We start from the raw sequence: 57,671 nt of genomic DNA, 5'->3' as shown, positions 1-57,671 counted from the left end.
CGTAAGGCGCACCGATCTCGACCGCGGTTTCTGCGGCCAGCGCGAAACGCTCGCCCACCACCGAGCCCATCGAGCCCCCCATGAAGGCGAAGTCGAACGACGAGGCGACCAGCGCACGGCCCTTGAGCAGGCCGCGCATGGCGATCAGCGCGTCGTATTCGCCGGTGTTCTTCTGCGCGATCTTGATGCGCTCGCTGTACTTCTTCTGATCCTTGAACTTGAGCAGGTCGGTCGGTCCCAGGCGCGCACCGATCTCGGTGGTGCTGTCGGCGTCGAACAGGGCCGCCAGGCGCGCACGCGCGCGGATCGCCATGTGGTGGCCGCACTTCGGGCAGACCTCCAGGTTCTCTTCCAGTTCCGGACGGTACAACGCGCTGCCGCAGTTGCTGCACTTTTCCCACAGGCCCTCGGGGACACTGCGCTTCTTGCTGGGGGTGTTGTCGGTGCGGATGCCGGACGGCATCAACTTGCTGAGCCAACTCATGCGGGAGGACACTTCCGTTCAGGGCGGCCCATGGGCCGCAAAGGCGAACAGTCTAGCTCCGCTTTCCCCGGCCGTGCACCCCCTTGCCAGCTACGGGGCAGCCGGAAAAACCATGCTGGGACGTACGTTTAGGTGCTGCGCGGTGCCGGCCGCTGGCCGGCGGCCCTGCACGCGGGTGGGTACGGACGATGCCGGCCAGCGGCCAGCATTACCGCTACGCGTCCAGCGCCTGCCGCAGCGGGGCGAGGAACGCCCGCGCACGCTGGGCCGCGTCTTCAGCCGAGCCCGCTTCGGCCAGCGCCGCCACCAGCGCACTTCCGACCACCACGCCATCCGCCTGGCGGGCCATGGCTGCGGCACTGCCGGCGTCCTTGATGCCGAAGCCCGCCACCACCGGCACCGAGGCGCGCGCGCGCAACGCCTGCAGGCGGGCGCTGGCGGCGTCGCTGTCCAGGCGCTCGGAGGCGCCGGTCACGCCGGCAAAGCTGACGTAATAAAGGTAACCACGGGCCAGGGCCAGCAGCTTGTCGGCACGCGCCTGGCTGGTGGTCGGCGACGCCAGCAGGACCAGCGCCAGGCCCGCTGCATCGAAGGCCTGCTGCGCTTCAACGGCTTCTTCCGGCGGAAGGTCGACCAGCAGCACCCCGTCCACGCCAGCCTGCACGGCCGCCCCGGCGAAGGCAGCGTAGCCGTGGATCTCCACCGGGTTCAGGTAGCCCATCAGCACCACCGGGGTGTGCGCATCACGCTCCCGGAACTGCGCCACCGCCTGCAGCACATAGCGGCTGCCGGCTCCCCGCGCCAGCGCGCGTTCGGAACTGCGCTGGATGGTCGGGCCATCGGCCATCGGATCGGAGAACGGCACGCCCAGTTCAATCACGTCGGCACCAGCATCGACCAGCGCGTGCATGACCGGCACGGTGGCTTCCAGCGAGGGATCACCTGCGGTGATGAAGGGAATCAGCGCCTTGCGCTGCTGTTCGCGCAGGCGCTGGAAGCAGGCATCGAGTCGGGATACGGACATGTCAGGTACATCCTTCGATCAGGTCAACGGCGCCGCTGGCGCCCCAGTACATTCGGGAGATGGTGCCGTCGACGATCTCCACGCGGATCGCCAGGTCGGAACCGGGGTCCTGCCAGAGCAGGCTCTCGCCGGCCTCCGCATCATCACCATAGGGTTGCGTGGAAACGCCCTTGGGCAACTGCTGGAGTGCCTGCGCGCGTGGCATGCCCAGATGAAGGCCGAACGGCCCCGGCTGCAGCACCACCTGGCCGGAATCGTCGATGGGGGCCAGGTCGAAGCGCACCACGTCGCCGTCCTGCACCATCATCGCCACGCCCTCGGGCAGCGTGCCGCGCTCGTAGTACTCGCAACGCCCAGCGGTCGACTCGCCCAGCCCGGCCGAGTGCCACTGCGCCTCGCCCTGCAGTTCGCTGAAGGGCTGGCCGATCAGCACCTCACCGGCATGGTCCAGGGCCACCGACACCACCGCCCGGGCCGCCTGGTCCTCGCCGCCATCGCCTACCGTGGACATCGCCGCGCCCTCGATCGGGCGATGTGCGGCCTCATCGTCGTTGCTGGCCGGTTCGCGTGCCGGGGCGATCGCCGCGGGGGCGGCCGGCGCCGGGGCAAGCACCGGTGGATCGGGCGGCGTGCAGCCGCCCATGCCGATCACCAGCACCAGCGCCCCGCCGTGGCGCAGCACGTGATTCACAGCACAAGCCCTTCGCGCGCGGCGATGGTGTGCACGTCCTTGTCGCCGCGGCCGGACAGGTTGCACAGCACGATCTGGTCACGCGGACGCTCACGCGCCAGCTTGATTGCCTGTGCCAGCGCATGGCTGGATTCCAGCGCGGGCAGGATGCCCTCGGTATGCGCCAGCAGATGGAAGGCCTGCAGCGCTTCCTCGTCGGTGATGCCGAGGTAGCGCGCGCGGCCGGTATCGGCCAGGAACGCGTGCTCCGGGCCGACGCCCGGATAGTCCAGGCCGGCCGACACCGAATGGGTCTCGATGATCTGGCCGTCATCGTCGCACAGCACGTACGTGCGGTTGCCGTGCAGCACGCCGGGGCGGCCTGCCGCGATGGAGGCGGCATGGCGACCGGTACTGATGCCATCACCGGCGGCTTCGGCGCCGACGATCTCGACCTGGCGATCGTTGAGGAAGGCGTGGAACAGGCCAATGGCGTTGCTGCCGCCGCCGACGCAGGCGGTGATCGCATCGGGCAGGCGGCCGTACTCGGCCAGCATCTGCTCACGCGCTTCGCGGCCGACGATGGCATTGAAGTCGCGCACCATGCGCGGGTACGGGTCCGGTCCAGCCACGGTGCCGATGATGTAGAAGGTGTCCTGCACGTTGGTCACCCAGTCGCGCATCGCTTCGTTGAGCGCGTCCTTCAGGGTGGCCGAGCCGGAGGTGACCGGCACCACCGTCGCACCGAGCAGCTTCATGCGGTAGACGTTGATTTTCTGCCGCTCGATGTCGGTGGCGCCCATGTAGACCACGCATTCCAGGCCCAGACGCGCGGCAACGGTGGCACTGGCCACGCCATGCTGGCCGGCACCGGTCTCAGCGATGATGCGCTTCTTGCCCATGCGTGCGGCCAGCAGTGCCTGGCCGATGGTGTTGTTGATCTTGTGCGCACCGGTGTGGTTCAGGTCCTCGCGCTTGAGCAGGATCTGCGCGCCGCCGACGTGATCGCTCAGGCGCTGGGCGTGATAGATCGGGCTCGGCCGGCCCACGTAGTGCGCCAGGTCGCGGTCATAGGCCGCCTGGAACGCGGGGTCCTGGCGGGCCTGGTCATAGGCCTGGGCCAGTTCCTGCAGCGGGCCGACCAGGGTTTCGGCGACGAAGCTGCCACCGTAGCGGCCGAAGTGGCCCTGGGCATCCGGGAAGGCGTGGTAGTCGGCAATGGGGGAGGCAGACATGGATACGACCGGTGGTTCAGACAGGTGGATACTCTAGCGCACGGGTCATGACCGGAAAATGGATATTATCTGGCACATATCGTCAGGAAATCTCACGTGAGCCGCTCCCTGCTGCCTCCCCTCAATGCGCTGCGCGCATTCGATGCCACTGCCCGCCTTGGCGGCGTCGGGCGCGCCGCACAGGACCTGCACGTCACCCACGGCGCGGTCAGCCGGCAACTGAAGCTGCTGGAAGATCATCTGGGCCTGGCGCTGTTCCAGCGTGCCGGTCGCGGCCTGCGCCTGACCGCTGCGGGCACGCGCCTGCAGGCAGCGTGCAGCGAGGCCTTCGGCGGGATCGAAGGCTGCGTGCGCGAGCTGCGGCGGCCCGCGGCCTCCCCAGCACTGGTACTGGGCTGCAGCGGCAGCGTTCTGGCGCGCTGGATGATTCCGCGCCTGCCTGCCCTGCAGGCCGCCTTGCCTGGCGCGCGGCTGCAATGGTCGGCGCTGGACGGCAGTTTCACCGAAGCGCAGGCGGCGCTGGACGCCGTGCTGTTGCTGGCGCAGGGACCGTGGCCACGCGGCTGGCAGGTCCGCGAGCTGGCACCGGAACGGGTCGGTGTGGTGGTGGCCCCGTCACATCCGGCGGCGCAGCGCCTGCGGCAGGCACCGCCCTCGGCACTGCTGCAGGAAACCGTGCTGCACACCACGTCACGTCCACAGGCTTGGCCCGCCTGGGCGCAGGCACACCGCCTGGACCCGTCAAAGCTGCAGCTGGGCACCGCTTTCGAACATCTCTATTACCTGCTGGAAGCAGCCGTGGCCGGGCTGGGCCCGGCGATCGCGCCCGAGCCGCTGGTGGCCGAAGATCTGGCAGCAGGCCGGCTGGTCGCACCGTGGGGGTTTGCGGCCACCGGCGGCTTCTGGGTGCTGGCGCGGCCGGATGGCCCGGCCGATGCACGGGTGGACGCCCTGGCCGACTGGGCAGCAGCGCAACTGCGATGAGACGAGGCCCCGGGCGGCATTCACCTCCCGGAGCCGGCAACGCAGGCCTCAGCGACCGCCCATCGCGACCCGCTGCTGCTCCTCATGCACCTGCTGCTGGTGCAACGGATCTGCCAGCAGCTTGGCACTGGTCTGCTCCAGCGACGGCGGCGCCTGGGCCAGATCGACACTGGTGCGGAAGCCCGGCGTCGTGCCCATCACGAACGCCTTGCCATCCTGCACCGTGATGCTCTGCAGCTTGTCGGCCGGGTCGATACCGTTCTGCTTTGCATGCAGGGTGATATTGGCCGCAGCCTCTTCGGAAAACACGCTGGGAAGCTTGCTGCGGACGGCGTTCTGCAGTGCGTGGTCCGGATGCGATGCATCGTTGAGCGGCGGCCCTTTGGGCACAGCCGCTGCGGGTTCATGACCCTGCACACGCCCCGCTGCCAGGGCGGCAGCGGTGTGGCGACCAACGATGCCATCGGCGGACAGTCTCTGGTTGAGGGTCTGCTGCAAGGCTCACCGTCGACGATGACATCCCGGCGCCTCTCAGGTGACGCGGATCACTCCAGGACGGTGCAATCGGCGCGCCGCACTTCCTCGACGAAGGTGCGCATCCTGTAACCGTCCTTGATGCCCGGCTCCAGTTCGATACCGCTGGAGACGTCCACGCCCCACGGCAGCGTCGCCAGCACGGCGTCGTAAACGTTTTCCGGGTTCAGGCCACCGGCCAGCAGGAACGGCCGATGCAATCCGGTCGGGACGCGGCCCCAGTCGAACGCCACGCCGGTGCCGCCACCGCCCCCCGGCGCGTGGCTGTCGAACAGGAAGCCGGCAGCGCTGGGATAACGCAGTTGCAGGGTGCGGGCATTGACCTCTTCGCGCCCCCCCATGGCAATCGCCTTCAGGTACGGCATGTTGAAGCTGCGGCAGAAGCTCTCGTCCTCCTCGCCATGGAACTGCAGCAGCGTCGGTCGTACCGTGCGCAGCACCTCGCGCACTTCTTCCTTGCTGTTGTTGCGGAACAGCGCAACCACGTCGACCATCGGCGCGATTGCCTGGCGCATCGCGCGCGCCTCGGCAGGCGCGACCCGGCGGCTGCTCTCGCGGGCAAAGATGAAACCCACTGCGTCCACGCCCAGCTCACCGGCCAGGCGGACATCGCCGGCGCGGGTCATTCCACAGAACTTGATGCGTGTACGGTAGTAGGAACGGCTCATAGCGTGACCTCGGCGGGCAGATGCCAGTTGTCGGGGTACAGGGGCCCAAGGAACACCAGGCCCTGCGGCGGTGCGGTGGGACCAGCTACGGTGCGGTCGCGCCCAGCCAGCAGTTCGGCGATCCATTCCACCGGTTTTTCGCCGCTGCCCACCAGGATCAACGATCCGACGATATTGCGGACCATGTGATGAAGAAATGCATTGCCACGCACTGCGACTTCGATCACTTCGCCCTGGCGGCTGACCTGCAATGACTGCAGCTCACGCCGGGCATGCAGCGCCTGGCACTGCACCGAACGGAACGCGCTGAAATCGTTCTCGCCGAGCAGGGCCTGGCCGGCGGCGTGCATCAGGGTCTCGTCCAGCGCGCGGCGCTCCCAGCTCAGGGTCTGCCGGTCCAGCGCGGGCCGCACCTCGCGGTTGAGCAGCCGATAGCGGTAGCGGCGCGCACGTGCCGAGAAGCGCGCATGAAAATCATCGGCCACCGGCACGCACCAGCGCACCGCGATCGAACGCGGCAGGCGGGTGGTGGTGCCGAGCATCCAGGCGCGCGGGTCACGCACCACGTCAGTGTCGAAATGCACGACCTGGCACTGGCCGTGCACACCGGCATCGGTGCGGCCGGCGCAGACCACCTGCAGCGGCGCATCCGCCACCGATGACAAGGCCTGCTCGAGGCTGGCCTGCACGCTGGGACCACCCTCGCCCAGGTTCTGCCAGCCCCTGAAATCGCTGCCGTCGTACTCGACGCCAAGCGCATAACGCATGTGCTACCTCGATGTTGCGGGTGGGGCGGCGCTCAGGCCGGATCGCGTTCGGACCAGACCGCCAGTTCGTTGCCACCGGGCTCGACGAACTGGAAGCGGCTGCCACCGGGGAAGGAAAACACCGGGCGTACGATCTGGCCGCCGGCGTCGCGCACGGCCGCCTCGACCGGAGCCAGATCGTCGGCATACAGCACCAGCAGCGGTGCACCGCTGTCGCCGGCCCGCTGCGGCTGGCCACGGAAGAAGCCGCCCTGCAGGCGGCCATCGTCGAAAGCCGTGTAGTCGCTGCCGTAGTCGACGAATGACCAGCCAAACACCGTTTCGAAAAAGACACGGCTGGCGGCCGGGTCGCTGGAGGCGAATTCAACGTAGTCGATACGGCGCTCGCGGCTCATGGCAGGGTCCTTGTCGGCGGGTTCGGTCACGGCAGGCGGGCGAGCAGTTCGCGGGCCTGCGCCTGGCTGTGCAGGTCACCGCCCTCGGCCACTTCCAGCAACAAGGTGCGCGCCGTCTGCGCGTCACCCAGATCGAGGTAGGCAATGGCCAGTTCCAGGCGCTCCTGGCCGGCACGTGGCGACCAGCCCGCGTCATCGGCAGGCGCGGGGGCGCTCGACGCGGTGTCGTCGGAATGAGCAGCCTCGGTGCTGCCACGGTCGATGCCGTCGATGGCTTCGGGACCTGGGGCATCCGCCGGAGACGGGTTCTCATGCGCGTCGGCCGGCAGATCGAACACACCGCGGAACTGCGGCTGCCGTTCGGCATGCAGTGCGTAGTCGGGCACCACCACTTCGGCCGGCACCTGCGGTACAACGCGATCGTCCTGCAGCGGCTCGGCCGGGACCACCTCGTCGCCGGTGGTTGCGGGATCGTCCCAGCGCGGCAGATCGGTCACCGCTTCGGGCAATGCCACCGCGTCCTGGTCGCGCAGCGTGTCGGCCTCCTGGTCGGCCCGCACCGCGTGCTCAGCGGTGGGTTCGGCGACCACCATGTCGTGCACTTCGGTTCCGGTCGCCCACGCAGGCATCGCCGGTTCCTGGCGGCCGTTGCCGGCATCAGGCGACGACCACGAGGACTGCTCGGCCAGCGCATCCAGCGCGGCACCTGCCGGCACCGCTGCGGCCAGGCCGGCGGCATCGTCTTCCTCACGCAGCGGCGGCAACGGCGACGGCTTGCGACGACGCAGCAGCCAGGCCGCCCCCGCCACCAGCAGCAGTACCGGCAGCCCCAGCCAGTACCACGGTGTCGCCGCATCACGGGCACCCGGCGCCTGCGCCAGGCGCTGCTGCGCAGCGGCCAGGTCGTTGTCCTTCATCGCGATCAGCGACTGCTGCTGTTCCTTCAGCTTCTCCAGATCGGCCACCCGCTGCTTCAGCTCGCCGATCTCGGCATCGCGGGTGGCGATGTCCTCACGCGCCTGGCGCAGTTGTTCGTTGCCCAGCATGTCACCCTCGCTGCCGGCAGCTGTGCCGGTGGTTGTGCCCGCGTGCGCGGCGTCTGACGCCAGCGCCGGAGCGATCTCAAGCCGTGGCCCGTTGGCCGCAGCCGGGGAAGAAGCGTTCGTGGCTGCCGCCCTGGCAACCGGTGCGAGCATGCCCGCCGGTTGCGGCACGGTACGCGCCTGACGCCATTGCGCGGCGTGCTCGCGCACCAGCGTCGCCGCTTCGGCGGCGTCGACCGCCGCAAGCGCATCGCTGCCCGGCATGCGCAGCACCGCGCCCTGCTTGAGCAGGTTGACGTTGCCACGGATGAAGGCTTCGGGATTGGCACGCAGCAGGGCGATCATCGCGCGGTCGCGACTGACCTGGTTGCCACGCGCCACCACCCTGGCGATCTGCGACAGGGTCTGACCGCGCTGTACGGTGACGCTGCCATCGGCCGCCGGTGCAGCGACCGGCGCGGAGGCCGCACGCGGGCGTGCTGCTGCAGCCGCCACCGCAGGTGGCGGCGCAGCGGGCGCCTCTGCGGCTGGCGCCGTTGCCAAAGCCGGTGCAGGTTCGCGCACGATCGTATTGGAGAGCGTGCCTGCCGGCGCGACGATTTCCGGCTCGGCCACGGCCAGCGCACTGGGCGGCGCATCGACCAGCGCCGAGTACTCGCGCACCAGGCGGCCCTGGCCCCAGTCGGCTTCGATCAGGAAGCTCAGCGACGGCGTCTCCACCGGTGCCTGCGAGGTCACCCGCACCACCGCTCTTCCCTGCGTGTCGCGGGTCAGCTCGAACTGCAGTTCGCTGACCAGTCCGGTCGGCCGCTGCAGGCCGACACGCTCGAAAGTGACCGGCGAGGCCAAGGCCACCCGCAGGTTTTCCAGCTCGGACGGATCGGCCGAAACGACCGGGATTTCTGCCAGCAGGGGCTGGCCCGGCCTGGACAGGACGCGGATGTCGCCCAACCCCAGGGCGAGCGCCGAACTGCTGGCCAAGGCGAGCAGCGCTGCGGACAGATAGGTGAGCGGGCGCTTTGCGCCCCTGGCCCGTTTATTCATGGGCGACACTATAAAGCGTGCGGACCAAGGTCCGCACCCATGTAGAGCCGAGCCCATGCTCGGCTGCATGGCCTGAGCCGAGCCTGGGCTCGGCTCTACAGAAAAGGCCGAGCATTGCCCGGCCTCTCCATCAACGCTGCTCGGCGGCAACCAGCTCGGCCAGCTGTACGGCATTCAGGGCTGCGCCCTTGCGCACGTTGTCCGACACGATCCACAGGTTCAGGCCACGCGGGTGCGAGAGGTCCTCGCGGATGCGGCCGACGTACACCGCGTCGGTGCCTGAGGCGTGGGTGACCGGGGTCGGGTAACCACCGGCCTCGTGGCGATCCACCACTTCGATGCCCGGCGACTGCTCCAGCAGCGCGCGCGCTTCGGCGACCGTGACCTTGTCTCGGGTCTCGATCGCCACCGACTCGGAGTGGCCGTAGAACACCGGCACGCGCACCGCGGTCGGGTTCACCAGGATGCTGTCATCGCCGAGGATCTTGCGGGTCTCCCAGATCAGCTTCATTTCTTCCTTGGTGAAGCCGTTGTCCTGGAAGTCATCGATGTGCGGGATCAGGTTGAAGGCGATCTGCACCGGGAAACGCTGCGGATCGATCTCCTGGAAGCTGAGCAGCTGGCCGGTCTGCTTGCCCAGTTCCTCCATCGCCGAGCGGCCGCCGCCGGACACCGACTGGTAGGTGGAGACGTTGATGCGCTCGATGCCGTACTTGCGGTGAAGCGGTGCCAGCGCCACCAGCATCTGCATGGTCGAGCAGTTCGGGTTGGCGATGATGCCGCGCGGACGGTTGGCGACCTGTTCCGGGTTGACCTCGGACACCACCAGCGGCACGTCATCGTCGTAACGGAAGGCCGAGGAGTTGTCGATCACCACCGCGCCTGCTGCGGCGAACTTCGGTGCGTATTCCTTGGACACGCTGCCACCGGCCGAGAACAGGGCGATCTCGACGCCGGTGGGATCGAAGGTGGCCAGGTCCTGGACCTTGACCTTCTGGCCGTTGAACTCGATCTCGCCGCCGGCCGAACGCTCGGAGGCGAGAACGCTCAGGGTGCCGACCGGGAAATCACGCTCGGCCAGGATCGACAACATGGTCTCGCCGACGGCGCCGGTGGCACCGACGACGGCGACGTGGAAACTGCGCTGTGCATTGCTCATGGAGGAACTCTCACGAAAACGGGAATGGGGAAAAACACGCACGACAGCTGGGTTCGGGGAACCTCCTCAAGCGGGGCGCGCGGAGGTTCCCTATCGTTTCCCGGTTTTTTTGCCCAGCGTCACGCGCGCGGCCATCGCCGCATCAGCGTTGATCGCGCTCGGCATGCGCGACGGGCCGCCGTCCAGGCCGAGCCCGGCAAGCAGATTATCCACGGCCAGCTGTACCATCGCCGTGCGCGTGGCCAGCGAGGCGCTGCCGATGTGCGGAGTGAGCACGACGTTGCGCAGCGCCAGCAGTTCCGGGCGTACCGTTGGCTCGCCTTCGTACACATCCAGGCCCGCCGCAGCCAGGCGACCGTTGGCCAGCGCGTCGGCCAGCGCGATCTCATCGACCAGGCCACCGCGGGCGATATTCACCAGCGTCGCCGACGGCTTCATCTTCGCGAGTGCGGCGGCATCGATCAGATGATGCGAGGCCGGCGTGTACGGCAGCACCAGCAGCAGGTGGTCGGACTGTGCCAGCAGCGCATCCAGATCCACATAGGTCGCGCCCAATTCCGCCTCGGTCGCCGCCGGCAGCTGCGAACGGTTGTGGTACAGCACCTTCATGCCGAAACCGTGCGCGCCGCGACGGGCGATGCCCTGGCCGATGCGGCCCATGCCAAGGATGCCCAACGTGCTGCCGTGGATATCGGCACCGAGCATGGTCTGGAACGACCACTGCTGCCACTGCCCTTCGCGCAGCCAGCGCTCGGACTCGGTAATGCGGCGCGCGGTGGCCATCAGCAGGGCGAAACCGAGATCGGCGGTGGTTTCGGTCAGGACGTCCGGCGTGTTGCTGGCCAGGATGCCGGCCGCGCTGAGCGCGTCCACATCCAGGTTGTTGTAGCCCACCCCGACATTGGCGATCACCTGCAGCTGCGCGGCGCCGGCCACCTGGGCCGCGCCGATGCGCTCGTTGAGCGTGATGATCGCGCCGTCGGCGCTGGCCAGTTGTTCGGCGACCTGCTCGGGCGACCAGGCGGTGACCGCATCGGTGCTGCGCAGCTGCACGCGATCGCGCAGCGGCGCGATGGCCGCGTCGATCAGCGGCTGGCTCACCCACACGGTCGGCCGCGTGTCAGCCATCGATCTGCCCGGGAATGCGCGGGGTGATCGTGCCGACATCGCCGCACTGCGCGCGATGGCGCAGCGCCTGGTCCATCAGCACCATCGCCACCATCGCCTCGGCGATCGGGGTGGCGCGGATGCCGACGCAGGGATCGTGGCGACCGGTGGTGACCACCTCGACCACGTTGCCGGCGGTGTCCAGCGACGGGCCCGGCAGGCGCAGGCTGGAGGTCGGCTTCAACACCATCGACGCAACCACCGGCTGGCCGGTGGAAATGCCACCAAGGATGCCGCCGGCGTGGTTGCTGACGAAGCCCTGCGGGGTCAGCAGGTCACGGTGTTCGGTGCCCTTCTGTGCAGCGCTGGCAAAACCGTCACCGATCTCCACGCCTTTCACCGCGTTGATGCTCATCAGCGCGGCAGCCAGTTCGCCATCGAGCTTGCCGTAGATCGGCTCGCCCCAGCCCGGTGGCACGTTGTCGGCCACCACGTCCACGCGCGCACCGACCGAATCACCGGACTTGCGCAGCGCATCCATGTACGCCTCCAGTTCCGGCACCTGTGCGGCGTGCGGCCAGAAGAACGGATTGTCTTCCACCGCCGACCAGTCGAAACCGGCCGGGGTGATGTCGCCCAGCTGCGACAGGTAGCCGCGCACGGTCACGCCGAAGCGCTCGGCCAGCCACTTCTTGGCGACCACCCCGGCGGCTACGCGCATGGTGGTTTCGCGCGCCGAGGAACGGCCGCCACCGCGCGGGTCACGGATGCCGTACTTGTGCCAGTAGCTGTAGTCGGCATGGCCCGGCCGGAACTGCTGGCCGATGTTGGCGTAGTCCTTGCTGCGCTGGTCGGTGTTGCGGATCAGCAGCGCGATCGGGGTGCCGGTGGTCAGGCCCTCGTACACGCCAGAGAGGATCTCGACCTCGTCGGCCTCGCGCCGCGCGGAAGTGTGCCGGCTCTTGCCGGTGGCACGGCGCTGCAGGTCGTGGGCGAATTCGGCCGCGTCCAGCGCCAGCCCCGGAGGGCAGCCATCGATCACGCAGCCGATGGCCGGCCCGTGCGACTCGCCGAACGTGGTGACGGTGAACAGCTTGCCGAACGAATTGGAGCTCACGGGCGCTGCGCCGCCAGTTCGGTGATGCGTGCGCTGTGGGCGATCAGCTCGCGGCATTCGACCGCGAAGATGCCCATCTGGCCGACCTTGAACTCGATCCAGGAAAAATCGACTTCCGGCAGCAGCTTGATCAGGTGCTGCTCGGATTCGCCCACTTCGCAGATCAGCAGGCCGTCCTCGCTCAGGTGCAGCGGCGCGTCACGCAGGATCTTCAGCACCAGGTCCAGGCCGTCGTCGCCGGCACGCAGGCCCATCTCCGGCTCGTAGGAGTATTCCTGCGGCAGGGCGTCGGTCTCGTCGTTGGTGACGTACGGGGGGTTGGTGACGATCAGGTCGTAGTGGCGGCCGGTCAGGCCGTTGAACAGGTCCGACTTGATCAGGGTGACGTTGTGCGCCTGCAGGCGTTCCTTGTTTTCCTCGGCCAGCGACAGTGCTTCGTCACTCAGGTCGACGCCATCCACTTCCCAGTTCGGGTAGTAGTGGCCCATGGCGATGGCGATGCAACCCGAACCGGTGCACAGGTCCAGCGCACGGCTGACATCGCGGCCGGCCAGCCACGGCTCGAAGCCGCATTCGATCAGTTCGGCGATCGGCGAACGCGGCACCAGCGCGCGCTTGTCGCTCTTGAAGCTCAGGCCGGCGAACCAGGCCTCACCGGTCAGGTAGGCGGCCGGGATGCGTTCATCGATTCGACGCTGGAACAGTTCCAGCACGCGCAGCTTTTCGGCCTGCAGCAGGCGCGCCTGGCCATAGGCCGGGCCCAGATCGTGCGGCAGGTGCAGGCTGTGCAGCACCAGCTGGGTGGCCTCGTCCAGCGCATTGTCGTAGCTGTGACCGAAGGTCAGCCCGGCTTCGTTGAAACGGCTGGTGCCGTAGCGGATCAGATCGATGATCGTGTGGAGTTCGGCGGCCGTTTCAGCGGTCATGGCGGTACTGCGGGCAAAGTGGGCCCCGATTATAGGGGCTGGCGCCCGCGGCAGCATCCGTTGCGGCGGAAACGATCCGGCCTCACCCGGTATGATGGAGCCCACTTCGCGCGGGGGCACCCATGTTCAATCGCAATGCCGGCATCATCCTGCTGATCGCCCTGGCGGCGGGCCTGGGCCTGCTGGCCGCCCAGCAGGTGTTTGCGCCGAAGCCGCCGGCCAATGCCCCGGCCACCGAAGCGATCACGCTGTACCCGCAGCCGCGCGAACTGCCCGACTTCAACCTGGCCCAGTCCGACGGCACCCGCCTGATACCGGGCGAGCTGAAGGGCCACTGGACGCTGGTGTTCCTGGGCTTCACCTTCTGCCCGGACGTCTGCCCGACCACCCTGGCCGAGCTGGCCGGCGCGCAGAACCAGTGGGAGGCCCTGCCCGACAGCCTGCGCCCGCGCGTGCTGTTCATCTCGGTCGACCCGGATCGTGACAGCGCCACCCGGCTCGGCGAGTACGTGCACGGCTTCCACAAGGACACCCTGGCCGCCACCGCCGATATCCCGTCGCTGGAGCGCTTCGCCACCTCGCTCGGTTTCGTGTTCCAGAAGGTGCCGGGCAAGCACTTCGACGAGAACCCCGAGGATTACACCGTCGAGCACTCAGCCAGCCTGGCCGTGCTCGACCCGCAGGGCCGCCTTGCCGGCCTGGTACGGCCCCCGTTCAACGCGCCGGCGATCGCCCGCGACCTGCAGAAGCTGACCGAGAAAACCGCCCCATGAGCCTCACCACCGCCCTGACGTACGCCCTGCCCCACCGCCTGCTGTCTTCGATGGCGCGTTCGCTGGCGTACTCGGACGATCCGCGCGTGTCGCGCTGGCTGATCGACACGGTCACCCGCAAGTTCAACGTGAACCTGGACGAAGCGGCCAACCCGGACCCGCGCAGCTATGCGACCTTCAACCAGTTCTTCACCCGCGCGCTGAAGCCGGGCGCGCGCGTGGCCGACGCCGATCCGCGCAGCCTGGTGATGCCGGCCGACGGCCGCATCAGCCAGCTCGGCAGGATCGAGGCCGGCCGCATCTTCCAGGCCAAGGGCCAATCGTTCACCGCCGCCGAACTGCTGGGCAGTGACGAGGATGCCAAACCGTACAACGACGGCCTGTACGCGACCGTGTACCTGTCGCCGCGCGACTACCACCGCGTGCACATGCCGTGGACCGGCACCCTGCGCGAGACCGTGCACGTGCCGGGCCGCCTGTTCAGCGTCGGCCCGGCCGCAGTGAACGGCGTGCCGCGCCTGTTCGCCCGCAACGAGCGCCTGGTCTGCCACTTCGACACCAGCTTCGGCCCGATGGTCAGCGTGATGGTGGGTGCGTTGCTGGTATCGGGCGTCGAAACCGTGTGGAGCGGCGAGGAAATTCCGCATTATGGCGACCGCATCACGCGCAAGGACTACCGCGGCCAGGGCATCAGGCTGGAGCGCTTCGCCGAGATGGCGCGCTTCAACTACGGTTCGACCGTGATCGTGCTGCTGCCGCCGGGCGTGGCTGAGTTCGCCCCGCAGCTGGCCGCTGAAAGCCCGGTGCAGCTGGGCCAGGCGCTGGCGAAGCTGCGCTGAGGCTTCGGTAGTGCCGGCCGCTGGCCGGCATCTCCGTTGATCCAACGCGTCGGGCATTGCCGGCCAGCGGCCGGCACTACCGGTACGCGCGTTACTGCAGGACCGGGGCCGGACCGACGTCCATGCCGTCGTAGTCTTCCACGCCCTTCTCCGCGGCCAGCGCTGCGAATTCCTGGTTGCGGCGGTCCAGCGAGGCTTCGTCGTGGATCTCCACGCGCTCTACATGCAGCACGTGGAACGGCGCGTCGCCCTCTTCCGGCTCCTGCTCGAACAATTCCACGAAGGTATAGCCCTCCGCCTGCAGGTGCTCTGCCAGCGCCTGCAGCGGCTCAGCGGTGGAGTGCACGAAGAAGTACCCCCACAGCAACGGGCCCTTGATGTCCCAGTCGGTGTTTTCGCGGAGGTTGGCGAACAGGTTGCGGGTGTCTTCGAGGTCCATTGCAGATTCCAGCGGTCGTGGGAATTACTTGTCGCAGCCCTGCAGCTTCAGCGTCTGGCCCTGGCGCAGGCTGTAGGCCGGGGCCTTCAGGCCGTTGGCGCGGGCCAGGGTCGGCACATCGCACTGGAACTTCGCGGCAATGGCGCCCAGGGTTTCACCCCGGCCCACCTTGTGGCTGCGCGGCGGCTTTGGCCGTGCGGCCGGGCGCGGCGCGGCCACCGGAGCGACCGGGGTGGTCGGCACGCTGGTGGAGGCTGCGGCGTCGGCCACCGGCACCACGCCGCCCACGGCCACGCTGCCGGTGTAGCTGGCGGCGGCCGGGCGCTTGATCGCCGCGTTCAGGTCGGCGGTGATCAGGGTACGGGCCAGGTCGGCACGCGGGCCGCTGACGCAGTTGCGCTGGTACAGGCCGGCGATGCGGGTGGTGGCGTTGATCAGCGTGCCGGCCGGAATCCAGCCGTCGGCTTCATAGCGCGGGTTGAGGTTGCGCAGCGCGCGCATGTAGCCATCGCGGGTGCCGTGGCTGCCCAGGCAGATGGTCAGTTCGTAGATGGTGGTGGACTTGGCCAGGCGCAGCGTGGCCGGCTGCGCGCTGATCTTCGGGAATTCCACGCCGTACTGCTGCGGGTGCAGGAAGATCCAGGCCGCCGCGATCACCATCGGCACATAGTCCTTGGTCTCGCCGGGGAACTGGTTGTAGACACTGTCGGTCCAGAAGCTCTGGCCCGCACTCTGCTTGAACACGCGCGCGGCACGGCCTTCACCACCGTTGTAGGCGGCCACCGACATTTCCACGTTGTTGTTCAGTTCGCGCAGGCGCTCGTTGAGATAGCTGGCGCTGGCCTCGGCGGCGCTGCGCGCGTCGAAGCGGGTGTCGAAGCCGGTGCCATCCGGGCCAAGGCCGAAGCGGCGGCCGGTAGCCGGCATGAACTGCATCAGGCCGGCGGCGCCGGCGCGCGAGGAGGCATGCACGCGGCCATTGGACTCCTTGGCCATGATGCCGAACAGCAGCGCCTCGGGCAGGCCGCGCTTTTCCCACTCCGGCCACATCACCGCACGCAGGTTCTGGTAGTTCTCGTAGCTGGTCAGCAGCGCCGGGCGCATGTCGGTCAGCCAGCGGCGGATGCCCGCCTGCACGGCCGGGTTGTATTCGACCATGCTGTCGAAGGCGTGCCGCTTGTCGTTGAGCAGTGCAGCGGCGCGGGCCGCCTCCGGCACGTCGGCGGTAAGCGGGCCGATATGGTCGGGGTCGGCTTCCAGCCGGTCACCGCCCTCGTCGGCTACCTCATCGCTGCCCGCCGCATCGGCGTCGTGCTTGAGCAGGCGCTTGTAGCTGGCCAGCAGCGTGCCCATCTGGCAGCCCTTCTGCTTCACGCAGTCGTTGAGAACGTCTTCCATGTCCTCCAGCGCCGCGTCGGCCTCGTTGCTGCCCTTGGGGTCGGCATTGGCGACCAGCAGCAGCGCATCGCTGTAGCGCTTCTCGGCGACGGTCATGCGCTGCTGCAGCGCATCCACCTTCGCCTTGTCCCGGGCCGAGACCCGCTGCGCATGGGCGTCGGGCGCCAGGGAAACCAGGCCGGCCAGGGCCAGCAGCGGCCAACCGCGGGAAATCAGGACAGGAACGGGCATTGATGGCACTGTGTGCGAAACAGGCAGGCAGAGTAGCGGCGCCGCCAAGGTCCGGGCAAGCCGACCTTCGGACCGTCACCGCCGGCGGTTAACATTGGGCTATTCACCACAAGGGCTGGACCATGGATCCGATTCTGCTCGGCAAAGGCATCACCGACGATGTGGCCGTCACCCTGCTGCCGAAACTCGGCAACCGCCACGGCCTGGTGGCCGGCGCCACCGGCACCGGCAAGACCGTGACCCTGATGACCCTGGCCGAAGGCTTTTCGCGACTGGGCGTACCCGTATTCCTCGCCGACGTGAAGGGCGACGTGTCCGGCCTGGCCGTGCCAGGCACCGGCGCGGAGAACCTGCTCAAGCGCGCCGCCGAGATCGGCGTGGCCGACTACGCACCGGCCGCCAGCCCGACCATTTTCTGGGACCTGTACGGCAAGCTCGGGCATCCGGTGCGCACCACGGTCAGCGAGATGGGCCCGACCCTGCTGGCGCGCATCCTCGAGTTGAACGACACCCAGTCCGGCGTGCTCGACATCGTGTTCAAGCTGGCCGACGACCGTGGCCTGCTGCTGCTGGACATGGACGATCTGCGCGCCCTGCTTGGCCTGGTGGCCGAGGAGCGCAAGGACATCTCCACCGAGTACGGCCTGGTCAGCGCGCAGTCGATCGCTGCGATCCAGCGGTCGGTGCTGCGCCTGGCGCAGGATGGCGGCGAGAACTTCTTCGGTGAGCCGGCCCTGGAACTGGCCGACATCATGCGGGTCAATCACGACGGCCGCGGCATGATCGGCATCCTCGCCGCCGACCAGCTCGTGCTCAAGCCCAAGCTCTATTCCACCTTCCTGCTGTGGCTGCTGTCGGAGCTGTTCGAACAACTGCCGGAGGTGGGCGACCTGGACAAGCCGAAGCTGGTCTTCATCTTCGACGAGGCCCACCTGCTGTTCGACGACGCACCGCCGTCGCTGGTGCAGCGCATCGAGCAGGTGGTGCGCCTGATCCGCTCCAAGGGCGTGGGCGTGTACTTCTGCTCGCAGTTCCCCGACGACGTGCCGGGCAACATCCTCGGCCAGCTCGGCAACCGCGTGCAGCACGCGCTGCGGGCGTTCACCCCGCGCGACCAGAAAGCGGTGAAGACCGCGGCCGAGACGTTCGTGCCGAACCCGAAGCTGGACGTGGCCAAGGTACTGAGCCAGCTCGGCACCGGTGAGGCCTTGGTTTCCACGCTGCAGGACAAGGGCGTGCCGATGCCGGTGCAGCAGACGATGATCGCGCCGCCACGCTGCCGGATGGGGCCGATCACCGAAGCCGAGCGCGCCCAGGTGCGTGCCGGCAGCCCGGTCGGCAGTCGCTACGACACCGCGATCAACCGCGAATCGGCGGCCGAACTGCTGGCCCAGCGCGCACAGAAGAGCGTCGAGCAGGCGCAGGCGCCAGCCGCGCGCAGCCGCGAACAGGACGATGCGCAGGAAGGCGGTTTCGGCCAGGCGATCAAGGATGCGATTTTCGGCACCAAGCGCCGCCAGGGCATGATCGAGACCATGGCCAAGCAGACCACGCGCACGGTCGGCACCAAGCTGGGCAACCAGATCGTGCGCGGCCTGCTGGGCGGCATCTTCGGCGGCAAGCGCTGATCTGATCCGCCGCTGCTGGGGTCAGAGCCCTTCCCGCGGAAGCGGAGTCTGACCCCACCCTCCGCTCGTCCTCCGGAAAAGAAGTCGTATTGCATGTCGCGCTGGCGTCCCCCTGCAGAAAAGAGCACTGCCCTGATCACCGCCTCCGGCCACGCTCGGCTGAAGGCCGAACTGGATGACCTGTGGCGGGTACGGCGGCCCGAAGTGGTGAAAGCACTGGCCGCAGCCGCCGCAGAAGGCGACCGTTCGGAAAATGCCGAGTACACCTACCGCAAGAAGCAGCTGGGCGAGATCGACCGCCGCGTGCGCTACCTGACCAAGCGGCTGGAATCACTGCGCGTGGTCGACACTACGCCAACCGATCCGCTGGCGGTGTTCTTCGGCGCGTGGGTGGAGCTGGAGAACGTGGACAGTGGCGACACCAGCCGCTACCGCATTGTCGGCCCGGACGAGACCGACGCAGGCCTGGGCTGGATCAGCATCGATTCGCCGCTGGCGCGTGCGCTGCTGAAGAAGCGGCTGGATGACGAGTTTTCGGTGGAGCTGCCCGGCGGGCGGTTCACCTTTGCGGTGATCGGCGTGGAATACGAGACGGTGTAGAGTCGCCTGTCAGTCGACTACCGCGCGAAGCGCGGCACAAACCTCCACAGCGGGACGGCAAACGCACCGCGATCTTCATCGCGGTTGATGACTCGCCAAAGCCATCTGTCAGGCGTTCACGGCCTCGGAACGAAGAGCAGTCGACTGACAGTCGACTCTACATGGCCCCGTGCAATGGCGGCGGGTACGCGCGGCCGGCACGCAGCGGGCGGAAGTAGTCGGCATTGCGATAGAAGGCGGCATCCTGTCCCTCGTGCCACCCCGGGATTCCAGCCAACGGCAGCGGACGCAGCTGCAAGGGATCGGTCACCGCCCTGCCCTCGGCGATGGCCACGGCCACCGCGTCAACGCAGGCCGCATCGGCATCGCTGTGCACCACCACGCACTTGCCGACCAGCAATCGCCCCGGCAGCAGTGCCTGTTCCATCAGCGCATGCCCGAATACCGCGGTGATGGCGATGTCATCGCTCTGCCAGTTCACCGGGTCAAACAACGCGGGCCAGTCGTGTGCATCCCAGGCAGCCCGCAGTGAGTCATCGCGCACGCGCACGATCACACCGGTTTCGTCGAACTGGGTCAACGCGGCCTGCGCGCGGTTGCGCTGGCCAGGCGGCATGGCCTCGATATGCCCGCACTGCTGCACATTGAGCGCACGCTTCAGCTGTGGGCATGAGGCCCAGACCAGCGCATTGAACAGGTCGTGCCAGTTGTCTGCGCGGGTGGCGATGCGCCCCTGCGCGATGCGGGCTTCGTAGTGCAGGCCATCGGCCAGCAGCGCGGCGTCCTGTTCAACCAGGCGCTTCCCGGGCAATGGCAGGCGCGCATCAAGTGCAGCGATGGACGGCCAGCGAGGGCCGAGCAGCAGATCCCGGAAATCCTGCAATCCGGCAAACAACGGATGCGCGAACACCTGCGGATCGACCGCCGCACGCGGCGGCGGCACGAAGCGCCGGACACCGCTGCCGTCACCGGCGGCGGCCGTTGCGATCACAGTACCTTGAGGTCGAACGCCGGGCGGGCATTGGCCGGCAGCGCATCGCCGTACAGGTCGTGCTCGTCGCTCTCGGTGATTTCCACGTCGACGAACTCGCCCACCCGCAGCGGCACCTGATCGGCGTTCTGGATATGCACCAGGCCGTCGATCTCCGGCGCATCGGCCCTGGAGCGGGCCACGGCGATATCGCCTTCGATGGCATCGACCAGGCACTGCTGCACGCTCCCGATCTTGGCTTCCAGGCGCGCGGCGGAAATCTGCGCCTGCTTCTCCATGAAACGGGCCAGGCGTTCCTGCTTTACTTCTTCCGGCACAGCGTTGGGCAGGTCATTGGCGGTGGCGCCCTCTACCGGCGAATAGGCGAACGCGCCCACGCGATCCAGCTGCGCTTCGTCCAGGAACGACAGCAGCTCTTCGAACTCGGCCTCTGTCTCGCCCGGGAAGCCGACGATGAAGGTGGAACGCACGGTAATGTCCGGCGCGATGCGGCGCCAGTTCTGCACGCGCTCCAGGGTCTTTTCGACTGCGCCGGGGCGCTTCATCAGGCGCAGGATGCGCGGGCTGGCATGCTGGAACGGGATGTCCAGGTACGGCAGGATGCGGTTCTCGGCCATCAGCGGCACCACCTCGTCCACGTGCGGATACGGGTAGACGTAGTGCATGCGCACCCACGCATCCAGCTCCGACAGGCCTTCGCACAGCGCCTTCAGGCGGGTCTGGTAGGCCTTGTTGCGCCACATCTTTTCGGCGTACCTCACGTCCACACCGTAGGCCGAGGTGTCCTGCGAAACCACCAGCAGCTCGCGCACGCCGCCACGCACCAGGCGCTCGGCCTCACGCAGCACCTCGTCCACCGGGCGCGAGACCAGCTTGCCGCGCATCGACGGGATGATGCAGAAGCTGCACGCGTGGTTGCAGCCTTCGGAAATCTTCAGGTAAGCGTAGTGGCGCGGGGTCAGCTTGATGCCGTAGTCAGGCACCAGGTCCACGAACGGATCGTGCTTGGGCGGCAGTGCTTCATGCACCGCTTCCATCACGCTCTGGTAGTCCTGCGGGCCGGACACCGCCAGCACGTTCGGGTAGGCCTCGCGGATCTGCTCCGGGCGCTTGCCCAGGCAACCGGTGACGATCACCTTGCCGTTCTGGTTCATCGCCTCGCCGATCGCGTCCAGCGACTCGGTCACCGCCGAATCGATGAAGCCGCAGGTGTTGACCACCACCACGTCGGCCGAATCGTAGGACGGGACGATGTCGTAGCCTTCCGAGCGGAGCTGGGTAAGGATGCGCTCGGAATCGACAAGGGCCTTCGGGCAGCCAAGGCTGACGAAGCCGACTTTGGGGTTCAGCTGGGACATGGAATCGCGGGACTCTGGGGGCCTGGGCCCCTGCCGGCATGGCAGGGGTTCCTGGGGGCCGGGGCCTGAAAGGGCGCCAGTATACCGGGGTTGGCGGCGGCGCTCTGAACGGCCAGCCGCCCCAGTGAGGATACCGGGCTGGCCTGATGGCTCGCCGCTATCGTCCCGCGCCCTGAGACGCGCCCCGAGGAAGGGGCCGTCGTTCGGCCCCTTGTACCTCAGGAGCTGGACAATCGCTTGGCCATCGCCACAGCAAGCTCCAGCCTGCCTGTCGGAGCCTCGCGCCCGCCCGCGTCCAAGGCAGATGGGATGCCCACTACCGGGATCTCCCATGCGCAGATCTGATCGCATACGAGTTGCTTGTGCTGACAGATCGGGTGATCAGCACCGTTGTTTGCTACACACTCGGCCCAGCCCCTGGAGCACGCGGTGCACCTCGGATAAGGATCCGCAGCCTTGGCAGGCCCCATCACCGCAAGCAATGAAATGCCCATTACTGCCATCACGATCATGCTCTTCATCAATCACTCCGTTAATTTGACGAAAAAACGCACGTGCGGCGCCAACTACGATCAAGCGCAGTGGTGCCCCGCCATCTAACCACCCTAGGCCATGGTTTCCAACCCTGCCCGCAGATAGCTGGAGACGCCAGGCAGCTGGAGATCACCGATCCGGCCCAACTGCCGACATGACGTGCACTGACGCGCAACGGATAATCGGGTTTCAGTTTCCAAAGCGAGTCAGCCGCGATGAACGAATGGATCACCCTGGATACGCACCACGGCGCGGTACGGGCGTGGCAGGCACTCCCCGAGGGCACCGCGCGAGGCGGGCTGGTGGTGGTGCAGGAAATTTTTGGCGCCAACCCGCACATCCGCGGCGTGGCCGAGCGCTTCGCCGCCGAGGGCTATGCGGTGCTGGCTCCTTCGTTCTTCGACCTGGTCGATGGACCCGATGCCGACCCGGATGCGCTGCCCTACGACGCCGACGGCGTGAAGCAGGGCCTGGAAAGGGTCAGCGCGCTGGGCATGGAGAAGGCGCTGGAAGTGGTCCGCGCGGCGGCCACCCGGCTGGCCCCCTACGGCAAGGTCGGCACCGTCGGCTACTGCTGGGGCGGCACGGTGGCGATGCTGTCGGCGCTGCGGCTCGGGCTGCCGTCGGTCAGCTACTACGGCGCACGCAACGTCCAGTTCCTCGATGAGACACCCAAGGCGCCGGTGATCTTCCACTTCGGCACCCAGGACAGGAGCATCCCGCCGGAGGCCGTCCAGGCCCACCGCGACAAGCTGCCGCAGATGGCCACTTTCGTCTATCCGGCCGACCACGCCTTCAACCGCGAGGTCGGACATGCGTATGATCCAGACAGCGCCGCCCTGGCGCTGCAACGCACCCTGGACTTCTTCTCGGAGCATCTTGGATGAGCGAATTCGAACTCGATTCACGCCTGGCCACCGATAGCGTGCTGGTGGCGGAAGGACCGTTGTCGCAAGTGCGGCTGATGAACGACGAACGATTCCCCTGGCTGGTGCTGGTACCACGCCTGGCCGGGGTGACCGAGTGGATCGAGCTGGACGGCGAGCAGCAGGACAAGCTGCGCACCGAGCTCAACCGCGCCTGCAAGGCCCTGAAGGGCCACGACGGCGTGGAGAAGATCAATATCGGCGCGCTGGGCAACATCGTGCGCCAGCTGCACTTCCATGTGATCGGCCGCCATGACGGCGATCCGGCCTGGCCCGGCCCGGTCTGGGGCAGCGGCCCGGCGCACCGCTACGAGCCTGCGGCGCTGGACCAGCATGTCGCCTACTGGAAGGAACGGCTAGGATATCCAGCCCGTTCCTGAGCCTTGCCCGACCCGATGCGATTCAACCTCGTTGCCGCCATCCTGCTGATCCTGATCGGCCTGTTCATGCTCGCCAGCAACCTCGGCTGGACGCACCTGAACCTGTCCAAGCTGCTGCTGACCTGGTGGCCGGTGGCACTGGTGGGCGTGGGCATTGCGATGCTGTTCGGTCGCGGCAAATGACGTAGCGCCGGGTCGTGCCCGGCGAACGCACCGCGTGGACCATGCGAAAACGCCGGGCACGGCCCGGCGCTTTCGTCATGCGATGACGCGGGCGGTCAGGTCCGCGGCAGGGTCACGCCGGTCTGGCCCTGGTACTTGCCGCCACGATCGCGGTACGACGTCTCGCAGATGTCATCGGCCGCGGCCTGGAAGAACAGCATCTGCGCCACGCCTTCGTTGGCATAGATGCGGGCCGGCAGCGGCGTGGTGTTGCTGAATTCCAGGGTGACGTGGCCTTCCCACTCCGGTTCCAACGGGGTCACGTTGACGATGATGCCGCAGCGCGCGTAGGTGCTCTTGCCCAGGCACACCACCAGGGTGTCGCGCGGGATGCGGAAGTACTCCACGGTACGCGCCAGGGCGAAGCTGTTCGGCGGGATGATGCACTCATCGGCCGTGATGTCGACGAAGCTGCCCGAATCGAAATGCTTGGGATCGACAATCGTCGAGTTGATGTTGGTGAACACCTTGAACTCGCGCGAGCAACGGACGTCGTACCCGTAGCTGGAGGTGCCGTAGCTGACGATGCGCTCGCCATTGGCCTGCTTGACCTGCCCGGCCTCGAACGGCTCGATCATGCCGTGCTGCTCGGACATGCGGCGGATCCAACGGTCACTCTTGATGCTCATGCTTTGTCCTGGGTACGAGGGGGCGCGTGGATTCTAGCAGGGGGCCGGGCGTCGCCGGCGGCCCTGCCCTGGCACCTACAGCAGCGAAGAGAGAATCGGAATGGAGGCACGCGGGCGCTTGCCCACTTCCTCGATCAGGCGCTGGGCGGCATGGCGGTAGGCCTGGGCTGGCACCGAATCGGGCTGCGCCACGGTGATCGGAGTGCCAGCATCCCCCTGCTCGCGGATGCCGATCTGCAGCGGCAGCGAACCCAGCAACGGCACACCATACTGCGCGGCCATGCGCTCGCCGCCGCCCTCGCCGAACAGGTGCTCGACATGCCCGCAGCTGCTGCAGGTATGTACCGCCATGTTCTCGACGATACCCAGCACCGGCACCTCCACCTTCTCGAACATCTTCAGCGCCTTCTTCGCATCCAGCGTGGCGATGTCTTGCGGCGTGGTAACGATCACCGCACCGGCCAGCGGAATCTTCTGGGTCAGGGTCAGCTGGATGTCACCGGTGCCCGGCGGCAGGTCGATCAGCAGGAAATCCAGGTCATCCCACAGCGTGTCATTGAACAGCTGGGTCATCGCCGAGGTGGCCATCGGCCCACGCCAGATCATCGGCGTATCCTCTTCGATCAGGTAGCCGATCGACATGGTGTCCACGCCGAACGCGCGCAGCGGCTCGATGCTCTTGTTGTCAGGGCTTTCCGGACGACCGGACAGGCCCAGCATGGCCGGTACGCTCGGCCCATAGATGTCCGCGTCAAGCACGCCCACGCGTGCGCCGAGCTGCTGCAGCGCCACGGCCAGATTGACTGCGGTGGTCGACTTGCCGACGCCGCCCTTGCCCGAACCAACCGCGATCACGTTGCGGATGCGGGCATGCGGCGTGAGTCCCTTCTGGACCTGGCTTGCATGGGGACGGCGGGGAGAACTGTTCACAACTAGCACCGGCGGGTCAGGGGGAATAACCCAGCATCATACAAGCTGGACACAAGCTGACTGAAATTCAGGATTGCTACAGATTCGTGCACAGGTTGTTAAGTTCATGTTACGTTCGCTAAGCACTGGTTTTGGGCTGCGTCGCTGTTTCATTGCACGCACGATGGCGCATGCGCAGTGCCGTATTTGTATTTGCTCTTTGAACGGAACTACATGAAAGACCTTCGCAATTCCGCACGTCGCAACACCCTCGCCGTCGCCTTGATTTCCGCCCTGGTCGCCGCCTCGCCGGCAATGGCCCAGGACAAGGCCACCAACCTGGACAAGATCACCGTCACCGGTTCGCTGATCCCGCAGACCCAGGTTGAGACCCAGACCCCGGTCATGACCATCAGCGCTGAAGCCATCCAGTCGCGCGGCTTCAACAGCGTCGCCGAAGTGCTGCAGCAGTCTTCGCTGACCACCGGCGGCATCCAGGGTGGCCAGACCTCCGCCTCGTTCACCCAGGGCGCTGAAGCCGCTGGCATGTTCGGCCTGAATCCGGGGTACACCAAGTACCTGATCAACGGCCGCCCGATGATGTCCTACCCGGCGCTGTACAACGGCGGCGATGCGTTCAACAACATCAGCGGCATTCCGATCGACATCGTCGAGCGCATCGAAGTCCTGCCGGGCGGCCAGTCCTCCCTGTACGGTTCGGACGCGATCGCCGGCGTGGTCAACATCATCCTGAAGGACCACATGGAAGGCGGCAGCCTGTCCGTGCGTGGCGGCACCTCCACCGAAGGCGGTGGCAGCAGCTTCCGCATCAGTGGCGCGCACGGCTTCTCGGCGCTGGACGACCGCTTCAATGCGCTGGTCAACGTGCAGATCGAAAGCAGCAACCCGATCTGGGGCTACCAGCGTGACCTGACCAAGCAGAACAACACCCACGGCTATACCGCACAGCTGCCGTCGAACGACTTCGCCGTCATCGACGCCAAGACCAATGCGCTGTACATGATGGACCCGGGCAACTGCGCCAATGTCGCCGGCCAGTTTGGCGGCACCACCGTGCTGGCCAACCGCCCGACCGGCCAGTCCTGCGGCTCGGTGTTCGGCGCCGGTTACAAGACCCTGAAGAACGGCAAGGACAGCGGCCAGTTCTATTCGTCGATGACCTTCGACGTGAACGACAACTTCCAGCTGTTCGCCGACGTGCTGTACAGCAAGGAAAAGACCGAGTACACCTCGGGCTCGAACTACCTGTGGTGGGGCACCAAGAGCACCATGGGCGGCTTCTACGACCAGGCGTCAGGCAAGCTGGTCAACCTGCAGCGCGCCTTTGCTCCGGAAGACATCGGCGGCGAAGGCTACAAGAGCATCCTGAACAACGACAAGAGCCGTGCCTACCAGGTCACCCTGGGCGGCAAGGGCGCAGTGGGCAACTGGGACTACAGCCTGAGCTTCACCCGCGGCGAATATCGCCTGGATGAAAGCAAGTTCCAGCGCTTCGGCAATGCCATCAACAGCTACTTCGCCGACAAGGTGCTCGGCCCGCAGCTGGGCACCAAGGATGGCTTCGGCATCTACAACACCAACTGGGGCGCGTTCTACTCGCCGATCTCGCCGGAAGATTTCGCTGGCTTCACCGGTTACACCACCAACCACAGCCGCACCTGGCAGAACCTGGCTCGCGCGCAGGTCACCAACGGTTCGCTGTTCTCGCTGCCGGGTGGCGATGCGGGCCTGGCCGTGGTCGTCGAAGGCGGCAGCGAAGGCTGGGACTACAGCCCCGACCAGCGCCTGCTGGACGGCGACGTGTGGGGCTCGTCGGCTGTTGCCGGCAACGGCCATCGCAGCAACTATGCGGTGACCAGCGAACTGCGCATGCCGCTGCTGGAGTCGCTGACGGTGACCGCTTCCGGTCGCTATGACGCCTTCAAGATCGCCGACAACACCGTCGACAAGGCCACCTACAGCGTGGGCGTGGAGTTCCGTCCGATCGAAAGCCTGCTGTTCCGCGGCAAGTACGGCACCGCCTTCCGCGCGCCGACCCTGCCCGACGCCTTCCAGGGTCGCAGCGGCTACTATGCTGCCAACTCGACCGACTACTACCGTTGCGGCGAGCTGGGCTACACCCCGGGCAACACCGACGCCTGCCGCTACGCCGACAGCGTCTCGGTCTATTCCGAGCGTGCCGGCAACCCGGACCTGGAGCCGATCACCGCCGACGTCTGGAACGCGGGTATCGTCTGGGCACCGATGGCGAACCTGTCGATCTCGGCCGACTACTACAACTGGAAGATCGAGAACGAAGTCGATACGGCCAGCACCGACCAGCTGCTGCTGGCCGAGTACTACTGCCGCAACGGCCTGCCGAATGGCTCCTCGGCCACCTGTCAGAACGTGGCCGACTGGGTCGTGCGCGATTCGGCCGGCAACCTGAGCTCGCTGTACACCCCGAAGATGAACGTGGCCCGCCAGAACCTGCAGGCCGTGACGGTCGGCTTCAAGTACCTGCAGGACATCGGCCGCTTCGGTTCGCTGCAGTTCTCGGGCAATTACACCAACATGCTGAAGCGTGAAGTGCAGGCGCAGCCGGGTGAGGACTTCCAGGACCTGCTGGGCAACCCGAAGTCGATGTGGAACTACGACAGCTACGCCAAGGTCCGTTCCGACGCGTCGGTGGCCTGGTCGCTGGACAAGTGGACCACCACGCTGTACGCGAACTACATCGGCCACACCCCGAACTACCTGGCAGGCCTGAACGGCTACGAGTACACCCACGCCGCATCGGGCTACAAGGCAGGCAAGTGGGGTTCGTACACCACCTACAACCTGAGCGTGAACTACCGTGCGCAGGATGACCTGACCCTGTCGCTGATGGTCAACAACGTGTTCAACAAGATGCCCGAACAGCAGGCCCACAGCTATCAGGGCACCTCCGGCACGCCGTTCAACAACTACCTGTACAACGTCTACGGTCGCACCGTGTACGTGCAGGCCAAGTACGACTTCGGCAAGTAATCCCGTCGTTTTCCGGGTTTGATTCCGGACCAGGCCCCGCTTCGGCGGGGCCTTTTTTTTGGATTGATATTCAGCGCGGAACAGCGACTTCCGCTGCCAGCCAGCATTTATTTACTCATCATTCATTCAGCCAGACTCGGCAAAGTCCACTAACTAATGCAACCAATTGTTTTTTAAAAGAAAAATATTATTCAAGGCCAGCCCCAGCTCAACACATTACAAAGTCGCGCAAATCAGGTTAAGCGTGTGTTACGTTCGAAAGACGCCGCCATTCTGGTTTTGAAGGCTGCTGAACCATCCATGAGTTCCCAGGAAAGGGAAAACGCGTTTCTCACGACCACACGGAGTACCGCATGTCTCGTAATGGCTTCCCGCGTCACCCGCTCACCCGCGCCGTCCTCAGCGGCCTGATCCTGGCCGGCAGCAGCGCGATCGCGCTCGCCCAGGAAAACACGCCCACCGATCTCGGACGCGTAACCGTCACCGGCTCACTGATCCCGCAGACACAGATCGAGAACCACACGCCGGTCCTGACTGTTACCGCCGAGGACATCCAGACCCGCGGCTTCACCAGCGTGGCCGAAGTACTGCAGCAGAATTCGCTGACCACTGGCGGTCTGCAGGGCGGCCAGACCTCAGCTTCGTTCACCCAGGGCGCCGAAGCCTCAGGCATGTTCGGCCTCAGCCCGAGCTACACCAAGTACCTGATCAACGGGCGGCCGATGCTGTCCTACCCCGCTCTCTACAACGGCAGCGACACCTTCAACAATCTCAGCGGCATCCCGATCGACATCGTCGAGCGCATCGAGATTCTGCCGGGCGGCCAATCGTCGCTGTACGGCTCGGACGCGATCGCCGGCGTGGTCAACATCATCCTCAAGGACCACATGGACGGCGGCGTACTGAACGTGCGCGGCGGCGCCTACACCGAGGGTGGCGGCAACGATTTCCGAGTCAGTGGCGCGCATGGCTTCAACGCCTTCGATGACCGTTTCCATGCGCTGGTCAACGTGCAGTACGAGAAGAGCAGTCCGATCTGGGGTTACCAGCGCGACCTGACGAAGCAGAACAACACCCGTGGCTACACGCCACAGGTTCCGACCAACGACTTCCTGGTCTACCTGCCGGACCAGCAGAACGCCTACGTGATGATGGATCCAAGCCGCTGTGCCAACGTGGCCAGCCAGTTCGGCGGCACCACCGTACTGGGCACGCGCGCGGTCGGTGAATCTTGCGGCTCGCCCTTCAGCGCTGGCTACAAGACGCTGAAGAACGGCAAGGAAAGCAGCCAGATCTATTCGTCGATGTCCTTTGATGTCAACGACAACTTCCAGCTGTTCGCCGATGCGCTGTACAGCCTGGAGGAGGTCCAGTACAACGCCGGTTCGGGCTACGCGTTCTGGGGCAGTGATGTCGGCTTCGGTGCGTTCGTCGACCAGGCCAGCGGCGAATACATGAACCTGCAGCGCGCGTTCGCGCCGGAGGACATCGGTCCCGCCGGCTACCGTGACACCATGAGCACTGATCGCAACAAGGCCTACCAGGTCACGTTGGGAGGGCGTGGCAACTTCGGCAACTGGGATTACAGCGCCAGCTTCAGCCGAGGCGAGTACAAGCTGACCGAGCGCAGCTTTGCGCGCTGGGCGAACGAGATCGACAGCTACTTCGAAGACCGCGTGCTGGGCCCGGTACTGGGCATCACCGACGACGGCTACAACATCTACAGCCCCAATTGGAGCGCGTTCTATTCGCCGCTGCCGGCCGGTGATTTCCAGACCTTCACCGGCTTCACCTACAACAAGAGCCGCACCTGGCAGAACCTGGGCCGCGCGCAGATCACCAACGGTTCGCTGTTCAAGCTGCCTGGTGGTGATGCCGGACTGGCCGTGGTGGCCGAAGCCGGCAGCGAAGGCTGGTCGTACACCCCTGACCAGCGCCTGCTGGACGGTAGCGTGTGGGGCACAACCTCGGTGGCCGGTGCCGGCCATCGCAGCAACTACGCGGTGACCAGCGAGCTGCGCATGCCGCTGCTGGAGTCGCTGACCGTGACCGCCTCCGGACGTTACGACGCCTTCAGGATCGCCGACAAGACCGTAGACAAATCGACCTACAGCATCGGTATCGAGTTCCGCCCGATCGAAAGCCTGCTGTTCCGTGGCAAGTACGGCACCGCCTTCCGCGCGCCCAGCCTGTCCGACGCGTTCCAGGGGCGCAGTGGGTACTACGCCAATGGTTCGATCGACTACTTCCGCTGTGGACAGCTCGGCTTCAACCCCAGCGACACGGTGGGTTGTCCCTATGCCAATGAATCGGTGTTCGGCGAGCAGTCAGGCAACCCGGAGCTGGAAGCGATCACCGCCGACGTCTGGAATGCCGGCATCGTGTGGGCGCCGATCAACAACCTGTCGGTGTCGGTGGACTACTACAACTGGAAGATCAAGAACGAGGTCAATACGCTCAGCTCCGACCAGTTGCTGCTGGCCGAGTACTACTGCCGTAATGGCCAGACCAACAACACCTCGGCCAGTTGCCAGAACGTAAACGACTGGATCACCCGCGATGGCGCCGGCAAGCTGGAACAGATCTACACGCCCAAGATGAACATCGCCAGCCAGAACCTGCAGGCGGTAACGGCCAGCTTCAAGTACGTGCAGGACATCGGCCGCTTCGGCGCGCTGCAGTTCTCCAGCAACTACACCAACATGATCAAGCGCGAGCTGCAGCCGCAACCGGGCGATGAGTATCTGGACCTGCTGCGCGACCCGTACGCGATGTGGAACTACGACCAGTACGCCAAGGTGCGTGCCGACGGTGCGGTGGGCTGGGCGAAGGACAAGTGGACTACCACGTTGTACTTCAACTACATCGGCAAGACGCCAAACCGCATGGCGTACCTGGGCAAGGGCTACGACTACGTGCATCCGTCCGGCTACCAGGCCGGCAAGTGGGGCTCATACACCACCTACAACCTGAGCGTGAACTATCAGGCGATGGACAACCTGACGCTGTCGATGATGGTCAACAACGTGTTCAACAAGATGCCCGACGGTCAGGCACACAGTTACGCCGGCAACGTCGGCGCTCCCTATAACAGCAGCATCTACAACCCTTACGGCCGCGCCGTCTACGTGCAGGCCAGGTACGAGTTCGGCGGGAAGTAAGCAGCACGCGCCTGCTGGACCAACGGGCCCCGCTTCGGCGGGGCCTTTTTTTAACAAATGCTGCACGAATCTACATCCACACCATTTGTTAATATTTCATTAGCGCGCCAGTCATTACGTAAGCTGTTGATTTATATATTGAATGTAAAAGTGAACAACACGTTCCGCAGCGCAACATTTTGAAACATTCCCAAACAAGCAGCCTTAGCTATTGATTTAAAAGAACTTTTTCAGAGAAAGCCAGCCCGTTGTTGTGACTGGACTATTTTGTCTCCGTGAACGCCGTGTTACGGTCCAGCTGAATGGATTGCAACTGAACAAATCATGAAAGCTGTCAGGGAGGACGTCAGCCAGCCGACAACGCTCATACGGGGATCCATCATGTCTTGCCATCGCTCCACGCCGCTGCGCCACCCACTGACCCTCGCCCTGCTTGGAACCCTGCTCGCCTCCGGTACCGCGCTGGCGCAAAGCGGCAACGCACCGACCCAGCTTGACCGCGTCACCGTCACCGGCTCGCTGATTCCACAGACCGAAATCGAGAACCACACGCCGGTCCTGACCGTCACCGCCGAGGACATCCAGACCCGCGGCTTCACCAGTGTGGCCGACGTACTGCAGCAGTCCTCACTGTCCACGGGCGGCCTCCAGGGCGGCCAGACCTCGGCCTCGTTCACCCAGGGCGCCGAAGCGGCCGGCATGTTCGGCCTCAGCCCGGGCTACACCAAGTACCTCATCAATGGCCGCCCGATGCTTTCGTATCCAGCGCTGTACAACGGCGGCGATACGTTCAACAACATCAGCGGCATTCCCATCGACATCGTGGAGCGTATCGAGATCCTGCCGGGTGGCCAGTCCTCCCTGTATGGCTCGGATGCGATTGCCGGCGTGGTCAACATCATCCTCAAGGAACGCATGGACGGCGGCGTTCTCAACGTCCGTGGCGGTGCCTACAGCGAAGGCGGTGGCAACAGTTTCCGCCTGAGCGGCGCACACGGGTTCAATGGCGTCGATGACCGCTTCCACGCGCTGGTCAACGTGCAGTACGAAAAGACCAGCCCGATCTGGGGTTACCAGCGCGACCTGACCAAGGTCAACAATCCAGACGGCTACAGCCCGCAGTACGTTTCCAACGATTTCCTGGTGCTGCTGCCGGCCGCCAACAACCGCTACGCCATGATGGACCCGAACCTCTGCGCCAACGTGGCGGGCCAGTTCGACGGTACCACCGTACTGGGCACCCGCCCGACCGGCCAGGCATGCGGCTCGGTGTACGGCACCGGCTACAAGACCATCAAGAACGGCAAGGAAAGCGCACAGATCTACAGCTCTGCCACCTTTGACCTCAATGACAACCTGCAGCTGTTTGGCGATGCGCTGTACAGCCTGGAAGAGGTCAAGTATGCGACCGGCTCCAACTACACCTGGTGGGGCACCTCGTCCGGCTGGGGTCGCTTCTACGACCAGGCCAGCGGCCAGTACATGAACCTGCAGCGCGTGTTCGCCCCGGAAGACATCGGCGGCGCCGGCTACCGCGACATCATGAACACCGACCGCAACAAGGCCTACCAGGTGACACTGGGCGGCCGCGGCACGGCCGGCAACTGGGACTACAGCGTCAGCTTCACCCGTGGCGAGTACAAGCTGACCGAGCGCAACTTCGTGCGCTGGAACGATCCGATCAACGACTACTTCGAGCAGCGTGTGCTGGGCCCGGTGCTGGGTACCACCAGCACTGGCTACAACATCTACAGCCCGAACTGGGAAGCGTTCTATGCGCCACTGCCGGCAGGTGATTTCCAGACGTTCACCGGCTACAGCTACAGCCAGAGCCGTACCTGGCAGAACCTGGCCCGGGCCCAGGTCACCAACGGCTCGCTGTTCAAGCTGCCCGGTGGCGACGCCGGCCTGGCGGTGGTGGTTGAGGGTGGCAGCGAAGGTTGGGACTACACTCCCGATCCGGGCCTGATGGATGGCAGCGTCTGGGGCACCACGGCGGTCTCCGGCGCCGGCCACCGCAGCAATTACGCCGTGACAGGCGAACTGCGCCTGCCGCTGCATGACATGCTGACCGTGACCGGATCCGGCCGCTACGACGCCTTCAAGATCGGCAGCAACACCGTCGACAAGTCCACCTACAGCATCGGCATCGAGTTCCGCCCGATCGAGAGCCTGCTGTTCCGTGGCAAGTACGGGACGGCCTTCCGCGCGCCGACCCTGTCCGATGCCTTCCAGGGCCGCAGCGGCTACTATGCAAACGGCTCCACCGACTACTACCGTTGCGGCCAGTTGGGGTATGCCCCGAGCAACACCGCTGGCTGCCCGTATGACAGCGTATCGGTGTTCGGTACGCGTTCGGGCAACCCGGACCTGGAGCCTATCACCGCCGACGTCTGGAACGCGGGCGTGGTGTGGGCTCCGATCAATAACCTCTCGCTGTCGGTTGACTACTACAACTGGAAAATCAAGAACGAGGTCGACACGCTCAGTTCGGACCAGTTGCTGCTGGCCGAGTACTACTGCCGTAACGACCAGGCCAACAACACCTCTGCAAGCTGCCAGAACGTCAACGACTGGATCACCCGTGATGCATCCGGCGTGCTGGACGAGATCTACACCCCGAAGATGAATGTTGCGCGCCAGAACCTGGAAGCTTTGACCGCCAGCTTCAAGTACGTGCACGACATGGGTCGCTTCGGTTCGTTGCAGTTCTCGGGCAACTACACCGACATGCTCAAGCGCGAGCTGCAGCCGCAGCCGGGCGATGAGTTCCTGGACCTGCTGCGTGACCCCTACGCGATGTGGGTGTACGACTCTTACGCAAAGGTGCGCGCGGACGGCTCGATCGGCTGGGCCAAGGACAAGTGGACCACTACCCTGTATGCCAACTACATCGGCAAGACGCCGAACTACATGGCATACCTGGGCAATGGCTACGACTATGTGCACAGCTCCGGCTACAAGGCGGGCAAGTGGGGCTCCTACACCACCTACAACCTGAGCGTGAACTATCGCGCGCTGGACAACCTGACCCTGTCGCTGATGGTCAACAACGTCTTCAACAGGATGCCGGACAACCAGCGCTTCAGCTTCGCCGGCACCAGTGGCCAGCCGTACAACAATTACCTGTACAACGCCTACGGGCGAGCCATCTACGTGCAGGCCAAGTACGAGTTCGGTGGCCGCTGATCCGCTGACGCCACTTGTGCTGCAGAAGGCCCCGCTCCAGCGGGGCCTTCTGCTTTGGAACGCAACCAGGGCCGGCCAGAGTTGGATTTCACGCAAAGTTGACGAACCGGGCGCACTCGTTCATCTTCAGGTCATCTTCCAGTCAAACTGCCAAGGATGCCCTGTACATGAAAGCCACACGCCTCTTCGCCCGTGTGGGCGGTGCTGCTACGCTGCTGGGCCTGGCCGTGGGCCAAGCGCTGGCTACACCGCTGCCGGTCGACGACTTCGCCAAGATTCCCGCCATCCAATCGGTCACCATGAGCCCCGATGGCAAACAGCTGGTTGCGATCATCGCTGCCCCGGGAAGCAACAACGGTGACACCGCGCTCGCCAACTGGAACCTGGACAATCTCGGCGCAGGCCCGGTGGCCATCACGCCCTCCGGCGACCGCATGAAGTTCATCGCCGCCAGCGCATTGAAGGCCGGCCGCAGCCTTGTCATCGGCCGCCAGGAACTCACCGCGCAGCTGGCCGGTTGTGGAGAAGGCAACTCGGTGGGAAACACCAAGACTTTCCTATCGAAGGCTTACCTGACCGACACTTCCCAGACCAAGTTCGATGAAGCATTCGCCGACAATTCACGCAAGCTTGGCATCAGCGAACAGACACAACGCTGCCTGGAACTGGCGGGAACCGCGTCACTGGTTCACTCGCTCCCAATGGACCCTGACAAGGTCATCATTTCACAGATCAATCAGTCAACGTTCTCGGCAGGCTACTACCTGTTCAATCTCAAGACCGGACAGACCGAGCTGCTCTTCCGTGGCGACGCGCGCTCGACGCCCGGGTTGTTCCATCCCCGCAGCGGCGAACTCCTGACAAGGACCCAGATCGAACCGGCCGGGTCGAGCGAGTACGAACAGCAGATCCTGATCAAGGACAAGGCAAGCGGAAAGTTCGAGAAGCACGATGCGCTGACAACCAAGCTCAGCGAACGCTACACGATGGACGTGGCGGGCATCGATGACCAGACCGGCAAGCTCTACATCCTCACCGACAGATTTTCCGAGCAGGTGCAGGCCCGCCTGTACGACCCAACAACCCGGACCTTCGACAAGGAGCCGCTGGCCGCCCACCCGCAGTATCCGATCAGCGGCCTCATCCTCGGCAGCAAACCCAGCAACTTCAATCAGGTTCTGGGCTTCTATGTGGATGGGCCGCGGCGCGAAGCGATCTATGTCGATCCGCAGATGAAGGCCCTCTACGACGGCCTGAAACAGGCCTATCCGGGAAAGTACGTCGCCATCACCGGCTACAACGACGATCTCTCCCGCGTGCTCTTTACCACCAACAGTGCCGACACGCCGACGACCTATCACATACTCAGCGACCGCAAACAGGTGACCACCCTGGGCAGTGAGCGACCCTGGATCGATGGCAGGCAGATCGGCCAGCAACGCTGGGTCACCTATACCGCCCGGGACGGACGAAAGATTCCCGCCATCCTTGATCTGCCCGCGGGCTGGAAGGAAGGGGGAGAACCACTTCCAGCGCTCGTGCACCCGCACGGTGGCCCATGGGCTCGTGACTATGCCGGCTGGGATGCATCTGGCTGGGTGCCTTACTTCACCTCGCGTGGCTACGCTGTCATCCGCCCCCAGTATCGAGGCTCAACCGGCTTTGGACGCGACCACTGGCTCGCGGGTGACAGGCAGTGGGGGCTGACCATGCAGGACGACAATGACGATGCGGCTGCGTGGCTGGCGCAGCAGGGCATCGCCGCAAAGGACCGCCTGGCCATCTTCGGGTACTCCTATGGCGGCTTCGCAGCCGCTGCAGCCACGGTCCGCAGCCCCTCGCCTTTCCAGTGTGCCATTGCCGGAGCGCCCGTCACCGATCTCGGCAGAGTCGGCATGTCATGGAGCGAGAACCGCCTGCAGCGCATCCTGCAGGGGCAGACCGTCAAGGGAATGGACCCGATACAGAACACGGCCAAGGCGACCATCCCGGTACTGCTTTACGTCGGAGATCGTGACGTACGTACTCCGGCGTTCCACGCCCGATCGTTCTACAACGCAGTCCAGGACAAGGTTCCGGCGAAGTTCGAGTTGATCGCCGACATGCCGCACAGCATGCCGTGGTACCCGAGCCACTACCGGGCCACGCTGCCGCTGATGGCCGACTTCCTGGCCAAGGACTGCGGCCCAGGCGGCCTGTAGGCCGCCAAGGACGCACCCTGCCGTCGTCCACGCAGCTGGGGAGCTCTGCAGCTCCCCACCGGCACATGAATACGCCATTAGCAAAAGCGCGTTACATACGGGGAATGTTCATGTTGCATTTACTTTACGCCGTACATACACTCCGTTAACCGAAGCATAACAAGTGGGGATCCGACACAATGCGCAAGACCAACCGCCTTATTACGCCCAGCCGCCTGCCGCTCGCCCTGGCAGTGATTGCCTGCCTGCAGGCAGCCCCGGTGCTGGCCCAGGAATCCACCCGCGAGGAAGCAGCGGCGTCAAGTGCTTCAACGTCTGACAAGAAGGCCACTGATCTTGACAAGGTTACGGTCACTGGCTCCCTGATCCGTCGCGCGGACTATGAAACCACCTCGCCGGTGTTCACCATCGACACCGAGCGCAATGCCGCCCAGGGCCAGACCAGCGTCAGTGAATTCCTGCAGAAGTCGGCGATCGGCGCCGCCGAAACGCAGATCACCAATCAGTTCGGCGGCTTCACCACCAATGGTGGTACCGGCGTACAGACGTTCTCGCTACGCGGCCTGGGTGCCAATCGCACGCTTATCCTGCTTGATGGCCAGCGTCCGGGCCCGGCCGGTACCCGCGGCGCGGTCGGCGCGTTCGACCTGAACGTGCTGCCCACCGCCGTCCTGCAGCGTGCCGAGATCGTGAAGGACGGTTCGTCCTCCATCTATGGCTCCGATGCCGTCGCCGGCGTGGTCAATCTGATCACCAAGAAGAACTTCGACCGTCCCGAGCTGACCGTCAGCGGTCGCGTTCCGACCGAAGGCGGCGGCGAAGTATTCTCGGCGTCGCTGGCCAACGGCTGGAACTTCGACAATGGCAGCATCGTCGCCGCCGTGGAATGGTACCGCCAGAATGAACTGACCCGCGGTGACCGCGATTTCTTCAAGTGCGCCGAAGATATCGTCTGGGACGACAAGGGCAACCGCATCGACCGCGTCGACCGCTCCATCCTGGCCGGCACCAACCTGGCCAACTGCCAGAACATGCTGCACAACGTCATCGACGTCGGTTCCGTCCGTTACGTGCCGAGCACCGATGGCAGCACGGTTGGCCCGTTCCCGGGCTATCGTCCGCGCGCCAACCAGACCTATGCCAACGGCAACCCCGTGGCGACGTATCAGGAGCCGTACAACTTCCAGGCTTACGGCCAAGCCCAGATCATCAACCGCCAAGAGCGCAAGACGGTCTACTTTGCCACTGACTTCGGCTTTGATTCGTTCAACTGGAAGACCCAGTTCCTCTACAACAACCGCACCACGGACAACTTCTCGTGGCGCCAGTTCTTCCCGACAGTGCTGATCCCCGGCACCACCACCCGCGCTCAGCCGGTGCTGCCGTTCAAGTCTGCTTCCGAGACCGAAGTTGATTACTACTACTTCGCCAACAAGTTCGATGGCGGCTTCGGCAGCAGCACCTGGGGCTGGGAAGTCAATGCCAACTACAGCCACTCCAGTGGCAAGTACAGCAACCTTGGCATCCGCAACTCGATCAGCGGCGACATCGGCCGTCCGGGTACCGGCACTGCAGCTGCGAACTACTTCGACCCGGGCTATCTGAATGGCTCGAAGGTCGACGAGCTGGTCTCGATCCTCGGCGTCTGGGCCAAGGGCAAGACCACCTACGATCAGACCACGGTCAACGCCGTGTTCAGCGGTGAGCTGTTCGATCTTCCGGCCGGTGCCGTGGCTTCCGCCGTCGGTGTCGAGTACCGCAACTACAAGATCGACGACCAGCCGGGTGCCGATTTTGCCGACATCTGGGGTTCGACCACCGCCGGTCGCACCAAGGGCGACGAGAAGGTGAAGGAAGCGTTCGTCGAACTGGATGTGCCGGTCTTCAAGGGAGTTCCGGGCATCGAGTCGCTGTCGCTGAACGGCTCGGCCCGCGTCTTCAAGTACGACACGGTGTCCGGTTCGGACAAGGTGTGGAAGTTCGGTGTCAACTGGCAGATCATCCCGTCGCTGCGCCTGCGCGGCACCATCGGTACCTCCTACCGTGCACCGGGCCTGTATGAGCTGTACCTTGGCAATCAGACCGGCTTCCAGGCGCAGACCGCGATCGATCCCTGCATCCGCTGGGCTGAAGGCAACAACAGCAACGCTGCTGCCAACTGCGCCGCTGCCGGTATCCCGGGCGACTACACCGCCGCAGGCAACAGCAGCGCCACCGTCTTCACTCGTGGCGGCGCTGGCGGCGACCTGAAGCCGGAAACCTCGCGTGCACGCAGCATCGGCCTGGTGTTCACCCCGGAATTTGCTGACCTGAGCGTTGCGATCGACTACTTCGACTACGAAGTCAGCGACCAGATCACCGCGCTGAGTGCAGCGTCCATCCTGGAAGGCTGCTACGAGTCGACCACCTATCCGAACCGCTACTGCGACCTGATGCGTCGTAATCCGAATTCGGGTACCAACGCGAACATGATCACCGAGGTGTATGCGCAGTACTTGAACATCAACCGCCAGCGCACCCGCGGCTGGGATCTGACCCTGAACTGGGAACACGAGTTCAGCTTCGGCAAGTTCTCGCTGGACTCGCAGGTCACCTACACGGTTGAAGACACCGCCGAGCTGTTCGACAGCGCAGCGGCCAGCGGCCTGTCCTCGTCGGACCAGCTGGGTGATTTCGGTCGCCCGGACCTGGTCGGCAACCTGGGCCTGAGCCTGGAGCGTGGCGACTGGACCTACAACTGGATGACCCAGTACATCGCGTCGACCAAGGACCCGGACCTGCTGGAGACGTTCACCTATCAGGGCCGTCCGAATTCCTACCGCGACATCACCGCTGGCAGCCGCTGGTATCACACCGCCTCGGTGAGCTACGAGCAGGCCGATTGGCAGATTCTGGTGGGCGTCTCCAATGTGTTCGATGCCAAGCCGCCGCTGATCTCCAGCAGCGTCTACTCTTCGCGCTACGGCAACACCCACCCGTTCGCCACCCAGTACGACTACTACGGTCGCACCCCGTTCGTGCGCCTGAAGTACAAGTTCTGATCCACCGCTGACCGCAACACCCGACAGACCCGGCTTTTGCCGGGTCTGTCTTTTCCGGGCCACCAAGCGGGCCCCTTGCACCCGGCCATGACCTTCGACACCCTTGCAGGTCTGGCCGGCGGCGTATCGTTCGGCCCACGGCCGTCCCACGGCCTTTCCCTGACTCACTCGGCCTGGAGGCCATCAAAGTGACCCGTACTCCCAAGATCGTGCTGCTGACCCTGGCCGTTTCGGCCGCGCTGGTCGGCTGCGGCAAGACTGAAACCCCGGCCAAGGACGCCACCGCCTCCACGCCGGCCGCAGCCGAAGCCACCAACTACACGCTGGACGAAAGCAAGCTGCCGGCCTACAACGCTTTCCAGCCCAGCGATCTGGATACCACCAAGGACGCCTGCGGTGCCTTCGGCGACTATGTGAACAGCAAGTGGCTGGCCGCCAATGAAATTCCGGGCGACCGCACCAGCTGGGGTGCGTTCACCATCCTCGACGAGCGCTCGGTGGCCGTGCAGCACCAGCTGGCCGAACAGGTGGCGCAGGTCAAGAATCCGAACCACATCGAGAAAATCGTCGGCGACCTGTGGGCCACCGGCATGGACGAGGCCAAGATCAATGCCCAGGGCATCGAGCCGCTGAAGGCCGACCTGGCCGCCATCGACGGCCTGCAGGACAAGGCGGCCATCGCCGATTACCTGCGCACCAGCGCGGCCAGGGGCGACAACGTCCTGTTCGGCTTCGGTGCCGAAGCCGACTTCAAGAACTCGGCCGTGAACATGGCCTACGCCAGCCAGGGCGGCCTGGGCCTGCCGGACAGCACCTATTACACCGACGCCAAGAATGCCGACAAGCTGAAGGCCTACCAGGCGCACGTCGCCAAGGTGCTGGAGCTGTCCGGTGTCGCCGCTGCCGACGCCGCCAAGCAGGCCGAGGACGTGGTCAAGTTCGAGACCCGCCTGGCCAAGGCCTCCAAGTCGCGCGTGGAGCTGTCGCGCAACGTCGAGCTGTACTACAACCCGGTCACCCTGGCCGATGCCGACAAGCTGACCCCGAACTTCAGCTGGACCGAGTTCTTCAAATCGCAGGGCGTGGCCGCGCCGGAGAAGTTCTCGCTGGCCATGCCGGCCTTCCATGAGGAAGTGAGCAAGGCGCTGGGCGATACCGACCCGTCGGTGTGGCGCGCCTACCTGCGCTTCCACACCGTGGACAGCGCCTCGCCGTACCTGGCCGATGCCTTCGTGCAGGAAAACTACGAGTTCTACGGCAAGACCCTCAACGGCCAGAAGGAACAGAAGCCGCGCTGGAAGCGCGTGCTGGGCACCATCGAAAACGATGCGGGTGAAGCCTTCGGCCAGCTGTACGTGAAGGTTGCCTTCTCGCCGGAAGCCAAGGCGAAGATGGAAGAACTGGTGAAGAATCTGGCCGCCGCGCTGAAGGAGCGCATCCAGGGCTTGAGCTGGATGAGCGAGGAGACCAAGGCCAAGGCCATCGCCAAGTGGGAAACCTTCACCCCGAAGATCGGCTACCCGGACAAGTGGCGTGACTGGTCGGGCCTGCAGACCCAGCGCGACAGCTTCCTGGGCAACGTGCGCGCGGCCAACGAGTTCAACTACAAGTTCAACCTGTCCAAGATCGGCAAGCCGGTGGACAAGACCGAGTGGGGCATGACCCCGCAGACGGTCAATGCCTACTACAACCCGCTGCAGAACGAGATCGTGTTCCCGGCCGCCATCCTGCAGCCGCCGTTCTTCGACCCGAAGGCCGACGACGCATTGAACTACGGCGGCATCGGCGCGGTGATCGGCCACGAAATGACCCATGGTTACGACGACCAGGGCGCGCGCTTCGGGCCGACCGGCAACATGGAAGACTGGTGGACCGCCGCTGACAAGAAGAACTTCGAAGGCCTGACCGGCAAGCTGGTCAAGCAGTTCGACCAGTACAAGGTCGACGGCCAGGCGGTGAACGGCCACCTGACCCTGGGTGAGAACATCGCCGATCTGGGCGGCCTGGCTACCGCCTACGATGCCCTGCAGAAGGCCAGCGCCGGCAAGGAAGACCCGAAGGTGGACGGCTTCACCCGCGACCAGCGCTTCTTCTTCAACTGGGCCACCGTGTGGCGCACCAAGTACACCCCGGAGAACGCCAAGGTCCGCCTGGCGACCGACCCGCACGCCCCGGCGCAGTTCCGCGCCATGGGTGCACCGTCGAACCTGCCGACCTTCGCGGCCGCGTTCCAGTGCAAGGCCGGTTCGCCGATGGCCCGCACCGGCGAGCAGCAGGTGGTGATCTGGTAAGTCCTGACTGACGCTGTTGCAGACCTGCAAAGGCCCGGGAATTCCCGGGCCTTTGTTTTTCCGGGGTGTCTTTCATCCACGCATGGCGTGGATCTACTGATCCCGGCGCTCCCCGGTAGCTGCCGACCTTGGTCGGCGAATGCACCGCGACGCGTGCATCCCGCGCCCATGTCCGGCTTGCTATAGTGCGCGCGCCCTCAATCCATCACGGATTCGTTCCACATGCCCAACTTCCGTCCGCTTGCCATCGCCCTGGGCATCAGCCTGGCGACCCTGGTCCCGACTCACGATGCGTTCGCCGCCAAGAAGAAGGCCGCACGCGCTCCGGCCGTCAGCGCCCAGTGCAGCGACTTCTACGACGCCACCAATGCAGGCTGGCTGAAGGCCAACCCGGTGCCGCAGACCGGCGCCGTCACCGCGCTGGGACAGCTGGTTGACCGCAGCCGCCAGCAGCAGCGTGAACTGCTCGACGCCGCGATGAAGTCGCCGCAGGGCAATGTGCAAAAGCTGCTGGGCGACTTCTGGGCCAGTGGCCTGGACGAAGCCGCCGTGGAAGCAGACGGCTCCAATCCGATTGCGCCGCTGCTGACCCGCATCAACGCCATCAAGAAGGCCAAGGATGTGCCGGCCTCGATCGCCGCGCTGCACCAGGTCGGCATCCCGGTGGCCTTCAACTTCGGCCCGGACGTCGACCTGAAGGCGCTGGATCGTCACATCGGCTACTTCATGCAGGGCGGCATGGGCCTGCCGGATCCGGCGTTCTATACCCGCACCGACGCCGACACCGTGGCGCTGATGGGCCGCTACCGCAACTACGTCAAGCAGATCCTGGCGCTGACCGGTACCCCGGCCGCCAAGCTGGATGCCGAGTCGCAGGCGGTGATCGCGCTGGAAACCGAACTGGCACGCAATGCGCAGTCGCTGGCCGGCATCAACAACCCGTTCAACAACTACGCGCCCATCTCCACCAAGGAGCTCAACAGCCGCTACCGCAACCTGCAGCTGGATGCCTTCCTGAAGGCACAGGGCGTGGACGATGACCTGGTCTCGCTGGCCGACCCGGGCCTGTTCAAGCAGCTCGATGGCATGGTCACCAAGCTCAAGCCGGAGCAGTGGAAGGCGTACCTGCGCTGGCGCGTGGGCGACTCGATGGCGCCGTACCTGTCCAAGGCCTACCGCGACGCCGAGTTCGAATTCCGTGGCCGTGTGCTGCGTGGCCAGACCCTGCCGCCGCAGCGCTGGGAATCCGTGCTGGATGCAATCAATGTGGCCGCCGGCCCGATGGTCGGTCGCGAGTACGCCGCCCGCTACCTGTCGGCCGAAGATCGTCGCCAGGCCGCATGGATCGTCGACAAGGTGCGCGAAGTACAGATCGAGGCGGTAAAGAACAGCAGCTGGATGAGTGCCGAAGCCAAGACCGAAGCGCAGGCCAAGCTGGCTGCGCTGAAGATCGAGATCGGCACTCCACTGCGCGACCTGGACTACAGCGTGCAGCCGATGGGCCGCGGCTCGTTCGGTGGCAATATGCTGATCGCGTCGACCTGGCGCCATCGCGAGGAAATGAAGCGCATCGGCAAGGGCAACGCCGACCGTCGCTGGGACGTGCTGCCGCAGCAGCCGTCGCTCGCCTATGACCTGGCGCAGAACCGCCTGATCGTCACCGCCGCGATCCTGCAGGGCCCGGTGTTCAACGCCAAGGCCGACGCCGCCGACAAGTTCGGCAGCTTCGGTGGTCTGGTCGGCCACGAGCTGACCCGTGCGATCGATGCCAAGGGCGCACTGGTCGATGCCAAGGGCGAACTGCGCAGCTGGTGGACCCCTGCCGACAAGACCGCCTGGACCCTGCTCGGCACCCGAGTGGCCGCGCAGTACGGCGCCTACGATTTCCCGGGCGTGAAGGGTGCCAAGGTCAACGGCACGCTCACCCAGGAAGAGAACCTGGCCGACATCGCCGGCCTGGAACTGGCCTGGGCCGCCTACACCGCGCAGGAGCCGAAGGCCAAGCCGGCACAGCAGCAGGGCTTCTTCCGCGCCTGGTCGACGTTGTGGGCGCAGCAGCTGTCGCCGAACGAGGCCGCGCGCCGCCTGACCGCCGACATCCGCGCCCCGGGCCTGTGGCGCAGCAATGGCACGCTGGCCAACCTGCCGGCGTTCGGTGCCACCTTCAGCTGCAAGGCCGGCCAGCCGATGCAGCGCAGCGAATCCGAGCAGATCAAGGTCTGGCGCTGAGCCAGCCGTCACGCTGGGGATGCAGAGGGCGCCTTCGGGCGCCCTTTTTTTTGCGGATGCAGCACGATCCCGGGTTAACACCGCCCGTGCTATCGCTGCGCCTTCGTCCGCTGCGGAGCCCGACCATGGCCCACAAGAACACCATCTGCGTGTGGTACGACAAGGAAGCGCTGGAGGCCGCCACCTTCTATGCCAACACCTTTCCCGACAGCGCGGTGACCGCTGTCCACCACGCCCCGGGCGACTACCCGGACGGCAAGGAGGGCAACATACTGACCGTTGAATTCACTGTCTGCGGTATTCCCTGCGTCGGTCTCAACGGCGGCACCGCGTTCAAGCACAGCGAAGCATTTTCTTTCCAGATCCAGACCGAGGACCAAGCCGAGACCGACCGCCTGTGGAACGCGATCGTCGGCAACGGTGGCCAGGAGAGCCAGTGCGGCTGGTGCAAGGACCGCTGGGGCATTTCCTGGCAGATCAGCCCGCGCATGCTGATCGAAGCGGTGACCAGCAAGGACAAGGCGCTGGCCAAGCGGGCCTTCAACGCAATGATGCCAATGAAGAAGATCGACATCGCCAGCATCCAGGCTGCCATCGAAAAAGGGGACGGAAGGGATTAAGTCCTTTCTCCCCCACCGCTGCTGATCCTGTGCGAATTACGACTTAATCCCCTCCGTCCCCTTTTCGAGGTACTGATGTCCTGGGATGCGATCATCATCGGCGGTGGCCACAATGGCCTGGTCTGCGCGGCCTACCTGGCACGCGCCGGAAAGAAGGTGCTGCTCCTTGAACGGCGCGGCGTGCTTGGCGGCGCTGCGGTCACCGAAGAATTTCATCCCGGCTTCCGTAACTCGGTCGCGTCGTACACGGTCTCGCTGCTGCAGCCGAAGGTGATCGACGATCTGCAGCTGCATGCGCACGGGTTGCATATCGTCGCGCGTCCGGCCAACAACTTTCTGCCATTGCCGAACGGCCGCTACCTGTTGTCGGCGCCGGGCCGCACCCAGTCCGAGGTGGCGAAGTTCTCCGAGCGGGATGCGCAGCGCCTGCCCGCCTATGAAGCACGCCTGGAGATCTTCGCCGACGTACTGCGCGCATGGGCCCTGCGCGCGCCGCCGGACCTGGGTGTAGCAGGCGGTTGGCGTGCGCTGCCCGCGCTCTGGCAGATGGGCCGCCTCGGCCGCGAACTGGCAACGCTGGATGCTTCGCTACGCCAGGAACTGCTGGACCTGTTCACGCTGTCGGCGGCCGAGTACCTGGACCGCTGGTTCGAGAGCGAGCCGATCAAGGCCCTGTTCGGCTTTGATGGCATTGTCGGCAACTATGCAAGCCCGTATACACCGGGCAGCGCATACGTACTGCTGCACCACGTGTTCGGCCAGTGCAATGGCGTGAAGGGTGCCTGGGGCCATGCGATTGGTGGCATGGGCGCGATAAGCCAGGCCATCGCCGCCGCTGCACGCGCGGCTGGCGCGGAACTGCACGTGGACGCCGGCGTGCGACGCGTACTGGTTGAACACGGCAGTGCCGTGGGAGTGGAACTGACCAACGGTGAAATCCTGCGTGCACGCGCGGTGATCGCCAACGTCAATCCGAAGCTGTTGTACGAGCAGATGCTGGCCCCGGCACAGGTACCGGACGCGACCCGCGAACGCATGGCGAACTGGCGCTGCGGTTCCGGCACGTTCCGGATGAACGTGGCGCTGTCGCGGCTGCCGGACTTCCGCGCCCTGCCCGGGCCCGGCGATCACCTCAGCGCCGGCATCATCATGGCGCCCAGCCTGGAGTACATGGACCGCGCCTGGCTGGATGCGCGACGCGACGGCTGGTCGCGCGAACCGATTGTGGAGATGCTGATTCCCAGCACGCTGGACGCTTCGCTGGCGCCGCCCGGCCGGCATGTGGCCAGTCTGTTCTGCCAGCACGTGGCACCGGTGCTGTCCGATGGACGTCACTGGGATGATCACCGTGACACGGTGGCCGATCTGATGATCGCGACCGTCGACCGGTATGCACCGGGCTTCGCCGACAGCGTGCTTGGCCGACAGGTGCTGTCACCGCTGGACCTGGAACGCACCTTTGGCCTGGTCGGCGGTGACATCTTCCACGGCGCACTGAGCGCCAACCAGCTGTTCTCGGCACGGCCGATGGTCGGCCAGGCCGGCTATCGCGGCGCCCTGCCCGGGCTGTACCTGTGCGGTTCGGGCACACACCCCGGCGGTGGCGTCACCGGTGCGCCGGGGCACAACGCGGCACAGGTAGTGCTGCAGGATCTCTAGAGGCGTGCCGACCAACGGTCGGCACCTACCGCGTCAGATGATCCTGGCCAAGGTGTGCCAACCGAGGTCGGCACCTACCCGCGTGAACCGAGGCGCATCGCGCCTCACTTCACGCTGCGCAGATGGTTCGGGCGCTTCGGCGGGCCGGGCGGGCGACGCTTGTTGAATGGCGGCTGCCCGCGCCAGTAGCGGATCAGCAGCCAACCGAACAGCATGCCGCCCAGGTGCGCGAAATGGGCAACACCCGGCTGCCAGCCGGTCATGCCCAGCACCAGTTCGCCGACGCCAAACAGGATCACGAAAGTCCGCGCCCTCATCGGGATCGGCGGGAACAGCAGCATCACACGCTGGTTCGGGAACAGCATGCCGTAGGCCAGCAGCAGGCCGAACACGCCGCCGGAGGCGCCCAGCACCGTGGCCGGATTCTCCAGCAGGGTACCCACCAGCAGCTGGCAGACACCGGCGCCAGCCACGCAGACCAGGTAGTACAGCAGGAAGCGCTTCTCGCCCCAGGTCTGCTCCAGCGGCGCGCCGAACATGAAGACCGCCAGCATGTTGAAGAACAGGTGGCCGAAGCTGCCATGCAGGAAGCCATAGGTCAGCAGCTGCCACGGCTGGAAGTTGCCGCCCGGCGAGAACGCATCGAAGCCCTGCTGCAGCGGTTGCAGCATGAACGGCTCGAAGGTCTGCATGCCGAGCAGGAACGGCTGCTGCAGCAGGAACAGGATCGCGTTGGCGATCAGCAGGGCCTTGGTGACGGTAGGCAGTCGCGGGAACATGGGAGCGCCGGCATGGAACGGCCTCCATCATAGCCGCAGCACCGTGTGTTGTTGGCGACCGGCAGGCGCAGCCTGTTCAGTCGCCAGCGGTGCTCAGCCCGGGCCCCACACGGCGGCATCCAGCGCCGCGGCCGGATCGGTGGCCGGCATCCGCACCCGGCCGTTCTCCACCACCACACCTTCGGCACGCAGCCGTTGTGACTGCTCGCGCCAACCAGCCGACCCTTCTTCCATGGCAATGCGCCCGTCCGAACGCAGCACGCGATGCCAGGGCAGGTCGGGATCATCGTTCTGGCCGAGGATGCGCGCGGTCAAGCGCGCACGCCCCGGCAGGCCGGCACGCATCGCCACCTGGCCATAGCCCATCACCTGCCCCGCCGGGATCGCGCGGATCACCGCCAGGATGCGCGCCCGCGCCTGCTCCGGCGTCAGCGCCGCAGGCGGGTCACCAGTAGTACGCCGATCAGCACCAGCGCGGTGCCGGCGATCTGTGCCGGCCCCATCGGTTCGTCGAGCAGCCATAGGCTCATCACGATGGTGGAAACAGGGCCCAGCATACCGACCTGTGCGGCCAGCGACGAACCCACGCGCTGCACCGCCAGCATGATCGCCAGCACCGGCAGTACCGTGCACACGGTGGCATTGACCAGCGACAGCCATTGCACCGGCGCCGGTGCCTGCCACAGCAACGGCAGCGGATGGGTCACCGCGAAATGCAGCAGCACCAGCACGCTGGCCACGCAGCTGGCGTAGGCGGTGAGGCGCACCGCACCGATGCGCGCGACCACCTGGCCACTGCCGAACAGGTACAGCGCGTAGCTGAGCGCACTGCCCAGCACCAGCAGGCTGCCGACGATGATCTGCCCACCCTCGCGCTGCAGATCGTGGCCGAACGCCAGCAGCACGCCCAGATAGCTCAGCACCAGCGCGCCGATCTGCCAGCGTCCCGGCCGCTGCCGCGCCAGCAGCACGTTGATCAGCAGTACCAGGGTCGGGTTCAAGTACAGGATCAGCCGCTCCAGGGTCACGCTGATGTACTGCAGGCCCTGGAAGTCGAGCAGGCTGGACAGGTAATAGCCGGTGAAGCCCAGCCACAGCACGCGGGCGCGATCAGCCCAGGACAGCGGCTCGGCCCGGCGCGCGGCCCACAAGGCCATCAACGCGAACAAGGGCAGCGCCATCAGCATGCGCAGGGCAAGCAGCGTGGTGGCATCCACGCCATGGCGCAGGCCGAGCTTGACGATGATCGCCTTGCCCGACGCGGCGATGGCGCCGATCGCGGCCAGGCCGATGCCGCCCAGCGCAATGCGTGGGGAAGCCGTAGCGATGCGGGAAGCGGGAGTGGACATCAGGACGACGGCGGGCCGCGCAGAGCGGCCCGGTAAGGCGTGGGGGCCCCATTGTCGCATGGGGGCGCCCGCTGACCTGTAGAGCCGAGCCCGCGCTCGGCGTCGCCAGGCCTGGGCGAAAGGCAGCCGAGCATGGCTCGGCCCTACAACGGCCCGGCTCAGCGCATCAGCACCACTTCCTCGGCCGAGGTCGGGTGGATCGCCACGGTGTCGTCGAACTGGGCCTTGGTCGCGCCCATCTTCACCGCCACCGCGAAGCCCTGCAGGATCTCGTCGGCCGCTTCGCCCAGCAGGTGGATGCCCACCACGCGTTCTTCCGGGCCGGCACAGACCATCTTGAACAGGCTGCGCTGGGGGCCGTTGGCCAGCGCCTGCAGCATCGGGCGGAAGCGGCTGTGGTAGACGCTCACCTGGTCGAAACGCCGGCGCGCTTCTTCCTCGCTCATGCCCACCGCGCCCAGCGGCGGATGCGAGAACACCACGCTGGCCACGTTCTCGTAATCCATTTTGGACTGCGGGCGGCCCCCGAACAGGCGGTCCATCAGCCGCCGCGACGCGGCCACCGCCACCGGGGTCAGGCCGACCTTGCCGGCGATGTCGCCGACCGCGTGCACGCTCGGCACACGGGTGGTCTGCCACTCGTCCACCTGCACCTGCTCGTGCTCGCCGATGTCGATACCGAGCGCTTCCAGACCCAGGCCACGGCTGTTGCCGCGGCGGCCGGCAGCGAAGAACACCGCATCGAACACGCTGTCGAGCGGGCCATCATGGCCGAATGCACGTACGCGCTCACCATCGCGCTGCAGTTCGCGCAGGCGATAGCCGAAATGGATGCGCACGCCCTGCTGCTTCAGGTTCTCGGCCAGCTGATCGGTCAGCTCGTAGTCGAAGCGATCCAGCAGCCGCTGACCGCGCACCAGCAGGCTCACCCTGCTGCCCAGTGCCTGCAGCAGGCCAGCCAGCTCCACCGCGATGTAACCACCACCGATGATCGCCACCTCGGCCGGTGCCGCGCGCAGATCGAAGAAATCATCGGAAACCAGGCCCAGTTCCGCGCCGGGAATGTCCGGGCGCAGCGGGTGCGCGCCGGTGGCGATCAGGATGTGTTCGGCGCTGTAGCGCACGCCATCGCTGCAGGCCACGGTGTGCGCATCGAGCAGATGGCCGCGCGCCGGAATGCGCACCACGCCGGTTTCGTCCAGACGTTTGTGGTAGCTGGTGTGGATGTTGCTGATGTAGGCCTGGCGATGGATCACCAGTTCCTTCCACGACAGCGCCGGGCGTGCCTCGACATCGAAGCCCATCGCACTGGCCAGGCCGATGCGCTCATGCAGGTCAGCTGCCAGCCACATGGCCTTCTTCGGCACGCAACCGACGTTGACGCAGGTCCCACCCAGTTCGCCCGGCTCCAGCAGCGCCACGCGCTTGCCGTGCTGCGCGGCGCGGATCGCACCGGCCAGGCCGGCGGAGCCGCCGCCGAGGACGATCAGGTCGTAATCATAGGATGCAGTGCTCATCGGAATCGCTCGGGTCGGTAGGGGGCAGGGTCGATCACCGGCGTACGGACGCAGACGAGATCGGCGATCAGCTGGCCGTTGCCGGCGCTCATGCTGATGCCGAGCATGCCATGCCCCGCTGCAAGCCAGACGTGAGGATGCGCGCGCCCTGCATCGATCAGCCCTGCCCGGCTCCACGCCGCATCGGTGGCCACTGGCGGTAGGTCATTGCACGCCATAGCCATTCCACCGGACCAAAGCGGAAGCGCGCCAGCCAAGCGTGCGAAACAGCCACCTGCGCTGCGAACACCAGCAGCGCGAACAGCAACTGCACGCTGCGCGGCATCCGCTCGAACCCACCCAGGCCATAGTGGTAGAACAGCCAGGTACACAGCAACGACTGGGCCAGGTAGTGGGTCAATGCCATGCGCCCTACCGGCGCCAGCCATCCCAGCCGCGCGCGCCAACGCACGATCCACGCCAGGTAACCCAGGCACATCGGCAGCCCGCCGATCGTCACCAGTGCCATCGCTGCGGTCACCGGCAGGTCGTAGGCGCCCGGTGCCAGATACGGCTTCCAGGCAACGCCGAGCAGCGTGACCGCCAAGCCCAGCGGCAGCGCCACCCAACGCAACAGCACGTACAGCCGTGGGAAGCGCTCGGGTGATACCAGTGCACCGCTGCTGGCGAACCAGCTGCCGATCAGGAACATGCCCAGCACTTCCGGACCGGTAATCAGCAGCGCGCCCATCGACGATCCGAACTCGTGCAGGCGCTGCGCGGTGGCCTGCATCCAGCTGCCGTGTCCGTACACCAGGCGCTGCTGCGCGATGGCCTGCTGTGCTTCGGCAAGCATCTTCTGCATGTCTTCGGCCGAAGCCATCGACACCATCGCACCCACCAGCAACATCATCGCCACACCGCCGAGGTAGACGATCACGCCCATCCACGGCAGCCAGCTGCGCGGCGCCTCGCGGCAGGCCAGCAACGGCAATGAGACCAGTGCATACATCACCAGGATGTCGCCGGACCAGACCAGCAGTGCATGGCACAGGCCGATCAGCAGCAGGCCGGCGCTGCGGCGCAGGTAGAACGGGGTGAAGTCGCGCCCGGCCACCTCGGCGCGTTGCGCCATCACCGCAAAGCCGGCACCGAACAGCAGCGAGAACAGGGTGAAGAACTTGCCCTGCACGAACACATAGACGAAGGCGTCGGCCCAGTAATCGATGCCCCGCCAGTGCACGTCAATGCCGGTGAAGGCCAGGTCCAGCGGACCGCTGAAGGCCTCGATGTTCATCAGCAGGATGCCCAGCAGCGCGGCACCACGCAGCACGTCCAGCACGGCGATGCGTTGGCCGGAAGCCACCGGCTGCAGGGAAGGAGAAGCGGCGTTCACGGGGCGTCCGTCGGGCAGGCCCGCCATTATGCCGCCGGCCCGCGTGCCATGGATGGCCGCGCCGTGTTCCAGAAACGCAATGGCCCGCCGAAGCGGGCCGTTGCTGCCATCATGATCGCGCTGCGATCAGTGGTGGTGACCGCCGTCGCCGTGGACGTGGCCGTGGTCGATCTCTTCCTTGCCGGCTTCGCGCACATCGACGATTTCCACGTCGAAGTGCAGGTCCTTGCCGGCCATCGGGTGGTTCAGGTCGACGTCCACGACGCTCATGCCGACCTTCTGCACGGTCACCGCACGCGGGCCGAAGTTGGTCTGCAGCACCACCTGCTGGCCCGGGGCCAGCTTGGTGTTGCCGAAGTGCTTCTTCGGCACGCGCTGGGACAGGCCCTCGCGGCGCTCGCCGTAGGCATCGGCCGCCTTGACGTCGACGCTGAAGGTCGCGCCGGCTTCCTTGTCCATCATGGCGTTTTCCAGGCCCGGGATGATGTTGCCATGGCCGATCAGGATCGCCAGCGGCTCGCCGCGGTCCTTGGACGATTCAATCGGCTCCTGGCCGACTTCGGAAACGGTGTAGTGGAAGCGGACAACGCGGTCTTTTTCGATCTTCATGCGCAACTCTGTCTGGATCTGCCGGAGGCAGGCGGGTTGGGGCGGGTTGTCGCCCGACGGGGACGCCGCCATCATGACGGCCATTCCAAGGTGGCGCATTATCCGGAGATCATGCACATCACGCCAGTTTCGTCCGGCCCGCGCCGGTTCCTTGCCCCGGCCCTGCTGCTGGCCCTGCCCCTGCTGATGACCGCCTGTGGCGGCGGCAAGGCCACCCGCCCGGCGCCGCCGCCACCGTCGACGGCGAACTGGCCAAAGACCGTGCCGGACAACCCCGAGGCCGCCAACTCGGTGCTGATGCGTGCCATCAGCCTGGTCGGCACGCCCTACCGCTATGGCGGCAACACCCCGGACTCGGGCTTCGACTGCAGCGGGCTGGTCGCCTATGTCTATCGCGAGATGCTGGACCTGCGGCTGCCGCGCACCTCGCGCGACCTGGCGGCGGTACAGGGCCCCAGGATCGATCCGCAACGCTTGGCCACCGGCGACCTGGTGTTCTTCGGCAGCCGCGGCAGCGTCACCCACGTGGGCATCTATGTAGGGGAAGGGCGTTTTGTGCACGCGCCGAGTACCGGCGGTACGGTTCGCCTGGACTCGCTCAGTGGCCCCTACTGGAAAGACCACTACACGGGCGCGAAACGTGTCCTTCGCTAAGCTGAACAGGCGATATGTTTAAAATTGTGACATCCGTCACTATATAAATAACGATTTTATAACGGAATTTTTAACTTATCCGCGCTTTTACAGGGCATGATGCCCCATCGTTTTTTTCCTGTGACCGACGCGTGACGACTGACGACCTGAAAAGCGAAGGCCAGACTTCCGTATCTTCACGTAGTGCCCGCCCGCTGTTGCTTGGCCTGGCACTGTGCCTGACCAGCCTTCCGGCCTGGTCGCAGACTGCTCCAAACCGTTCCGATGTGACCCCGGCCCCGGTGGCCGAGAGCACCGCCCGACCGGCCGCCAAGGCCGAGGCTGCCGCTCCGCAGCGCAGCCGCGTCGATGCCGCCGCCAGTGCCACGCTGGCCGCCCTGCTGCCGCACCTGGCCGCCAACGACACCATTCCGCTGATGGATCGCTCGGCCGTGGTGGCCGGTGACCTCAGCCGCCTGCTCGCCAACTACGACACCAGCAGCGCCGCCAATGGGAGCGTCGTCGGCACCGCCGCCGACAACGGCAAGGTGCAGTCGCTGCTGCGCCGAGCGATGACCCTGCTGGGCACCCCGTACCGTTGGGGTGGCAGCAACCCGGACAGCGGTTTCGACTGCAGCGGCCTGGTCGGCTATGTGTTCCGTTCGGCGCTGGGCATCGAGTTGCCCCGCGTCTCGCGCGAGATGGCGCACGATGACAACGCCGAACTGATCAACGACCGCACCGCGCTGGCGGCGGGCGACCTGGTCTTCTTCGGCCGCAAGGGCCGCGTCGACCACGTCGGCATCTATGTCGGCGACGGCCGCTTCCTGCACGCCCCCAGCTCGGGCAAGGATGTGCGCGTGGACACCCTGCTCAGTGGCTACTGGGGCAACAAGTTCATGCAGGCCCGCCGGGTGGATCTCTGACCCGCTGGCGCTACAGCGCCGGCTGATGCGAAAAGCCGCTGCCCTGCAGCGGCTTTTTTGTTGGGCCCGTAATGGTGGGTAGCTGCCGACCTTGGTCGCCACCGGCTCCATCCATGCATGGCATGGATCTACCAAGGCCTACCTTGGCCGCCACCGCGCCAGCCAGCCCCCAAACAAAAGGCCCGCCGGTCAGGGCGGACCTTTCATCTCCAAGCAAACCTCAACCGCGTGGTGGTGTCGGGTCGGGATCATCCACGCCCACGTTGCTGGACGGGTTGTCGTACACCGCCTGGTCAAGCAGCCCGGTCTCCTTGGCCACGATCACCGGTACCAGCATCTGGCCTGTCACGTTCGTCATCGTGCGCATCATGTCCAGGATGCGATCAATGGCATACAGGTAGCCGATGGTCTCCAGCGGCAGGTTGGCCGCACTCAGCACCACCGTGGCCATGATCACCGCAGTACCCGGCACGCCGGCGGTACCGAAGCTGCCCAGCACCGAGGCGATCAGCACCACCACGTACTGCTCCGGAGTCAGCGGCACACCGCTGTACTGCGCGATGAACACCGCGCACAGCGCCGGGTAGATCGCGCCGCAGCCGTCCATCTTGATGCTGGCGCCCAGCGGCACCGCAAACGAACCGTAATCCTTGTTCACGCCCAGGTTGTGGGTGATCGAACGCAGTGCCACCGGCATCGCCGCGAAGCTGGAAGAGCTGACGAACGCAACCTGCATGCCCGGCGCCGCACCACGGAAGAACTTCAGCGGGTTCAGGCCGTGCGCCAGCAGCAGCGCGCTGTAGACCACCACGATGTGCAGCGCACAGGCCACGTACAACGCCAGCACGAAATGGCCCAGCGGCAGCAGCTTCTCGAACCCATAGCTGCCGACCAGGCCTGCGATCAGGCCGAAGGTGCCGATCGGGGTGACTTCCAGCACGAAGCGGGTCACCTGGATCATGATGTCGCTCATCTGGCCGACCAGCTTGCGCGCCTCGGTCACCTTCTCGCCGAGCTTGACGATGGCAAAGCCGACCAGGCCGGCAAAGAAGATCACCGGCAGGATCGAGCCCCGGCCAGCCGCCAGCACGGTCTCACCGGCCGCATTGACCTTGGTGCCGATGCCGGACAGCGCGTAGAAAACATTGGCCGGCACCACGTCCAGCAGCACCTGCACCACGCTGGGGACCTCGCGCGGCACGTAGTTGCTGGCCATGGTCAGCTGCAGGCCACCGGCGCCGGGCTGCAGCACGGTACCCACGCCCAGGCCGACGCATACCGCCAACGCGGCGGTGATCACGAACCACAGGAAGGTGCGGCCACTGAGCGCGGCGACCGACTTCTGCCCGTGCAGCGATGAGATCGCGTTGATGACCGCGAAGAACACCAGCGGAACGGCGATCATCTTGATCAGGGTGACATACAGCTCACCGAGCGGGCCAAACCACGTTTCCGCGGCCGGGCCAAGCGCCCAGCCGGCCAGCGCACCGAGCACGAAGCCACCGACCACGCGCTGCCAGAATGGAATCCGCAGCCAGGCAGAGACCAGCTTCATAGGCAATCCAGAGGGAAGGAAGGGATGCTGGCACGATAGTCCAAAGCGGCCTGCGGAACGACCGCCGGGCCGGCAAATCAGTGTGTCATCGGCGTGCCTTGCTGGGGCGGGCATAATGAATGTCCCGTTACAGTTTGTGAGATCCCAGCGTCCATGCGCCGTTCCGTCTCCCTGTTGGCCGCCTGCGCCACCACCCTGCTGCTGGGCGCCTGCGCCAGCACCACCCCCGCCTCTGCCCCGGCTGGCCTGAAGGTCGCCGTCGATCCCGTCGCCCACCCGGCCGGCGAAACCCCGCAGTGGTGGTACCGCAGCGGCGCTGCCCAGGCCGCCGCCAACGGCGCGATGTCCGGCAAGGCCAAGAACGTCATCCTGTTCCTCGGCGACGGCATGAGCCTGACCACCGTGGCCGCCTCGCGCATCTACGAGGGCCAGCGCAAGGGGGGCTCCGGTGAAGAGAACCTGCTGTCCTGGGAGCGCTTCCCGGCCACGGCGTTCAGCAAGACCTACAACACCGATTCCCAGACCCCGGATTCGGCCGGCACCATGACCGCCATCACCACCGGTGTGAAGACCCACATGGGTGCGATCGGCGTCAGCGCCGGCAGCCGCACCGACTGTGCCGACAGCCTGTCCAAGGGCCTGCTGACCTGGCTGCAGCTGGCCGACAGCGCCGGTCTGGCCACCGGCGTGGTGTCCACCGCGCGCCTGACCCACGCCACCCCGGCCGCGACCTACGCGCACTCGCCCGAGCGCAACTGGGAAAACGATACCGACCTGACTGAAGCGGCGAAGGCGGCCGGCTGCAAGGACATCGCCCAGCAGCTGCTGTCGACTTCGCGCTACGGGCGCGGCCCGCTGGTCGCCCTCGGCGGCGGGCGCGGGGAATTCACCACCGTGGAAGAGCGCGACCCGGAGTACGACGACAAGGTCGGCCAGCGACTGGATGGGCGCAGCCTGGTGCAGGAATGGCAGCAGGCCCATCCGCACGGCGCCTACGTGTGGAACAGCAAGCAGCTGGCCGCCGCCGCCGACGCACCGGCGATCCTCGGCCTGTTTGAACCGGACCACATGCGCTACGAGTACGAGCGCCCGCAGGATCCGGGCGGTGAGCCGAGCCTGGCCGAACTGACCGCAGCGGCGATCAAGAATCTGTCGAGGCACCCGGAAGGCTACGTGCTGATGATCGAAGGCGCACGCATCGATCACGCCAACCACAGCGGCAACGCCTACCGTGCACTGACCGAAACCGTGGCGCTGTCCGATGCGGTGCGCGTGGCCAGCGAGCTGACCTCGGCCGACGACACCCTGATCATCGTTACCGCCGACCACTCGCACACGCTGAACTTCGTCGGCTACCCGGCGCGCGGCAACCCGATCCTGGGCAAGGTGAAGGACAAGGGCGGCGAAGATGGCGCCGGCAAGCTGGACTACGCACTGGACGGCACCGGCCAGCCGTACACCACGCTGAGCTACGCCAATGGCCCGGGCCACACCGGCAGCAGCAACCAGCAGCCGGCCGGCCCGAAGCGCTATCCGCACAACCCGAGCAGCTTCGAACCGGCCGACGGCCGCCCGAACCTGCGCGAAGTCGACACCGAGCATCCGGACTACATGCAGGAAGCGCTGGTGCCGATGAAATCCGAGTCGCACGGTGGCGAGGACGTCGGCATCTGGGCGCGCGGCCCGGGCAGCAAGGCGATCCGCGGCACGCTGGAACAGAACGCCATCTACCACATGATCGTGCAGGCCACTCCGGCCCTGCGCGAGCGCCTGTGCCAGGCCGGCACCTGCGATGACAAGGGCGTGCCGGTGCAGCTGCCGGCACCGACCGCGTTCGAGCGCGAGGCCGAGGCCAAGTGATCGCACGGCAGGCCCGCCCTGACGCTGCCAGCGGCCGCTTCGCGCGGTCGCTGGCCCTGCTTGGCATGCTGGTCAGCGCCACTGCAGCGGCACAGGCACCGGCATGCAGGCTGCTGACCGACGAACACGGGTTGTGGCCGCTGCCCAACTGCGAGGTGATCGATCACCGGCCGAAGATCAGTGCCGACACGCTGAAGGCCCTGAATTACGACGACCACGGCCTGGCAGTGGTGTACGCCGACCAGGGTTTCCACTACGTCGACCGCAAGGGCCGCAGCCTGCCGGTGCTTACCTGGGACAATGGCCCGGAGACGCCGCAGGAAGGCCTGTTGCGCGGCCGCGTAGGCAACCGCGTGGGTTACTTCGACCTGACGTTCCGCCAGGTGGTACCCGGCACGTTCGATTTCGCATGGCCGTTCCAGGACGGCGTCGCCGAGGTCTGCAATGGTTGCCGTCGTGGTACGCCGGATGCCGATGGTCACACTTCGATGGAAGGCGGAGAGTGGTTCCGCATCGACCGTTCGGGCCGTCGGGTGGAGTAGGGTTTTCGGCAGGGCTGCGCCCTGCACCTGCCGAAGCCAAAGCCAAATCAAGATCAAAAGCGGCTCTGGTCTTCTGTGAGTTGGGCGGAGC

The 57,671-nt window shown here is 65.9% G+C and carries 47 protein-coding genes and 2 pseudogenes (1 of these 49 running past the window's edge); 21 read left to right on the top strand and 28 right to left on the bottom strand.

The features are described 5' to 3' along the window. The 4 genes from accD to trpB form a co-directional block, all read right to left on the bottom strand. Window positions 1-484: the 5' portion of an acetyl-CoA carboxylase, carboxyltransferase subunit beta gene (accD, locus tag N5C25_RS08875; RefSeq protein ID WP_019660593.1), read on the bottom strand. It extends 392 nt beyond the left edge of the window; only the first 484 of its 876 coding nucleotides appear in the window; it begins with the start codon at window positions 482-484; its stop codon lies beyond the left edge, outside the window. A 214-nt stretch (window positions 485-698) separates the two neighbouring features. Next, window positions 699-1,508 carry a tryptophan synthase subunit alpha gene (trpA, locus tag N5C25_RS08870; RefSeq protein ID WP_019660594.1) on the bottom strand — a complete coding sequence of 270 codons (810 nt, stop codon included), beginning with the start codon at window positions 1,506-1,508 and terminating at the stop codon, window positions 699-701. A 1-nt stretch (window position 1,509) separates the two neighbouring features. Further along, window positions 1,510-2,199, bottom strand: a complete 690-nt coding sequence (locus tag N5C25_RS08865) for a hypothetical protein (protein ID WP_251102752.1) — start codon at window positions 2,197-2,199, stop codon at window positions 1,510-1,512. Further along, window positions 2,196-3,413: a tryptophan synthase subunit beta gene (gene trpB, locus N5C25_RS08860; protein ID WP_014647880.1), complete on the bottom strand. Its 1,218-nt coding sequence runs from the start codon at window positions 3,411-3,413 to the stop codon at window positions 2,196-2,198. Before trpB ends, N5C25_RS08865 begins: the two co-directional genes overlap by 4 nt. Window positions 3,414-3,509: 96 nt before the next feature. On the opposite strand from trpB, the gene N5C25_RS08855 reads away from it, so the two are divergent. Next, entirely contained in the window at window positions 3,510-4,397 is an 888-nt protein-coding gene (locus tag N5C25_RS08855) for a LysR family transcriptional regulator (RefSeq protein ID WP_058981116.1), read from the top strand. Window positions 4,398-4,445: 48 nt separating this feature from the next. Here N5C25_RS08855 and N5C25_RS08850 read toward each other — a convergent pair. The 9 genes and pseudogenes from N5C25_RS08850 to prmB all read right to left on the bottom strand — a co-directional run. Next, a pseudogene (locus N5C25_RS08850) lies at window positions 4,446-4,862 on the bottom strand (peptidoglycan-binding protein); the annotation flags it as partial. 80 nt (window positions 4,863-4,942) lie between these two features. Next, window positions 4,943-5,599: a phosphoribosylanthranilate isomerase gene (locus N5C25_RS08845; protein WP_010483057.1), complete on the bottom strand. Its 657-nt coding sequence runs from the start codon at window positions 5,597-5,599 to the stop codon at window positions 4,943-4,945. Continuing rightward, window positions 5,596-6,366, bottom strand: coding sequence for a tRNA pseudouridine(38-40) synthase TruA (gene truA / locus N5C25_RS08840; RefSeq protein ID WP_019660599.1), 771 nt, complete (start codon window positions 6,364-6,366; stop codon window positions 5,596-5,598). Before truA ends, N5C25_RS08845 begins: the two co-directional genes overlap by 4 nt. 32 nt (window positions 6,367-6,398) lie before the next feature. Then, window positions 6,399-6,761 carry a VOC family protein gene (locus N5C25_RS08835; protein WP_279936814.1) on the bottom strand — a complete coding sequence of 121 codons (363 nt, stop codon included), beginning with the start codon at window positions 6,759-6,761 and terminating at the stop codon, window positions 6,399-6,401. A gap of 26 nt (window positions 6,762-6,787) precedes the next feature. Continuing rightward, entirely contained in the window at window positions 6,788-8,848 is a 2,061-nt protein-coding gene (locus N5C25_RS08830) for a FimV/HubP family polar landmark protein (protein ID WP_279936813.1), read from the bottom strand. A 130-nt stretch (window positions 8,849-8,978) separates the two neighbouring features. Further along, entirely contained in the window at window positions 8,979-10,007 is a 1,029-nt protein-coding gene (locus tag N5C25_RS08825) for an aspartate-semialdehyde dehydrogenase (protein ID WP_019660602.1), read from the bottom strand. 90 nt (window positions 10,008-10,097) lie between these two features. Continuing rightward, on the bottom strand, window positions 10,098-11,135 hold the full coding sequence (locus N5C25_RS08820) for a D-glycerate dehydrogenase (protein ID WP_279936812.1): 1,038 nt from the start codon (window positions 11,133-11,135) through the stop codon (window positions 10,098-10,100). Then, entirely contained in the window at window positions 11,128-12,231 is a 1,104-nt protein-coding gene (gene aroC / locus N5C25_RS08815) for a chorismate synthase (RefSeq protein ID WP_279936810.1), read from the bottom strand. The genes N5C25_RS08820 and aroC overlap by 8 nt, the downstream gene beginning before the upstream one ends. Continuing rightward, window positions 12,228-13,157 (bottom strand): 50S ribosomal protein L3 N(5)-glutamine methyltransferase, encoded by a 930-nt coding sequence (prmB, locus tag N5C25_RS08810; protein ID WP_021203410.1) that lies wholly within the window; start codon window positions 13,155-13,157, stop codon window positions 12,228-12,230. Before prmB ends, aroC begins: the two co-directional genes overlap by 4 nt. Before the next feature lie 122 nt (window positions 13,158-13,279). Between prmB and N5C25_RS08805 the strand changes: the two genes are divergently transcribed. Together N5C25_RS08805 and asd are read left to right on the top strand one after the other, a co-directional pair. Continuing rightward, complete coding sequence (locus N5C25_RS08805) at window positions 13,280-13,930, top strand: SCO family protein (RefSeq protein WP_010483041.1); 651 nt, start codon at window positions 13,280-13,282, stop codon at window positions 13,928-13,930. Next, a complete protein-coding gene (gene asd / locus N5C25_RS08800) occupies window positions 13,927-14,769 on the top strand; it encodes an archaetidylserine decarboxylase (RefSeq protein WP_021203408.1) in 843 nt (280 codons plus the stop codon). Before N5C25_RS08805 ends, asd begins: the two co-directional genes overlap by 4 nt. Before the next feature lie 91 nt (window positions 14,770-14,860). Here the strand turns inward: asd and N5C25_RS08795 are convergent, their stop codons facing one another. Next, window positions 14,861-15,208, bottom strand: coding sequence for a ribonuclease E inhibitor RraB (locus tag N5C25_RS08795; protein ID WP_019660608.1), 348 nt, complete (start codon window positions 15,206-15,208; stop codon window positions 14,861-14,863). Window positions 15,209-15,232: 24 nt separating this feature from the next. After that, the gene (locus tag N5C25_RS08790) at window positions 15,233-16,837 is read right to left on the bottom strand and encodes a transglycosylase SLT domain-containing protein (RefSeq protein ID WP_058981100.1); all 1,605 of its coding nucleotides are present in this window, start codon (window positions 16,835-16,837) and stop codon (window positions 15,233-15,235) included. Window positions 16,838-16,959: 122 nt separating this feature from the next. Between N5C25_RS08790 and N5C25_RS08785 the strand changes: the two genes are divergently transcribed. Together N5C25_RS08785 and greB are read left to right on the top strand one after the other, a co-directional pair. Then, window positions 16,960-18,465: a helicase HerA-like domain-containing protein gene (locus tag N5C25_RS08785; RefSeq protein ID WP_019660610.1), complete on the top strand. Its 1,506-nt coding sequence runs from the start codon at window positions 16,960-16,962 to the stop codon at window positions 18,463-18,465. Between the two features lie 93 nt (window positions 18,466-18,558). Beyond that, window positions 18,559-19,065, top strand: a complete 507-nt coding sequence (gene greB / locus N5C25_RS08780) for a transcription elongation factor GreB (protein WP_019660611.1) — start codon at window positions 18,559-18,561, stop codon at window positions 19,063-19,065. A 157-nt stretch (window positions 19,066-19,222) separates the two neighbouring features. Here the strand turns inward: greB and N5C25_RS08775 are convergent, their stop codons facing one another. From N5C25_RS08775 to N5C25_RS08765, 3 genes are all read right to left on the bottom strand, one after another. Next, a complete protein-coding gene (locus N5C25_RS08775; protein WP_058981095.1) occupies window positions 19,223-20,056 on the bottom strand; it encodes a DUF3025 domain-containing protein in 834 nt (277 codons plus the stop codon). Beyond that, window positions 20,053-21,414, bottom strand: coding sequence for a 30S ribosomal protein S12 methylthiotransferase RimO (rimO, locus tag N5C25_RS08770; protein ID WP_058981094.1), 1,362 nt, complete (start codon window positions 21,412-21,414; stop codon window positions 20,053-20,055). The genes N5C25_RS08775 and rimO overlap by 4 nt, the downstream gene beginning before the upstream one ends. 218 nt (window positions 21,415-21,632) lie before the next feature. Beyond that, a complete protein-coding gene (locus N5C25_RS08765; RefSeq protein WP_021203403.1) occupies window positions 21,633-21,935 on the bottom strand; it encodes a hypothetical protein in 303 nt (100 codons plus the stop codon). A 228-nt stretch (window positions 21,936-22,163) separates the two neighbouring features. Here N5C25_RS08765 and N5C25_RS08760 point away from each other — a divergent pair, with 228 nt between their 5' ends. The 3 genes from N5C25_RS08760 to N5C25_RS08750 are packed head-to-tail and all read left to right on the top strand — an operon-like array spanning window position 22,164 to window position 23,437. Next, on the top strand, window positions 22,164-22,835 hold the full coding sequence (locus N5C25_RS08760) for a dienelactone hydrolase family protein (RefSeq protein ID WP_021203402.1): 672 nt from the start codon (window positions 22,164-22,166) through the stop codon (window positions 22,833-22,835). Beyond that, window positions 22,832-23,254, top strand: a complete 423-nt coding sequence (locus N5C25_RS08755) for an HIT family protein (protein ID WP_019660615.1) — start codon at window positions 22,832-22,834, stop codon at window positions 23,252-23,254. Before N5C25_RS08760 ends, N5C25_RS08755 begins: the two co-directional genes overlap by 4 nt. A gap of 15 nt (window positions 23,255-23,269) precedes the next feature. Continuing rightward, window positions 23,270-23,437, top strand: a complete 168-nt coding sequence (locus N5C25_RS08750) for a DUF5668 domain-containing protein (RefSeq protein ID WP_005410498.1) — start codon at window positions 23,270-23,272, stop codon at window positions 23,435-23,437. Between the two features lie 95 nt (window positions 23,438-23,532). Here N5C25_RS08750 and dcd read toward each other — a convergent pair whose 3' ends face one another. Continuing rightward, window positions 23,533-24,105 (bottom strand): dCTP deaminase, encoded by a 573-nt coding sequence (gene dcd, locus N5C25_RS08745; RefSeq protein ID WP_005410499.1) that lies wholly within the window; start codon window positions 24,103-24,105, stop codon window positions 23,533-23,535. Window positions 24,106-24,180: 75 nt separating this feature from the next. Then, on the bottom strand, window positions 24,181-25,035 hold the full coding sequence (gene apbC / locus N5C25_RS08740; protein ID WP_031270225.1) for an iron-sulfur cluster carrier protein ApbC: 855 nt from the start codon (window positions 25,033-25,035) through the stop codon (window positions 24,181-24,183). 213 nt (window positions 25,036-25,248) lie between these two features. Here apbC and N5C25_RS08735 point away from each other — a divergent pair, with 213 nt between their 5' ends. From N5C25_RS08735 to N5C25_RS08695, 9 genes are all read left to right on the top strand, one after another. Further along, on the top strand, window positions 25,249-28,044 hold the full coding sequence (locus tag N5C25_RS08735; protein ID WP_019660618.1) for a TonB-dependent receptor: 2,796 nt from the start codon (window positions 25,249-25,251) through the stop codon (window positions 28,042-28,044). A 353-nt stretch (window positions 28,045-28,397) separates the two neighbouring features. Further along, window positions 28,398-31,205: a TonB-dependent receptor gene (locus N5C25_RS08730; protein ID WP_251102741.1), complete on the top strand. Its 2,808-nt coding sequence runs from the start codon at window positions 28,398-28,400 to the stop codon at window positions 31,203-31,205. 381 nt (window positions 31,206-31,586) lie between these two features. Then, complete coding sequence (locus N5C25_RS08725; protein WP_058981090.1) at window positions 31,587-34,394, top strand: TonB-dependent receptor; 2,808 nt, start codon at window positions 31,587-31,589, stop codon at window positions 34,392-34,394. A 167-nt stretch (window positions 34,395-34,561) separates the two neighbouring features. Further along, on the top strand, window positions 34,562-36,595 hold the full coding sequence (locus N5C25_RS08720) for a prolyl oligopeptidase family serine peptidase (RefSeq protein ID WP_058981088.1): 2,034 nt from the start codon (window positions 34,562-34,564) through the stop codon (window positions 36,593-36,595). Between the two features lie 179 nt (window positions 36,596-36,774). Further along, window positions 36,775-39,636 carry a TonB-dependent receptor gene (locus tag N5C25_RS08715; RefSeq protein ID WP_019660622.1) on the top strand — a complete coding sequence of 954 codons (2,862 nt, stop codon included), beginning with the start codon at window positions 36,775-36,777 and terminating at the stop codon, window positions 39,634-39,636. A 188-nt stretch (window positions 39,637-39,824) separates the two neighbouring features. Next, the gene (locus N5C25_RS08710; RefSeq protein WP_019660623.1) at window positions 39,825-41,927 is read left to right on the top strand and encodes a M13-type metalloendopeptidase; all 2,103 of its coding nucleotides are present in this window, start codon (window positions 39,825-39,827) and stop codon (window positions 41,925-41,927) included. A gap of 222 nt (window positions 41,928-42,149) precedes the next feature. After that, window positions 42,150-44,156 (top strand): M13 family metallopeptidase, encoded by a 2,007-nt coding sequence (locus N5C25_RS08705; protein ID WP_058981086.1) that lies wholly within the window; start codon window positions 42,150-42,152, stop codon window positions 44,154-44,156. A 125-nt stretch (window positions 44,157-44,281) separates the two neighbouring features. Next, entirely contained in the window at window positions 44,282-44,776 is a 495-nt protein-coding gene (locus tag N5C25_RS08700; protein WP_279936809.1) for a VOC family protein, read from the top strand. 75 nt (window positions 44,777-44,851) lie between these two features. Beyond that, entirely contained in the window at window positions 44,852-46,435 is a 1,584-nt protein-coding gene (locus tag N5C25_RS08695) for an NAD(P)/FAD-dependent oxidoreductase (protein WP_058981082.1), read from the top strand. Between the two features lie 104 nt (window positions 46,436-46,539). Here the strand turns inward: N5C25_RS08695 and N5C25_RS08690 are convergent, their stop codons facing one another. The 7 genes and pseudogenes from N5C25_RS08690 to N5C25_RS08660 form a co-directional block, all read right to left on the bottom strand. Beyond that, window positions 46,540-47,214 carry a rhomboid family intramembrane serine protease gene (locus N5C25_RS08690; RefSeq protein ID WP_279936808.1) on the bottom strand — a complete coding sequence of 225 codons (675 nt, stop codon included), beginning with the start codon at window positions 47,212-47,214 and terminating at the stop codon, window positions 46,540-46,542. 93 nt (window positions 47,215-47,307) lie between these two features. Further along, a complete protein-coding gene (locus N5C25_RS08685; RefSeq protein ID WP_224329410.1) occupies window positions 47,308-47,646 on the bottom strand; it encodes an MGMT family protein in 339 nt (112 codons plus the stop codon). Then, window positions 47,643-48,563: a DMT family transporter gene (locus N5C25_RS08680; RefSeq protein ID WP_058981080.1), complete on the bottom strand. Its 921-nt coding sequence runs from the start codon at window positions 48,561-48,563 to the stop codon at window positions 47,643-47,645. The genes N5C25_RS08685 and N5C25_RS08680 overlap by 4 nt, the downstream gene beginning before the upstream one ends. Window positions 48,564-48,721: 158 nt before the next feature. Further along, window positions 48,722-50,080, bottom strand: coding sequence for a glutathione-disulfide reductase (gene gorA, locus N5C25_RS08675; protein ID WP_058982185.1), 1,359 nt, complete (start codon window positions 50,078-50,080; stop codon window positions 48,722-48,724). Next, a pseudogene (locus N5C25_RS08670) lies at window positions 50,077-50,220 on the bottom strand (amino acid dehydrogenase); the annotation flags it as partial. The gene gorA and the pseudogene N5C25_RS08670, both read right to left, overlap by 4 nt. Before the next feature lie 17 nt (window positions 50,221-50,237). After that, window positions 50,238-51,482, bottom strand: a complete 1,245-nt coding sequence (locus N5C25_RS08665) for a DUF418 domain-containing protein (RefSeq protein ID WP_058982182.1) — start codon at window positions 51,480-51,482, stop codon at window positions 50,238-50,240. 99 nt (window positions 51,483-51,581) lie between these two features. Beyond that, window positions 51,582-52,064: a peptidylprolyl isomerase gene (locus N5C25_RS08660; RefSeq protein WP_058982180.1), complete on the bottom strand. Its 483-nt coding sequence runs from the start codon at window positions 52,062-52,064 to the stop codon at window positions 51,582-51,584. Between the two features lie 111 nt (window positions 52,065-52,175). On the opposite strand from N5C25_RS08660, the gene N5C25_RS08655 reads away from it, so the two are divergent. Then, complete coding sequence (locus tag N5C25_RS08655; protein WP_058982204.1) at window positions 52,176-52,718, top strand: C40 family peptidase; 543 nt, start codon at window positions 52,176-52,178, stop codon at window positions 52,716-52,718. A 197-nt stretch (window positions 52,719-52,915) separates the two neighbouring features. Continuing rightward, complete coding sequence (locus tag N5C25_RS08650; RefSeq protein ID WP_223224737.1) at window positions 52,916-53,623, top strand: C40 family peptidase; 708 nt, start codon at window positions 52,916-52,918, stop codon at window positions 53,621-53,623. Window positions 53,624-53,843: 220 nt separating this feature from the next. Here the strand turns inward: N5C25_RS08650 and N5C25_RS08645 are convergent, their stop codons facing one another. After that, window positions 53,844-55,178: a dicarboxylate/amino acid:cation symporter gene (locus N5C25_RS08645; RefSeq protein WP_005410518.1), complete on the bottom strand. Its 1,335-nt coding sequence runs from the start codon at window positions 55,176-55,178 to the stop codon at window positions 53,844-53,846. A 153-nt stretch (window positions 55,179-55,331) separates the two neighbouring features. Here N5C25_RS08645 and N5C25_RS08640 point away from each other — a divergent pair, with 153 nt between their 5' ends. Together N5C25_RS08640 and N5C25_RS08635 are read left to right on the top strand one after the other, a co-directional pair. Then, window positions 55,332-57,038, top strand: a complete 1,707-nt coding sequence (locus N5C25_RS08640) for an alkaline phosphatase (RefSeq protein ID WP_279936807.1) — start codon at window positions 55,332-55,334, stop codon at window positions 57,036-57,038. Continuing rightward, window positions 57,035-57,580, top strand: coding sequence for a WG repeat-containing protein (locus N5C25_RS08635; protein ID WP_279936806.1), 546 nt, complete (start codon window positions 57,035-57,037; stop codon window positions 57,578-57,580). The genes N5C25_RS08640 and N5C25_RS08635 overlap by 4 nt, the downstream gene beginning before the upstream one ends. Window positions 57,581-57,671: the final 91 nt, after the last annotated feature.

It is taken from the genome of Stenotrophomonas sp. GD03958, from assembly GCF_029839005.1.
In the GTDB taxonomy this organism is placed as follows: Bacteria; Pseudomonadota; Gammaproteobacteria; order Xanthomonadales; family Xanthomonadaceae; genus Stenotrophomonas; species Stenotrophomonas hibiscicola.
Note: the sequence above shows the minus strand (reverse complement) of the source record. Positions and strands in the feature narration are given on the sequence as shown.

Bases quoted from the DNA above. Each gene is read 5' to 3' on its own strand.
- N5C25_RS08820 (WP_279936812.1), bottom strand. From the start codon at position 11,135: ATGGCTGACACGCGGCCGACCGTGTGGGTGAGCCAGCCGCTGATCGAC.
- prmB (WP_021203410.1), bottom strand. From the start codon at position 13,157: ATGACCGCTGAAACGGCCGCCGAACTCCACACGATCATCGATCTGATC.
- N5C25_RS08750 (WP_005410498.1), top strand. From the start codon at position 23,270: ATGCGATTCAACCTCGTTGCCGCCATCCTGCTGATCCTGATCGGCCTG.
- N5C25_RS08705 (WP_058981086.1), top strand. From the start codon at position 42,150: ATGCCCAACTTCCGTCCGCTTGCCATCGCCCTGGGCATCAGCCTGGCG.
- N5C25_RS08645 (WP_005410518.1), bottom strand. From the start codon at position 55,178: ATGAAGCTGGTCTCTGCCTGGCTGCGGATTCCATTCTGGCAGCGCGTG.
- trpB (WP_014647880.1), bottom strand. From the start codon at position 3,413: ATGTCTGCCTCCCCCATTGCCGACTACCACGCCTTCCCGGATGCCCAG.
- N5C25_RS08730 (WP_251102741.1), top strand. From the start codon at position 28,398: ATGTCTCGTAATGGCTTCCCGCGTCACCCGCTCACCCGCGCCGTCCTC.
- N5C25_RS08735 (WP_019660618.1), top strand. From the start codon at position 25,249: ATGAAAGACCTTCGCAATTCCGCACGTCGCAACACCCTCGCCGTCGCC.
- N5C25_RS08715 (WP_019660622.1), top strand. From the start codon at position 36,775: ATGCGCAAGACCAACCGCCTTATTACGCCCAGCCGCCTGCCGCTCGCC.
- rimO (WP_058981094.1), bottom strand. From the start codon at position 21,414: ATGTCCCAGCTGAACCCCAAAGTCGGCTTCGTCAGCCTTGGCTGCCCG.
- N5C25_RS08640 (WP_279936807.1), top strand. From the start codon at position 55,332: ATGCGCCGTTCCGTCTCCCTGTTGGCCGCCTGCGCCACCACCCTGCTG.
- N5C25_RS08700 (WP_279936809.1), top strand. From the start codon at position 44,282: ATGGCCCACAAGAACACCATCTGCGTGTGGTACGACAAGGAAGCGCTG.
- N5C25_RS08665 (WP_058982182.1), bottom strand. From the start codon at position 51,482: ATGGCGGGCCTGCCCGACGGACGCCCCGTGAACGCCGCTTCTCCTTCC.
- N5C25_RS08825 (WP_019660602.1), bottom strand. From the start codon at position 10,007: ATGAGCAATGCACAGCGCAGTTTCCACGTCGCCGTCGTCGGTGCCACC.
- N5C25_RS08690 (WP_279936808.1), bottom strand. From the start codon at position 47,214: ATGTTCCCGCGACTGCCTACCGTCACCAAGGCCCTGCTGATCGCCAAC.
- N5C25_RS08755 (WP_019660615.1), top strand. From the start codon at position 22,832: ATGAGCGAATTCGAACTCGATTCACGCCTGGCCACCGATAGCGTGCTG.
- greB (WP_019660611.1), top strand. From the start codon at position 18,559: ATGTCGCGCTGGCGTCCCCCTGCAGAAAAGAGCACTGCCCTGATCACC.
- N5C25_RS08785 (WP_019660610.1), top strand. From the start codon at position 16,960: ATGGATCCGATTCTGCTCGGCAAAGGCATCACCGACGATGTGGCCGTC.
- N5C25_RS08805 (WP_010483041.1), top strand. From the start codon at position 13,280: ATGTTCAATCGCAATGCCGGCATCATCCTGCTGATCGCCCTGGCGGCG.
- N5C25_RS08725 (WP_058981090.1), top strand. From the start codon at position 31,587: ATGTCTTGCCATCGCTCCACGCCGCTGCGCCACCCACTGACCCTCGCC.
- N5C25_RS08795 (WP_019660608.1), bottom strand. From the start codon at position 15,208: ATGGACCTCGAAGACACCCGCAACCTGTTCGCCAACCTCCGCGAAAAC.
- truA (WP_019660599.1), bottom strand. From the start codon at position 6,366: ATGCGTTATGCGCTTGGCGTCGAGTACGACGGCAGCGATTTCAGGGGC.
- trpA (WP_019660594.1), bottom strand. From the start codon at position 1,508: ATGTCCGTATCCCGACTCGATGCCTGCTTCCAGCGCCTGCGCGAACAG.
- N5C25_RS08845 (WP_010483057.1), bottom strand. From the start codon at position 5,599: ATGAGCCGTTCCTACTACCGTACACGCATCAAGTTCTGTGGAATGACC.
- N5C25_RS08660 (WP_058982180.1), bottom strand. From the start codon at position 52,064: ATGAAGATCGAAAAAGACCGCGTTGTCCGCTTCCACTACACCGTTTCC.
- N5C25_RS08830 (WP_279936813.1), bottom strand. From the start codon at position 8,848: ATGAATAAACGGGCCAGGGGCGCAAAGCGCCCGCTCACCTATCTGTCC.
- N5C25_RS08680 (WP_058981080.1), bottom strand. From the start codon at position 48,563: ATGTCCACTCCCGCTTCCCGCATCGCTACGGCTTCCCCACGCATTGCG.
- gorA (WP_058982185.1), bottom strand. From the start codon at position 50,080: ATGAGCACTGCATCCTATGATTACGACCTGATCGTCCTCGGCGGCGGC.
- N5C25_RS08835 (WP_279936814.1), bottom strand. From the start codon at position 6,761: ATGAGCCGCGAGCGCCGTATCGACTACGTTGAATTCGCCTCCAGCGAC.
- asd (WP_021203408.1), top strand. From the start codon at position 13,927: ATGAGCCTCACCACCGCCCTGACGTACGCCCTGCCCCACCGCCTGCTG.
- N5C25_RS08695 (WP_058981082.1), top strand. From the start codon at position 44,852: ATGTCCTGGGATGCGATCATCATCGGCGGTGGCCACAATGGCCTGGTC.
- N5C25_RS08790 (WP_058981100.1), bottom strand. From the start codon at position 16,837: ATGCCCGTTCCTGTCCTGATTTCCCGCGGTTGGCCGCTGCTGGCCCTG.
- N5C25_RS08765 (WP_021203403.1), bottom strand. From the start codon at position 21,935: ATGAAGAGCATGATCGTGATGGCAGTAATGGGCATTTCATTGCTTGCG.
- N5C25_RS08720 (WP_058981088.1), top strand. From the start codon at position 34,562: ATGAAAGCCACACGCCTCTTCGCCCGTGTGGGCGGTGCTGCTACGCTG.
- dcd (WP_005410499.1), bottom strand. From the start codon at position 24,105: ATGAGCATCAAGAGTGACCGTTGGATCCGCCGCATGTCCGAGCAGCAC.
- N5C25_RS08655 (WP_058982204.1), top strand. From the start codon at position 52,176: ATGCACATCACGCCAGTTTCGTCCGGCCCGCGCCGGTTCCTTGCCCCG.
- N5C25_RS08760 (WP_021203402.1), top strand. From the start codon at position 22,164: ATGAACGAATGGATCACCCTGGATACGCACCACGGCGCGGTACGGGCG.